41 protein-coding genes, 5 rRNA genes and 1 pseudogene (2 of these 47 running past the window's edge) are annotated in these 57,671 nt (G+C 57.4%); 18 read left to right on the top strand and 29 right to left on the bottom strand.

What is annotated here, in order from left to right; all coding sequences use genetic code 11:
* Positions 1-530 carry the 3' portion of a methyl-accepting chemotaxis protein gene (locus HGP31_RS30895; RefSeq protein WP_411157092.1) on the top strand. The gene continues 334 nt to the left of window position 1, outside the view, so 530 of the gene's 864 nt are visible here — the last part of the coding sequence; the start codon falls outside the window, past its left edge; it ends in the stop codon at positions 528-530.
* A gap of 190 nt (positions 531-720) precedes the next feature.
* Here the strand turns inward: HGP31_RS30895 and HGP31_RS03905 are convergent, their stop codons facing one another.
* The 7 genes from HGP31_RS03905 to mdaB form a co-directional block, all read right to left on the bottom strand.
* On the bottom strand, positions 721-2,178 hold the full coding sequence (locus tag HGP31_RS03905) for an N-acyl-D-amino-acid deacylase family protein (protein WP_033045478.1): 1,458 nt from the start codon (positions 2,176-2,178) through the stop codon (positions 721-723).
* Position 2,179: 1 nt separating this feature from the next.
* A complete protein-coding gene (locus HGP31_RS03900) occupies positions 2,180-3,040 on the bottom strand; it encodes a MurR/RpiR family transcriptional regulator (RefSeq protein WP_020796482.1) in 861 nt (286 codons plus the stop codon).
* A 15-nt stretch (positions 3,041-3,055) separates the two neighbouring features.
* A complete protein-coding gene (locus tag HGP31_RS03895) occupies positions 3,056-4,405 on the bottom strand; it encodes a GntT/GntP/DsdX family permease (protein ID WP_033045481.1) in 1,350 nt (449 codons plus the stop codon).
* 245 nt (positions 4,406-4,650) lie between these two features.
* Positions 4,651-6,096, bottom strand: a complete 1,446-nt coding sequence (locus HGP31_RS03890) for a SulP family inorganic anion transporter (RefSeq protein WP_020796480.1) — start codon at positions 6,094-6,096, stop codon at positions 4,651-4,653.
* A gap of 198 nt (positions 6,097-6,294) precedes the next feature.
* Complete coding sequence (locus HGP31_RS03885) at positions 6,295-7,188, bottom strand: NAD-dependent epimerase/dehydratase family protein (RefSeq protein ID WP_083350107.1); 894 nt, start codon at positions 7,186-7,188, stop codon at positions 6,295-6,297.
* A gap of 103 nt (positions 7,189-7,291) precedes the next feature.
* Complete coding sequence (locus HGP31_RS03880; protein WP_020796478.1) at positions 7,292-8,203, bottom strand: LysR family transcriptional regulator; 912 nt, start codon at positions 8,201-8,203, stop codon at positions 7,292-7,294.
* Positions 8,204-8,345: 142 nt separating this feature from the next.
* On the bottom strand, positions 8,346-8,936 hold the full coding sequence (gene mdaB / locus HGP31_RS03875) for an NADPH:quinone oxidoreductase MdaB (protein WP_083350106.1): 591 nt from the start codon (positions 8,934-8,936) through the stop codon (positions 8,346-8,348).
* A gap of 163 nt (positions 8,937-9,099) precedes the next feature.
* Between mdaB and HGP31_RS03870 the strand changes: the two genes are divergently transcribed.
* A complete protein-coding gene (locus tag HGP31_RS03870; protein ID WP_083350105.1) occupies positions 9,100-9,414 on the top strand; it encodes a putative quinol monooxygenase in 315 nt (104 codons plus the stop codon).
* Here HGP31_RS03870 and HGP31_RS03865 read toward each other — a convergent pair.
* On the bottom strand, positions 9,404-10,168 hold the full coding sequence (locus tag HGP31_RS03865) for a sulfite exporter TauE/SafE family protein (RefSeq protein WP_033045483.1): 765 nt from the start codon (positions 10,166-10,168) through the stop codon (positions 9,404-9,406). The two genes, HGP31_RS03870 and HGP31_RS03865, sit on opposite strands and share 11 nt — an antisense overlap.
* A 234-nt stretch (positions 10,169-10,402) precedes the next feature.
* Between HGP31_RS03865 and HGP31_RS03860 the strand changes: the two genes are divergently transcribed.
* A complete protein-coding gene (locus HGP31_RS03860; RefSeq protein WP_168759129.1) occupies positions 10,403-11,287 on the top strand; it encodes a LysR family transcriptional regulator in 885 nt (294 codons plus the stop codon).
* Here HGP31_RS03860 and HGP31_RS03855 read toward each other — a convergent pair.
* From HGP31_RS03855 to kynU, 3 genes are all read right to left on the bottom strand, one after another.
* Positions 11,228-12,667: an amino acid permease gene (locus tag HGP31_RS03855; RefSeq protein ID WP_168757211.1), complete on the bottom strand. Its 1,440-nt coding sequence runs from the start codon at positions 12,665-12,667 to the stop codon at positions 11,228-11,230. The two genes, HGP31_RS03860 and HGP31_RS03855, sit on opposite strands and share 60 nt — an antisense overlap.
* Before the next feature lie 86 nt (positions 12,668-12,753).
* Positions 12,754-14,067: an OprD family porin gene (locus HGP31_RS03850; RefSeq protein ID WP_020796473.1), complete on the bottom strand. Its 1,314-nt coding sequence runs from the start codon at positions 14,065-14,067 to the stop codon at positions 12,754-12,756.
* Between the two features lie 103 nt (positions 14,068-14,170).
* Positions 14,171-15,421, bottom strand: coding sequence for a kynureninase (kynU, locus tag HGP31_RS03845; RefSeq protein ID WP_168757210.1), 1,251 nt, complete (start codon positions 15,419-15,421; stop codon positions 14,171-14,173).
* Positions 15,422-15,595: 174 nt separating this feature from the next.
* Here kynU and HGP31_RS03840 point away from each other — a divergent pair, with 174 nt between their 5' ends.
* Entirely contained in the window at positions 15,596-16,069 is a 474-nt protein-coding gene (locus HGP31_RS03840) for an Lrp/AsnC family transcriptional regulator (protein ID WP_020796471.1), read from the top strand.
* Between the two features lie 12 nt (positions 16,070-16,081).
* Here the strand turns inward: HGP31_RS03840 and HGP31_RS03835 are convergent, their stop codons facing one another.
* A complete protein-coding gene (locus HGP31_RS03835) occupies positions 16,082-17,095 on the bottom strand; it encodes an AraC family transcriptional regulator (RefSeq protein ID WP_020796470.1) in 1,014 nt (337 codons plus the stop codon).
* A gap of 377 nt (positions 17,096-17,472) precedes the next feature.
* Between HGP31_RS03835 and antA the strand changes: the two genes are divergently transcribed.
* The 4 genes from antA to HGP31_RS03815 are packed head-to-tail and all read left to right on the top strand — an operon-like array spanning position 17,473 to position 21,840.
* Positions 17,473-18,861: an anthranilate 1,2-dioxygenase large subunit gene (gene antA / locus HGP31_RS03830; protein ID WP_020796469.1), complete on the top strand. Its 1,389-nt coding sequence runs from the start codon at positions 17,473-17,475 to the stop codon at positions 18,859-18,861.
* 2 nt (positions 18,862-18,863) lie between these two features.
* Positions 18,864-19,355 carry an anthranilate 1,2-dioxygenase small subunit gene (gene antB, locus HGP31_RS03825; protein ID WP_168757209.1) on the top strand — a complete coding sequence of 164 codons (492 nt, stop codon included), beginning with the start codon at positions 18,864-18,866 and terminating at the stop codon, positions 19,353-19,355.
* 18 nt (positions 19,356-19,373) lie between these two features.
* On the top strand, positions 19,374-20,393 hold the full coding sequence (antC, locus tag HGP31_RS03820; protein ID WP_020796467.1) for an anthranilate 1,2-dioxygenase electron transfer component AntC: 1,020 nt from the start codon (positions 19,374-19,376) through the stop codon (positions 20,391-20,393).
* A gap of 43 nt (positions 20,394-20,436) precedes the next feature.
* Complete coding sequence (locus HGP31_RS03815; protein WP_033043610.1) at positions 20,437-21,840, top strand: amino acid permease; 1,404 nt, start codon at positions 20,437-20,439, stop codon at positions 21,838-21,840.
* Between the two features lie 181 nt (positions 21,841-22,021).
* Here the strand turns inward: HGP31_RS03815 and kynA are convergent, their stop codons facing one another.
* Positions 22,022-22,876 carry a tryptophan 2,3-dioxygenase gene (gene kynA / locus HGP31_RS03810; protein ID WP_020796464.1) on the bottom strand — a complete coding sequence of 285 codons (855 nt, stop codon included), beginning with the start codon at positions 22,874-22,876 and terminating at the stop codon, positions 22,022-22,024.
* On the bottom strand, positions 22,873-23,538 hold the full coding sequence (kynB, locus tag HGP31_RS03805; RefSeq protein WP_168757208.1) for an arylformamidase: 666 nt from the start codon (positions 23,536-23,538) through the stop codon (positions 22,873-22,875). Before kynB ends, kynA begins: the two co-directional genes overlap by 4 nt.
* A 275-nt stretch (positions 23,539-23,813) precedes the next feature.
* Between kynB and HGP31_RS03800 the strand changes: the two genes are divergently transcribed.
* Together HGP31_RS03800 and HGP31_RS03795 are read left to right on the top strand one after the other, a co-directional pair.
* Positions 23,814-24,158, top strand: a complete 345-nt coding sequence (locus HGP31_RS03800) for a cupin domain-containing protein (RefSeq protein WP_007946320.1) — start codon at positions 23,814-23,816, stop codon at positions 24,156-24,158.
* A 364-nt stretch (positions 24,159-24,522) separates the two neighbouring features.
* A complete protein-coding gene (locus tag HGP31_RS03795; protein WP_168757207.1) occupies positions 24,523-25,470 on the top strand; it encodes an IS110 family RNA-guided transposase in 948 nt (315 codons plus the stop codon).
* Positions 25,471-25,505: 35 nt separating this feature from the next.
* Here the strand turns inward: HGP31_RS03795 and mmsB are convergent, their stop codons facing one another.
* Entirely contained in the window at positions 25,506-26,393 is an 888-nt protein-coding gene (gene mmsB / locus HGP31_RS03790; protein ID WP_020796462.1) for a 3-hydroxyisobutyrate dehydrogenase, read from the bottom strand.
* A gap of 10 nt (positions 26,394-26,403) precedes the next feature.
* Positions 26,404-27,930 (bottom strand): CoA-acylating methylmalonate-semialdehyde dehydrogenase, encoded by a 1,527-nt coding sequence (locus HGP31_RS03785; RefSeq protein ID WP_168757206.1) that lies wholly within the window; start codon positions 27,928-27,930, stop codon positions 26,404-26,406.
* A 150-nt stretch (positions 27,931-28,080) separates the two neighbouring features.
* On the opposite strand from HGP31_RS03785, the gene HGP31_RS03780 reads away from it, so the two are divergent.
* The 5 genes from HGP31_RS03780 to HGP31_RS03760 all read left to right on the top strand — a co-directional run bounded on the left by HGP31_RS03780 (position 28,081) and on the right by HGP31_RS03760 (position 31,479).
* Positions 28,081-29,028: a LysR family transcriptional regulator gene (locus HGP31_RS03780; protein ID WP_168757205.1), complete on the top strand. Its 948-nt coding sequence runs from the start codon at positions 28,081-28,083 to the stop codon at positions 29,026-29,028.
* 374 nt (positions 29,029-29,402) lie between these two features.
* On the top strand, positions 29,403-29,816 hold the full coding sequence (locus HGP31_RS03775) for a hypothetical protein (protein WP_168757204.1): 414 nt from the start codon (positions 29,403-29,405) through the stop codon (positions 29,814-29,816).
* A gap of 12 nt (positions 29,817-29,828) precedes the next feature.
* A complete protein-coding gene (locus tag HGP31_RS03770) occupies positions 29,829-30,179 on the top strand; it encodes a hypothetical protein (protein WP_168757203.1) in 351 nt (116 codons plus the stop codon).
* A 16-nt stretch (positions 30,180-30,195) separates the two neighbouring features.
* Complete coding sequence (locus tag HGP31_RS03765; RefSeq protein WP_168757202.1) at positions 30,196-31,080, top strand: hypothetical protein; 885 nt, start codon at positions 30,196-30,198, stop codon at positions 31,078-31,080.
* A gap of 147 nt (positions 31,081-31,227) precedes the next feature.
* Positions 31,228-31,479, top strand: coding sequence for a hypothetical protein (locus HGP31_RS03760; RefSeq protein WP_168757201.1), 252 nt, complete (start codon positions 31,228-31,230; stop codon positions 31,477-31,479).
* A 152-nt stretch (positions 31,480-31,631) separates the two neighbouring features.
* On the opposite strand, the gene HGP31_RS03755 is transcribed toward HGP31_RS03760, so the two are convergent.
* Complete coding sequence (locus HGP31_RS03755) at positions 31,632-32,252, bottom strand: recombinase family protein (RefSeq protein WP_168757200.1); 621 nt, start codon at positions 32,250-32,252, stop codon at positions 31,632-31,634.
* 333 nt (positions 32,253-32,585) lie between these two features.
* Between HGP31_RS03755 and HGP31_RS03750 the strand changes: the two genes are divergently transcribed.
* Positions 32,586-33,476, top strand: a complete 891-nt coding sequence (locus HGP31_RS03750; protein WP_168757199.1) for an abortive infection family protein — start codon at positions 32,586-32,588, stop codon at positions 33,474-33,476.
* Positions 33,477-33,624: 148 nt separating this feature from the next.
* Positions 33,625-34,491 (top strand): AbiJ-NTD4 domain-containing protein, encoded by an 867-nt coding sequence (locus tag HGP31_RS03745; RefSeq protein ID WP_168757198.1) that lies wholly within the window; start codon positions 33,625-33,627, stop codon positions 34,489-34,491.
* Between the two features lie 717 nt (positions 34,492-35,208).
* Here HGP31_RS03745 and HGP31_RS03740 read toward each other — a convergent pair.
* The 3 genes from HGP31_RS03740 to HGP31_RS03730 form a co-directional block, all read right to left on the bottom strand.
* The gene (locus tag HGP31_RS03740) at positions 35,209-36,075 is read right to left on the bottom strand and encodes a helix-turn-helix domain-containing protein (RefSeq protein WP_168757197.1); all 867 of its coding nucleotides are present in this window, start codon (positions 36,073-36,075) and stop codon (positions 35,209-35,211) included.
* A gap of 109 nt (positions 36,076-36,184) precedes the next feature.
* Positions 36,185-36,886, bottom strand: a complete 702-nt coding sequence (locus tag HGP31_RS03735) for a hypothetical protein (protein ID WP_168757196.1) — start codon at positions 36,884-36,886, stop codon at positions 36,185-36,187.
* Positions 36,887-37,491: 605 nt separating this feature from the next.
* A complete protein-coding gene (locus HGP31_RS03730; protein WP_240963519.1) occupies positions 37,492-38,847 on the bottom strand; it encodes a tyrosine-type recombinase/integrase in 1,356 nt (451 codons plus the stop codon).
* Positions 38,848-38,890: 43 nt separating this feature from the next.
* On the opposite strand from HGP31_RS03730, the pseudogene HGP31_RS03725 reads away from it, so the two are divergent.
* A pseudogene (locus tag HGP31_RS03725) lies at positions 38,891-39,028 on the top strand (LysR family transcriptional regulator); the annotation flags it as partial.
* Between the two features lie 16 nt (positions 39,029-39,044).
* Here the strand turns inward: HGP31_RS03725 and HGP31_RS03720 are convergent.
* The 9 genes from HGP31_RS03720 to HGP31_RS03680 all read right to left on the bottom strand — a co-directional run.
* Complete coding sequence (locus HGP31_RS03720) at positions 39,045-40,055, bottom strand: acyltransferase family protein (protein ID WP_033045393.1); 1,011 nt, start codon at positions 40,053-40,055, stop codon at positions 39,045-39,047.
* Positions 40,056-40,279: 224 nt separating this feature from the next.
* Positions 40,280-42,379 carry an exodeoxyribonuclease V subunit alpha gene (gene recD, locus HGP31_RS03715; RefSeq protein ID WP_168757195.1) on the bottom strand — a complete coding sequence of 700 codons (2,100 nt, stop codon included), beginning with the start codon at positions 42,377-42,379 and terminating at the stop codon, positions 40,280-40,282.
* A complete protein-coding gene (recB, locus tag HGP31_RS03710; protein ID WP_168757194.1) occupies positions 42,376-46,083 on the bottom strand; it encodes an exodeoxyribonuclease V subunit beta in 3,708 nt (1,235 codons plus the stop codon). The genes recD and recB overlap by 4 nt, the downstream gene beginning before the upstream one ends.
* Positions 46,080-49,532, bottom strand: a complete 3,453-nt coding sequence (gene recC / locus HGP31_RS03705) for an exodeoxyribonuclease V subunit gamma (RefSeq protein WP_168757193.1) — start codon at positions 49,530-49,532, stop codon at positions 46,080-46,082. The genes recB and recC overlap by 4 nt, the downstream gene beginning before the upstream one ends.
* A 247-nt stretch (positions 49,533-49,779) precedes the next feature.
* Positions 49,780-49,895, bottom strand: a 5S ribosomal RNA gene (gene rrf, locus HGP31_RS03700).
* 168 nt (positions 49,896-50,063) lie between these two features.
* Positions 50,064-52,957 (bottom strand): 23S ribosomal RNA (locus HGP31_RS03695).
* A gap of 277 nt (positions 52,958-53,234) precedes the next feature.
* A 16S ribosomal RNA gene (locus HGP31_RS03690) occupies positions 53,235-54,771 on the bottom strand.
* 482 nt (positions 54,772-55,253) lie between these two features.
* Positions 55,254-55,369: ribosomal RNA gene (gene rrf, locus HGP31_RS03685) — 5S ribosomal RNA — on the bottom strand.
* Positions 55,370-55,537: 168 nt separating this feature from the next.
* A 23S ribosomal RNA gene (locus HGP31_RS03680) occupies positions 55,538-57,671 on the bottom strand (it continues 760 nt past the right edge of the window).
* Together the 16S, 23S and 5S rRNA genes form the textbook arrangement of a ribosomal RNA operon.

Raw genomic sequence — 57,671 nt, 5'->3', positions numbered from 1 at the left:
AGGAAAGCGACAAGATCGGCAGCGTCATGGACGTGATCAAGGCCGTGGCCGAACAGACCAACCTGCTGGCCCTCAATGCTGCGATTGAAGCGGCACGCGCCGGTGAAGCCGGACGCGGGTTTGCCGTGGTGGCCGACGAAGTGCGGGGCCTGGCGCAACGCACGCAGAAATCCACCGAGGAAATCGAAGGCCTGGTGGCGGCCTTGCAGAACGGCACCCAGCAAGTGGCGACCGTGATGAATAACAGCCGCACCCTGACCGACAGCAGCGTGGCCCTGACCCGCAAGGCCGGTACCTCACTGGAAAACATCACCCGCACGGTGTCCAACATCCAGTCGATGAACCAGCAGATCGCGGCCGCGGCCGAGCAGCAAAGCGCAGTGGCCGAAGAGATCAGCCGCAGCATCATCAACGTGCGCGACGTGTCGGAACAGACCGCTGCGGCCAGCGATGAGACGGCCAAGTCCAGCGTGGAACTGGCGCGACTGGGGAATCAGTTGCAGATGATGGTCAGCCACTTCCGCGTCTGACGTTCACTGCGCGGTGAATGAAAGATCCATTCGCGAGCAAGCCCGCTCCCACAGGTTCAATGAGCATCCTGTGGGAGCGAGCCTGCTCGCGAAGGCGATATGACAAACAACCTGCCTGCCCGCACTAGCGAGCAGGCCATACGGATTTGACGCTTGCTCTGGAGCTGCCGCAGGCTGCGATCTTTTAGCGTCACGCAAATCCTGCGCTCAAATCCCCTTCCCGCGCCAGGAACCGCCCTTCCCTGCGCCCGTTCGCCTGACCGTCCTGGTAACTCAATACCCCGTTGACCCACACGCCATCGATGCCTTCGGCCGCCCGTTGCGGATCGTTGAAGTCCGCGACATCGCGAATGGTCGCCGGGTCGAACAGCACCAGGTCGGCCCAATGGCCTTCGCGGATCTCGCCCCTTTGCTTGAGGCCAAATCGCGCCGCCGACAAGCCGGTCATCTTGTGCACGGCGGTGTGCAGGGGAAACAGTCCTACGTCACGGCTGAAATGCCCGAGCACCCGCGGGAAGGCGCCCCACAACCGTGGATGAGGAAACGGATCTTCCGGCAGGCCGTCGGAGCCGACCATCGACAAAGGGTGCGCCAGAATCCGTCGCACATCGGCTTCGTCCATCCCGTAGTACACAGCGCCGGCCGGTTGCAATTGGCGGGCGGCATCGATCAGGGACAGGTTCCACTCGGCGGCGATATCCATCAGGTCGCGCCCGCCCATCTGCGGGTGCGGCGTTGACCAGGTGATGGTAATGCGATGTGCATCGGTGACTTGCTTGAGGTCCAGGGTCGAGGAACTGGCAGCGTACGGATAGCAATCGCAGCCCACCGGGTGGGTTTTCGCCGCCTGCTCAAGGGACGCCAACAGTTGCGGGCTGCGCCCCCAGTTACCGGCGCCGGCACATTTGAGGTGGGAAATGATCACCGGGGATTGCGCATGCCGGCCGATCTGGAATGCCTCGTCCATGGCGTCCAGCACCGGCTCGAACTCGCTGCGCAAATGGGTGGTATAGACCGCGCCAAACGCTGTGAGCTCTTCGGTCAGTTGCATCACTTCATCGGTCGATGCCGAAAACGCACTGGCGTAGGCAAGACCGGTGGACAAGCCCAGGGCGCCAGCCTCGAGACTTTCGCGCAGTTGCTCGCGCATGGCGGCAATTTCATCGGGCGTAGCGGTGCGAAACAGGTCGTCGAGGTGGTTGCTGCGCAGCGCGGTGTGGCCCACCAGCGCGGCGACGTTCAGCGTGGTGTTTGCCGCCTCCACCGCCGCACGGTAATCGCTGAATGTTGGATAAACAAACGCCGCAGCGCTGCCGAGCAGGTTCATCGGGTCCGGTGGATCGCCGCGCAGGCTCACCGGCGAGGCGCTGATCCCGCAATTGCCGACGATCACCGTGGTCACGCCCTGGCTGAGCTTGGGCAGCATCTGCGGCTGACGGATCACCACCGTGTCGTCGTGGGTGTGCACATCAATGAAGCCGGGCGCCAACACGCGGCCAGCAGCGTCGATTTCTTCGGTGGCACGGGCATCCTGCAAGTCACCGATGCGCTCGATGCGGCCATTGCGGATCGCCACGTCGGCCGGGTAGCCAGGGCTGTTGCTACCGTCGATGACCAGGGCATTGCGAATCAGCGTGTCGTACATCATGTCAGTCTCCCAGCGGCAAGTGATCGTCGCCGCCGCGGTAATCGTCCAGGGCGAGTTTGATCCGCCGCAGGCGCTCTTGATTGTCTTGAGGATTGGCCAGTGCCAGCTCGGTGGCAAGCACATCGATGGCGAGCAACATGCCGTAGCGTGCTGCTGTCGGTTTATAGATGAAGGAGGTCTCGGCGCTTTGCAGCGGCAATACGATGTCGGCCAGTTGCGCCAGCGGCGAATCGCCTCGGGTAATGGCCAGAATGGGCGCGCCATAGCTGCGGGCCAGCTCCACGGTTTCCAGCAGTTCGGGTGTGATCCCGGTCAGTGAACAGACGATGACTACCTGATCGGCACTGAGACTGGCCGCCGTGATCCGCATCATTACCGCGTCGTGGCAGACCGCGATCGGGTAGCCAAGGCGTACGAGGCGCACCTGCAACTCATCGCTGCACAAGGTCGAGCAGCCGCCCATGCCGAAGGCATGAATCATCCGCGCCTTGCCCAGCAGTTTCACGGCATCGGCGAACCGCGACTCGTCGAAGGCCGACAGGTGCTGGCGCAGGGTCGATTCGATGTCGCCGACTATTTGCCCATAAAACGCTGACTGCTCCGGTGTGCCCGCCGGATCGAGAAAACGGCTGCCGACGCCGCTGGCCTGGGCCAGTTGCAACCGCAGGTCGCGCAGATCCTTGCAGCCGACCGTACGGGCAAAGCGCGACAGCGTGGCAGTGCTGACCTCTGCGCGCAGCGCCAGCTCATCCAGGCTTGCGGAGGCGGCAAACCCCACATCGTCGAGCATCAGGCGCGCGATGCGTCCTTCCCCGGCGCTGAAGGAATCCTGGCGGGCGCGGATCTGGTAGAGGATGTCCATGGCGGGCGGCTCCGGTTAAATCAGGTAGGAAAGGCCCACGGTCAGGCCGAAGGCGACGAGCGAGATCAGGGTCTCCAGCACCGTCCAGGTCTTGAAGGTCTGGGTCACCGTCATATTGAAGTATTCCTTGATCAGCCAGAAGCCGCCGTCGTTGACGTGGGAAAAGATCACCGAGCCCGCTCCTGTTGCCAGCACCAGCAGCTCCGGGTGTGGATAACCCATCGCGATGGCCACGGGCGCGACCACGCCCGAGGCGGTGGTCATGGCCACGGTAGCGGAGCCGGTGGCGATGCGCATCAACGCGGCGAACAGCCAGCCCATCAGCAACGGCGACAAGTGAAATTCGTTGGCCAGGCCGACGATCTGGTCGGTGACACCGGCGTCCACCAGGATCCGGTTCAGGCCGCCGCCAGCGCCCACCAGCAAGGTGATGCTGGCGGTCGGCGCCAGGCATTCGTTGGTGAACTTGAGGATCGACTCGCGATTGAAGCCCTGGGCCAGGCCAAGGGTCCAGAAGCTCAGCAAAGTCGCCAGCAGCAATGCGATGACCGAGTTGCCGATGAACAACAGGAACTGGTTAAAACCCGTGCCCGGGGTGGAAATCAGGTTGGCCCAGCCGCCGATCAACATCAGCACCACCGGCAACAGGATGGTCGCCATTGTCAGGCCGAAGCTTGGCAGACTGTCGCGCGGTTCGCGTTCGAGGAACTGCCGCTCCAGTGGGTTTTCCGCCGGCAACTGGATACGCGGCACGATGAACTTGGCGTACAAGGGCCCGGCGATGATCGCCGTGGGAATACCGATCGCAATCGCATAGAGCAAGGTCTGCCCCACCGACGCCTGGTACACCTGCACCGCCAGCATCGCCGCCGGGTGCGGTGGTACCAGCGCATGCACCACCGACAGGCCGGCGACCATCGGCAAGCCGACCATCAGGATCGATACGCCGACCCGTCGCGCCACGGTGAACGCGATTGGCACCAGCAATACGAAACCGACTTCGAAGAACAATGGCAGCCCGACCAGGAAAGCGATACACACCATCGCCCAATGCGCGTTTTTTTCGCCGAAGCGGTCGATCAAGGTGCGCGCCACCTGCTCGGCGCCGCCGGACTCGGCCATCATCTTGCCAAGCATGGTACCCAGCGCCACCACCAGGGCGATATGTCCAAGGGTCTTGCCGACGCCCGCCTCATACGCCCCGACCACGCCGGACGGCGGCATGCCCGCCACCAGCGCCAGGCCGATGGAGATCAGGGTGATGACAATGAACGGATTAAGCCGGTAACGGGCGATCAGCACGATCAGCGCGATGATGGCGACAGCGGCATACACCAACAGCCAATAGCCGAAGGACGGGGTCATGCGGTACTCCTCGAGAGGGTCACGTCGAAAGTTTTGTGAAACTCTTAAAACATTTCGAGGCGCGATTTTCAAACGAGGTGAAAGTAATTTTCGTTTAGAGGTAAGGGATGTCGCTCAGAGATATGTTGTGTCGCGATTAATGAAAATCAGGCAGGTAGATTTTCATCACGACACCGATCGTTCCCATGCTCTGCGTGGGAACGATCATCCTTTGCTGAGCGTGGGAACGATCAGGCAGGCGGACCTCAGTCGTGTTGTACCCGGGCGCGCTTGAGCAGTTTCTTGCAGCGCTCGGACAGGCCCAGCACCCGTAGGTGCTTGCCAGCCTTGCTGTAGCGCTCGCGCAAGGTCTCCAATGCAGCGATGGCGGAGTAATCGACGAAGCTCAGGTGGCGACAATCGAGGGTCACTTGCACGGGGTCGTTGGCTGCGTCGAACTGGTTGAGAAACGGCGTGGTCGAGGCAAAAAACAAGGTGCCGTGCACGCGGTACAGCTTGCTGCCGTCGCTTTCCAGGTGACTGTCGGCGTACAGCTGCCGAGCTTGCTGCCAGGCGAAATTGAGCGCCGCAATGATGATCCCGCACAACACCGCCATGGCCAGGTCGGTAAATACAGTGATCACCGTCACCGCGATAATCACCAGCACATCGTTCAATGGCACCTTGTTCAGCACCCGCAGCGAAGCCCAGGCGAAGGTCTGCTGCGAGACTACGAACATCACCCCCACCAACGCCGCCAGAGGAATACGTTCGATCAACGGCGACAGGAACAGGATGAACAGCAGGATCGACACCCCGGCCACCACACCGGACAGCCGCCCGCGCCCCCCGGAGCTCAAGTTGATGACGGTCTGGCCGATCATCGCGCAACCGCCCATTCCCCCAAACAGACCGGACACCACATTGGCCGCGCCCAGCGCCACGCACTCGCGATCGGGGTAACCGCGGCTCTCGGTGAATTCGTCGGTGAGGTTGAGGGTCAACAGGGTTTCCAGCAGGCCGACCATCGCCATCAAGAACGCGTAGGGCGCAATGATGCTTAGGGTTTCCAGGTTCCAGGGAATGTCCGGCAAGGCAAATGTCGGCAAGCCGCCGGCGATATGCGCCATGTCGCCCAGGGTGCGGGTTGGCAGGCCGAGGAAGTGCACAGCCAACCCCACTCCCAGGATCGCCACCAACGCCGGCGGTATCGCGCGGGTCAGACGCGGCAGCACATAGACAACCGCCATCGTCACCGCCACCAACCCGATCATGTAGTACAACGGCGTGCCGCTCAGCCAGGTCTCACCACTCTTGAAGTGCTCAAGCTGCGCCAGGGCAATGACGATTGCCAGGCCGTTGACGAACCCCAGCATCACCGGGTGCGGCACCATTCGCACCAGCTTGCCCAGTCGCAGCAGCCCGAACGTCGACATGATCAACCCGCCCAGCAGCACCGTCGCCAGCAAGTACTGCACGCCGTGCTGCACCACTAGCGCGACGATCACCACCGCCATCGACCCGGCAGCACCGGACACCATGCCAGGCCGGCCACCGAATAGCGCGGTCAGGGTGCAAATGATGAACGCACCATACAGCCCCATCAGCGGATTGAGATGAGCCACCAGCGCGAAGGCAATGCATTCGGGTAACAGGGCGAAAGACGTCGTGAGGCCGGCTAGGGCATCGGCGCGTAGATGTTTTGGTTTCATGGAGGACCGCGTGCAGGGAGAAGCAAGAAAGAGTGTGGGGATGTTACGGAATCAAGGGCGGCCCGGCCAGTTTATGCAACTTCAGAAACGCCTTCGCGAGCAGGCTCGCTCCCACAGTTGACCGCGTCCATCTGGACAATGCGGTCTAATGTGGGAGCGAGCCTGCTCGCGAAGGCAGCAACGCGGTGTTAAGCGAACTCACACCATCTCGTGACGAATCCACTCCAGCACCGACGTGCGCTTCGGCACCCAGCCCAGCAATTCCCGCGCATGCTTGCCGCGAACACGGCTGTTGGAGCCCAGGCCATAGTTGGCCATTTCATAACCCCACTCGGCTTCGGCGTCCTTCAACGGCCAGTCTTGCGGCTTGCCCAGGTTCAGCGCCTCGGCGATCGCCGTGGTCATGTCGATGAATGACGCTTCACCGCTTTCGACGAAGTAGAACGTGCCTGGGACGTTTTTGTTCAGCGCCAGCAGGTACAGCGATACCACGTCTTCGATGTGCACGTTGGACCAGATGTTCTGCCCGGTCCCGACATGGCGGACCACGCCGCTTTTACGCGCCTGCTTGAGCAAGCGCGGCAGCTGCACGCTGTCGCGCTTGACGCCCAGGCTGTGGCCGTAGATCAGCGTGTTGCAGATGACGGCCGAGTTCACGCCGTCCTTGGCCGCGGCGAGGATCAGGTTGTCGATGGCCACGCGTGCAGCCTTGTCCACGGTGGGTTCCGGCAAGTTGTCTTCGTAATAGATAACGTCGCTGGACTGACCGCCCGAGGCATCGCCCACGATGCTCGAACCGCTGGTATGCAGCAATACCTTGTTGGAGCCGCGCAAGGCATCGAGCAAGGCTTCGACAGCGCCGCGATGGTCGCTGCTGGCGGCGTTGATCACGGCGTCGGCTGCGCGGGCCTGTTCGGCCAATAGTGCGCTGTCGTCCAGCGTGCCGGTCACGGGCGTGATGCCCAGTGCCTTGAGCTCGTCCGCTTGCTCGGCGTTGCGCACCAGGCCGGTAACCTTGTGGCCGGCCTTGACCAGGCCGGTGGCGATGGAGCCGCCGATGAAACCGGCCGCACCAGTAACGAATACGTTCATGGAGAAACTCCCTGCGTTGATAAGTGATGCAACGAGTATCAAGCAGTGATCCCAGACGAAAAATCCCTGCTGACCCAATTCACTCTTGCGCAGGAATCACGAATCAGTCGCTGAAATCCGTGGAAGCGTAAAGCGCCAATTTGCCCTGGATGAAGTCAAGGAAACACTGGATGCGCAAGGCCAGCTGCGAGTTACGGTAGTACACCGCGTTGATCGGCTGGCGATAACCGCTGTTGAACTCGGCCAGCACGACCTTCAACCGCCCGGCACGAATGTCCTCGATGGTCATGTAATGCGACAGGCTGGCGATGCCTTGGCCTTCCAGCGCCAGATGGCGGATGGTTTCACCGCTGGATGCGCTGAGTGACGCCTGGATCGGCCAGCGATCGCCATGCACGTAGCGCAACGGCCATTGGTTGAGGCCTTCGTTCTGGGTGAACCCCAGCAGGGTGTGTTCGGCCAGGTCCGCCACGGCTGTCGGTGTGCCATGTTTTTCCAGGTAGGCGGGGCTGGCGACGATGTGCAGCGGACTGCATCCCAGGGAACGGGCGTGCAGGGTCGAGTCGGCCAGTGTACCGATGCGGATGGCGATGTCGGTGCTTTGCTCGAGCAGGTCGATGATCAGGTCGTTGCTGTTGAGTTCGAGCTGGATATCCGGATAAAGCCGGCGGAACTCATCGATGTACGGCACGATGGCATGCAGCATGAACGGCGACGCGGCGTTGATGCGCAAGCGCCCGGACGGCGTTTGCTGGCGCGAAGACAAGCGTTCTTCGAGTTGGTCCATCTGATCGAGAATCAGCTTGGCGTGCTCGAAGAAATATTTGCCCTCCTCGGTCAGGTCCATGCGCCTCGTGGTGCGGTTGATCAACGTGGTATCGAGCTTGGCCTCCAGCCGCGACAGCGTGCGACTGACCGCCGACGGCGTTTGCCCGACCTGCTCGGCGGCCGCGGAAATCGACCCGCACTCGATCACGCAGACGAAGATCTGCAATTCATCGGATCTGGCTTTCACGTGTGTCCTCTTTCACGAATCGGCATGGCATGAATCGCCAGGATCGCAGCCTTTGGCAGCTCCTACAGGGTATTGCGTATACCTGTAGGAGCTGCCGAAGGCTGCGATCTTTTAAGCCATTGCGACCGATATTAGCTGAGCGTTACACCTTCAGGCCAAACACCTCGGCCAAGTGCTGCTCATAACGCGCCACATCGGCCTCGATGTTCGGGCGTTTCATCACGTCCACGCAGAGGAAGGTCGGCAAAGCGGTCATGCCGAGGAATTGGTTGGCCTTGTGGAACGGGAAGTACACCGCGTCCACGCCTTTGGCCTCGAAGAAGTCGGTCGGGTCGTCGAAGGCTTGCTGCGGCGCGTTCCAGGTCAGCGACAGCATGTATTGCTTGCCCTGGATCAGGCCGCCGCTGCCGTACTTCTGCGAGGCGTCGGAACGGGTACGGCCGTCGCTGGCATAGAGGCTGCCGTGACCTTCGGTGAAGACCTCGTCGATGTACTTCTTCACGGTCCATGGCGCGCCCATCCACCAGCCCGGCATCTGATAGATGATCACGTCGGCCCAGAGGAATTTGGCGACTTCTTCGGCGACGTCGTAACCCTCGTCGATGAAGGTGGCCTTGACATCCACACCGCCGCGATCCAGCACGCTCAGCGCGGCTTCATGCAAGGTGGTGTTGTAGCGGCCATCGGAGTGGGCGAATTGTTTGCCGCCATTGAGTAACAGGACTTTTTTCATGAGAGGTCTCGCAAGGGTCAGAAACTGGATGGCGGCAGCGTAACGATCCGCCTTGCGCGGAGTAAGCGCCGCTGTCGCAAAATACATTTGACCCACACGCACGAATCACCAGCAGATTGTTGCCTTAGACTGGCGCCAATTCTGACTTGAGGAGTGTTTTCCAATGAGTGAAATGCAAGGTTTCATCCTGCACGCCAAGACCCGCCCGGAAAAATCCGACGCCTTCGAAGCGTTTTTCAGCGGCTACGTAGAAGCAAGTCGCGCCGAACCCGGCTGCATCGAGTACCACATGCTGCGCGACAAGCAGGACCCTACCCTGTTTATCTTCTTCGAGATCTGGCAGTCCCAGGCACATCTCGACGTGCACTCGAACCTGCCGCACATGAAGCAGTTCCTCGATCAACGCGATGAGTACCTGGAACGGGATTTCGTAATCCGCGCCATCGAGATGCTCAGCCCGTCGTCCGCTAGCCGCTGATCAACAAATGGCCGCCGAGCAACCCGAGGCCAATGAAGAATACGCGCTTGAACAACAGGGCGCTGATCCGCTGGCGCAGCCACTGCCCCAGCCACATGCCGAGCACCGCCGGGATCAGCGCCAACAGCGACGCACTCAACTCGCCACCACCCAGGGCACCGAGCCATAGCAGGCCGCCCGCGAGGGCAAGGGTCGAGACGGTGAATGACAGGCCCAACGCCTGCACCAGTTCGTCCTTGCTCAAGCCCAGCGCCTGCAGGTAAGGCACTGCCGGAATCACGAACACGCCCGTGGCCGACGTAATGACACCGGTCATCACGCCGCACATCGGACCTAGCCAGGGCTCATTACCCGCACCGACACGCAAGGTCGGCAAGAACAAGCCGCAGAGCGCATAGAGCAACAACGCCGCGCCCAATCCGCGCACCACCCAATGTCCACCGACCATGCCGATCCACAGCGTACCGGCGCCGGTGCCGATGAAGATGGCCAGCAGCATCGGCCACAGCCGCAGGATCAACCCGCGCAGATGCCCGCCGAAGGCCAGCTGCCAGACGTTGGTCAGGGTCGCGGGAATGATCAACAGCGCCGCAGCCTGTGACGGGGCCATAGCCAGACCGAGCAAGCCCATGGCGATGGTCGGCAGGCCGAGGCCGATGATGCCCTTGACCAAACCGGCCAGCAGGAAGGTGGCAATGACCAGCAACGACAGGGCCAAGCCGAGATTTTGGTAGAAGGAGGCGAGTGTATTCATGGGCTGATGGTGAGCCCGGATTGGCGGGTTGAAAATCTGCCATATACTGAGCCTAGCTCTTGATTAGCAAGAGGCTTGAGTATCCGCCGTGGCTGCTGACGCCTTCGCGGGCAAGCCCGCTCCCACAGGGATCTTTGGCGGACACCAAATTTATGTTCGATGCATTTCTACTGTGGGAGCGGGCTTGCCCGCGAAGAGGCCCGCCCACACGACACACCACTTGAGGCTGCAATGATGCACTTCGACCTGACCGACCTGCGCCTCTACCTGAACATCCTCGACACCGGCAACATCACCGCCGGCGCGGCGCGTAGCCATCTTTCCCTGGCCGCCGCGAGCGCGCGAATCCGTGCAATGGAAGCATCACTCGGCACTGAGTTCCTGCAGCGCGGCCGTCGCGGCGTTACCCCGACGCCTGCCGGCAAGGCCCTCGCGCAACACGCCCGGGTCCTGCTGCAACAGGCCGAACGCATGCAGCAGGACCTGGCCGAATATGCCAAAGGCGTCAAAGGCCAGGTGCGGTTGTTGTGCAACACCACGGCCATCACCGAATACCTGCCGGAGTTGCTCGCCGACTTCCTAAGCGAGCATCCCAACCTCGACATCGACCTGCAGGAATTGCCCAGCACGCGCATCACCCACGCGTTGCGCCAGGGTGCCGCCGACCTTGGCATCGTTTCCGATGCGGTGGACACCCACGCCCTCGAAACCCTGCCCTTTCGCGACGACCCGCTGGTGCTGATCATGCCGCCCGGGCATCCGCTGGCCGACGGCGAACCGCCGACTTTCAGCGATACCTTGCAGCACGACTATGTGGGGTTGGCCGCTAATAGTGCACTCGCGGTGTACCTCGAAGAACAGGCGTTGCACGCGGGTATGCGCATGCAGATCCGCATCCGTGCGGAGGGTTTCGACGGGGTGATTCGCATGGTTGCCCGCGGCGCCGGGATGGCGATTGTGCCGCTGGCGGCGATCCAGCGCCGGGCACTGGATCAACCGCTCAAAAGCTTCTCGTTGAACGAAGACTGGGCACAGCGAAAACTGCTGCTGTGCGCGCGATCATTCACTGGCCTGCCCGGTTATGCCAGGGCGCTGCTCGAGGCGTTGCTCATTGAGTGAGACCGGTTTGGGCTTCCTGAAAAACACGCCGTAGACAACGGTCAGCAACAACAGGAACGGCACACCGAACACCAGGGTCATCTTGAAGGCTTCGGTGAAGTAGGTGGTGATCATCACCGCGCCCATCAGTACCAACCCCAACCAGGTGCTGTAGGGGAACAGGCGCATGCGAAACGACAGTTTTCGCTCGCCGTGGCGCTGGTGATAACGACGGAAACAGTAGTGCGTCAGGAAGATCATGAACCAGGTGAAGATGGCGCCGAACATGGAGATCGCCATCATCAAGGTGAACGAACTTTCCGGGTACAGGATGTTGAGCAAGGTCGCCAGGGCAATGCCCGAGCTCGACAACAACAGGGCGTTCAGTGGAATCCCGCTCTTGCTCAACTTGCCCATGGACTTGGGGGCGTAGCCGCCACGGGACAGGCTGAACATCATGCGCGTGGTGATGTACAACTGGCTGTTCATCGCCGAGAGCGCGGCGATCAGGATGACGAAATTCATCACCCCGGTGGCGCCGGGAATGCCGATGGCTTGCATGACCGTGACGAACGGGCTTTGCGCATGACCGGCCTGGACCCACGGCACAATCGCCAGCATCAGAGCGAGGGTCAGCAGGTAGAACACCACCAGGCGCACGATGGTCGCGCGAAAGGCTTTCTTCACCGCTTGCTCCGGGTCCTGCGCCTCACCGGCGGCCACGGCGATCATCTCCACGCTCAGGTAACTGAAGATCGACACGATGACCGCGACCCACATGCCTTGCAGGCCATTGGGGAAAAAACCGCCGTGGACGGTGTAATTGTGCATGCCGTATTCCGGGTTGCCGGAACCGAACACCACGTACACCGCGAGAATGATGAAGCCGACGATCGCGCCGATCTTGATGGTCGAGAACCAGTACTCGAACGTACCGAAGGTCTTCACGCTGATCGCGTTGAGCACGATCAACACACTGGAAAACGAGACGATCCACACCCACTCCGGCACGTTGGCAAACCAGTACTTCATGTACATCGCCACCGCCGTCACTTCCGTACCGACCGCCAGCACGATCGCCGCCCAATAGGCATAGCGCACCAGGAACCCGGCCAAGGGGCTGACATAGAATTCGGCGTAAGCACCGAACGAACCGGAGGTCGAATGGGCCACGGTCATTTCCGCCAGGCAGCCCATCAACAACAGCGTGATGATCGCGCCGATGGCGTAGCTGAGCAGCACGCTCGGCCCGGCATAGCCGATCGCGTAGGCGCTGCCCATGAACAGCCCGGTGCCGATCGCGCCACCAATGGCGATCATGCTCATTTGCCCGGACGTCAGCTGACGCCGCAGGCCCTGTTCACGGTTGGATATCGTTTCAAAACCGGTGTTATCGGTCATTTTTATGTCCTCTGAATATTGTCTTTCTTGAAGAGCACGTCTTGGTTTTTACCGGTGGGGATCAGCCACGCACAGCAGGACACGGATCAGAAAATACTCAGTGGATATTCGATGATGACGCGCACTTCGTTGTTGTCCGTGGTATCGGCCCGCGCCACTTGCGCGGTGGAACGCACACTGGCCTGGCGCACCCGCACCGACAGGTCCCGCGCCTTGCCCGACTGCACGACGTAGCGCGCCTCGATGTCGCGTTCCCAGCGCTTGCCGTCATCGCCGTAGCGTCCGTAGGCGCCGTTGGGACCACCGTCGTAATGGCTGTCGTCGATATGGTCACCGCTGACGTAACGGGACATGAAGCTCAGCCCCGGCACGCCGAAAGCCGCCATGTCCAGGTCATAACGCAGTTGCCATGAGCGCTCGTTGGGGGCGTTGAAGTCGAGCACCTGAATCGAGTTGGCGAGGAAAATCGAAGTGCCTGGCTGTTGATCGAAACCCAGGTAATCGAACGGCTCGTTGCCATCGACTTGTTGATACGCCAGGGTCAATCGATGGGCACCGGACTTATACCCGGCGGCCAGCGACCAGGTGGTGTTGTCGATTTTTCCGGCCAGGCTCTGACCATCATCGTTGGTGCGGTAGATGTTGAAATCCAGGTTCAGCGACTGGCCTTCACTCAGGGCAAAGGTGTAGTTGCCGTTGGCGTAGTACTGCCGCCAGATATCGGTGAACTGCGAGCCGTAGAGGCTGATGCTCAGTTGATCGCTCAGGGCATAACTACCGCCCAGATAATCGACACTGCGGGTTTCCACGCCAGCGTACAGCGCTTTCAGCGCGCCATCGGCATTGGTCGAGTTACTGTCGTTGCCGGCGGTGAAATGACCGATGTCCAGTTGCAAGGCCTTGAGTTCATGGCTGGTCAGCTGGAAGCCCGTGGCAACACTGGTGAACAGTCGCGCATTGCCGGTGCCGAACACCGGGTTTAGCGGGGTCAGGTTGCCGTACTTGAGTTCGGTCTGCGATACCCGCGCCTTCACCGCGCCACCCGCTTCGGAGTACTCATCCTCGGGGCGACCATCGGAATCGACCGGCAGCAAACCGGTGCCGGTGCGCCCCTTGCCGCTGTCGAGTTTGAGACCCAACTGCGCGTACGCATCAACCCCGAACCCCACCGTTCCCTGGGTGTAGCCGGAGCGGTAATCGAGCATGATCCCGTGGGCCCATTCATCCCGATAATTCTGGCCGCCAGGGTTGTTGAGGTTATTGCGATAGAAAAAGAAGTTACGGTTGGTCAGGGTCAGGCTGCTGCCTTCGACGAATCCATTGTCGGCGGCGGCATAGGCCATTTGCCCGAGGCAACTGCCGATGGCGAGCGACAAGGCGGGCCAGGGGGACAGTCTCATTCTGCGTGCTCCTTATTATTGTGTTTGCACAGAACAGTTGATCGATCGCAGGCGAAGCCCTGCCGCCAGGAAACCTGGCAGCAAGACCTGGACAACGCAGGTATCAGGTGACGCTGTGGCGAACCTGGAATTGCGCTTGCGCCCAGGTTTTCTGATCGAGAATCTCGCCGAGGATCTGCACTGCATCCCAGACCTCGGTGAAGGTCGTGTACAGCGGGGTGAAACCGAAACGCATGATGCGCGGCTCGCGGTAGTCGCCGATCACGCCCCGGTCGATCAAGGCCTGGATCACTGCATAGCCTTCGGGGTGTTCGAAGCTCACGTGACTGCCACGCTTGGCGTGCTCACGCGGCGTGATCAATTTCAGTTCGTGAGCCGAGCAACGCTGCTCGACCAATTCGATGAACAAGTCCGTCAGCGCCAAAGATTTGCGGCGCAAGCTGGCCATGTCGGTCTGGGCGAACACATCCAGCCCGCACTCGACCATCGCCAACGAAGTGATCGGCTGGGTACCGCACAAGTAACGGGCGATGCCGCTGCTCGGCTCGTAGCGCGACTCCATGGCGAACTGCCGCGAGTGGCCGAACCACCCCGCCAGCGGCTGCGGCACCAGATCGCACAACTGCGGCGAGACCCAGACGAACGCCTGCGAACCCGGACCGCCATTGAGGTATTTGTAGGTGCAGCCGATGGCGTAGTCGGCGCCCGCCTGATGCAAGTCGACCGGCACCGCGCCAGCGGAATGCGCCAAATCCCAGATGGCCAGTGCCCCGCACTCATGGGTCAGCGCGGTCAGCGCTTGCATGTCGTGCATGTAGCCGGTCTTGTAGTTGACGTGGGTGAGCATCACCACCGCCGTGTCCTGGTCAATCGCTTGTGGCAGCTCTTCAGGGCTATCAACAAGGCGCAAGGTGTAACCCTGCTGCAGCATGTCGGCCAGGCCTTCGGCGATGTACAGGTCGGTGGGGAAATTGCTGCTTTCGGTGACAATCACCCGTCGCGCTGGCGACCTTGTGGCTTGCACCCGCAGCGCGGCACTGAGCACCTTGAACAGGTTGATCGAGGTCGTGTCGGTCACCACCACTTCACCGGCACGGGCGCCGATCAACCCGGCCAGGCGATTACCCAAACGCTCGGACAAATCGCGCCAACCGGCAGTGTTCCAGCTGCGGATCAGGCCATTGCCCCACTCTTGGGCAATCACTTCCTGAGCACGCGCCAATGCCGCGACCGGGCGTGCGCCCAGGGAATTGCCATCGAGATAAATCACACCGTCGGGTAGCGCAAATTGCTGGCGTAGCGGCGCGAGAGTGTCCTGGGCATCACGCGCCAGGCAATCGTTTCTTGTTGTCATCGGGTGTCCTGTTCTTTGAAGGTCGTTGCGTTTATGCAGGCGTTGTCGGCCCCTTTTCGTGGAGAAATAATGAACGATGCCTTGGAGAATTTTCGTGCAAACTAAGCGGCTACCAGGTAGTTATTTCGCATAAAATTCGAATCCAACACCCATAAACGCGGATTTACGCCAGCCATGAATCTCGACTCGACAGACCTGCGAATCCTCCATCAACTGCAACAGGATGGCCGCATCAGCAATCAGGAACTGGCAGAGAAAGTCGCCCTGTCGCCGTCGGCCTGTCTACGAAGGTTGCGCCTGTTGGAAAGCGAGGGAATCATCAGCGGCTATCGCGCGGTGTTGAATGCCGAACGGCTGGGGATCGAACTGGAAGCCATCGTCCATGTGTCATTGCGACAGGACGTCGAGGATTGGCACGAGACGTTTATCAAGAAGGTCCAGTCGTGGCCGGAAGTGGTCACCGCGTATGTGATTACGGGAGCGAGCAACTACGTGCTGCGGGTCCAGGCGCGTAATCTCAAACACTTCTCCGACTTCATCGTCAACCACTTGAACCGCACGGCGGGGGTGACTGACATCCGCTCGGAAATCGTCCTGCAGAAGATCAAGGAGCGTGAATCGCTGTTGGACCTGGTGGTGCGCAAGTAAGGAACGGATCGCTCAGAAGCCGCGCAGGCGCCGGGCTTCATTGCGCTGCAAGGTCATGCTCGGGGATTCGTCGAACAGCTTGCGGTATTCGGCGGAAAAGCGCCCCAGGTGCGTGAACCCCCAGCCCATGGCGATCGCGGAAATATTGCGTGCCGAGCCGTGCTCAAGCAGCTCCTGGCGCACGCCGTTCAAGCGGTACTTCTTCAGGTAGACCATCGGCGACAATGCGAAGTACTTCTTGAACGCTTCAAACAGCTTGAAGCGTGAAACCCCGGCAGCCGCTTCGATGTCCTCCAGGTGCAAAGCCTCGCGAGCATTGTCGTGAATGTATTGCCGCGCCCGGATCAGGTAGTGCGGTAATTTAACGCCCAGCACCTGGCGCAGCTCTTCTGAATAGTTGTTCGGCTGGGCGAGGATCAAGCCTTTGATCAGCGAACTTTCAATGTCCCGGGTGAAGGCCACTTGCTCGTAGAGTTCGCTACTGCGCTCCAGCTCAGCGATGAAATAGCGCGCCATGCGCCACCATGAAGCCGACGCGCCATCGACCGCATCCATCACCGGTTCGAAACGCAGCGGCGCATCCAGCGGTCGCTGCAGCAAGCCTTCCAGGGACTCGCTCATGGCGGCGCGGGTGATCACCACCTGGACTTTGCGGCAGTCGCCGGAAATCGCCAGCAGCTGGTTTTCATTGGGGGAAATGATCACCCCCTGATCGCGGTCGGATTTCACCACGCTGCCGTTCTTACTCAACTCCTGTTCGCCCACCAGGGGCAGGCTCAGGCTGTAGCTGCTGAAGCGCTCGGGATCCTCGATATCGATGGTGACATCGGTGCCGTATTCGATGGTGCCCAGCGTCGTGGCCATCGACTTGAACGTGTTGGCACTGTGATGGAAGCGGATCCGCTCGGGCGTCGTGGTCACGAGCCGGTGCGGCCCGCAAATACCGGACATCCAGCTTCTTGCGGCCTCGAGGTCGTCGCTGTCGACACGAATGTCGCGACTCTGCGGATCGGTTTTGCTGTTCATCACGGTGCACCCACGGGCTATTTTCCAGCGCGCTCTGACGGCGCGTCTCAGGCGTGGAAAACGCAAGTTCCAGGCCACAAAACGCCAGCGCCAACTGAGTGGATAGCAATCCTCGACTATGTGGATAACGTAGCCGGTGAACGTGTCCCAACAGGCACTCGACGTTGCGCAAAACAGTACCTGATTGCTGCAGACAGGTGCAGCCGTTCATCGTTTGGTGCGCCTTCTGGGTAGTCGCTGCCCAGTTTGATACCGAGTGGGTGTTACCCCACAAATTTTACGGACTGCCTTCGCCCACAAACCGGATAGACCCCCACCCGCCCCACTCCCTCTAATGAGCACACCGATTAGCCCCAATAAAAAACAGGTGCACACCCATGAGTGGCGAAAAAAACGTCGAGCAGTGGAAAGCGTTTATCCAGGGCTGCCTGGACTTCCGTCCGGCAGAAGGCGTGTTCCGCATCGCCCGGGACATCTTTACCGAGCCGCAGTTGTTCGATCTGGAGATGGAACTGATCTTCGAGAAAAACTGGATCTACGCCTGCCACGAAAGCGAACTGGCCAATAACCACGACTTCGTCACGATGCGCGCCGGTCGCCAGCCGATGATCATTACCCGCGATGGCGACGGCCAGCTCAACGCATTGATCAACGCCTGCCAGCATCGCGGCACGACCCTGACCCGCGTTGGCAAGGGCAATCAGTCGACCTTCACCTGCCCGTTCCATGCCTGGTGCTACAAAAGCGACGGGCGCCTGGTGAAGGTCAAGGCGCCGGGCGAGTATCCGGAAGGCTTCGACAAGGCCACGCGCGGTCTGAAAAAGGCGCGCATCGAGAGCTACAAGGGTTTCGTGTTCATCAGCCTCGACGTACACGCCGACAACAGCCTCGAAGACTTCCTCGGCGATGCCAAGGTGTTCTTCGACATGATGGTCGCCCAATCGCCAACCGGTGAGCTGGAAGTGTTGCCCGGCAAGTCGGCCTACACCTACGACGGCAACTGGAAACTGCAGAACGAAAACGGCCTCGACGGCTATCACGTCAGCACGGTCCACTATAACTACGTGGCCACGGTGCAGCATCGCCAGCAGGTCAACAGCGAGAACGGCACCAGCAGCGCCAGCACCCTGGACTACAGCAAGCTCGGTGCTGGCGACGCCAACACCGATGACGGCTGGTTCGCGTTCAACAATGGCCACAGCGTGCTCTTCAGCGACATGCCGAACCCGTCCGTGCGTTCCGGCTACGCGACCATCATGCCGCGCCTGATCGAAGAACACGGCCAGGAAAAGGCTGAATGGATGATGCATCGCCTGCGCAACCTGAACATCTACCCGAGCCTGTTTTTCCTCGATCAGATCAGCTCGCAACTGCGCATCATCCGGCCGGTGGCCTGGAACAAGACCGAGATCATCAGCCAGTGCCTGGGGGTGAAAAACGAGTCGGACGCCGACCGCGAAAACCGCATTCGCCAGTTCGAGGATTTCTTCAACGTGTCGGGCCTGGGTACACCCGACGACCTGGTGGAATTCCGTGAAGCCCAGCGCGGTTTCCAGGCTCGCCTGGAGCGCTGGAGCGATATTTCCCGCGGCAGTCACCGCTGGGCCACCGGCGCCACGCCCAACAGCGAGTCGATCGGCATCGCCCCGGCCATGACCGGCACCGAGTTCACCCACGAAGGGCTCTACGTCAACCAGCACAGCAACTGGCAGAAATTCCTGCTCGATGGCCTGGACGCGAAATCCCTGAAACTCCGTGAGGTGTAATGATGAATGCGCAATTGCAGTACCAGATCGAACAGTTTTTCTACCGCAAATCCGAACTGTGCGATGCCCAGGACTGGGACGCCTACATCAAGCTGTTCGACGAGCAAAGTGAGTTCCACCTGCCGCAATGGGACTCGGAACACGTCTACACCCGCGACCCCACGCGCGAGATGTCGCTGATCTACTACCCCAACCGTTCAGGCCTGGAAGACCGTGTGTTCCGCCTGCGCACGGGCAAGTCCGCCTCCTCGACACCGATGCCGCGCACCTTGCACATGATCAACAACGTGCGGATCAGTGAACTGGAAAACGGTGAATTGGAGGTGCGCCTGAACTGGCACACGCTGTTCTATCGCCTGGCCACCTCCGAGCAGTTCTATGGACGCGCAACCTACCGGCTCAAGCCCCACGCCGACAGTTGGCTGATCAGCCGCAAGCATGTGCTCTTGCTCAACGACACCATCAACTCGGTACTGGACTTCTACCACCTCTGAATCCAAGGAGATCGAGGCATGAATCACAAAGTGGCGTTCAGCTTTGCCGACGGCAAGACCCTGTTCTTTCCCGTACAACCCAACGAAATCCTGCTCGACGCCGCCCTGCGCAACGGCATCAATATTCCTCTGGATTGCCGCGAAGGCGTCTGCGGTACGTGCCAGGGTCGCTGCGAATCGGGTGACTACAGCCAGGATTATGTGGACGAGGAGGCGCTCTCGAGCCTGGACCTGCAGCAGCGCAAGATGCTCACCTGCCAGACCCGGGTGAAGTCCGATGCGGCGTTTTATTTCGACTTCGCTTCCAGCCTGTGCAATGCCTCGGGCCCGGAACAACTGAGCGCAACGGTGACGGACGTCAGGCAAATTTCGGCCAGCACCGCGATCCTGCACCTGGATCTCGGTACGACAAACCCACTGGATTTTCTGCCGGGGCAATACGCCCGGCTGTTGATTCCGGGGACTGAAAGCAAGCGCTCCTACTCGTTTGCCAATCGGCCGAGTGAGCACAATCAACTGCAGTTCCTGATTCGCCTGCTACCCGACGGCGTGATGAGCAACTACATCCGGGAACGCTGCCGGGTGGGCGACGAAATCATGCTCGAGGCACCGCTGGGTGCGTTCTATCTGCGGCATGTGGCCAAACCACTGATCCTGGTGGCGGGCGGAACCGGGCTGTCGGCACTGCTGGGCATGCTCGACGACCTCGCCGAGCGCGGTTGCACGCAGCCGGTGCACCTGTACTACGGCGTGCGCGACGCTGCCGACCTGTGCGAACGGGCACGGATCGAGGCTTATGCCGAACGCCTTGCGGGGTTTCGCTACACCGAAGTGGTCAGCGATCCATCGCCACAGTGGACAGGCAAGCGCGGCTACATTGCCGAGCATTTCGACCTCAGTGAACTGCGCGACGCGCCGGTCGACATGTACGTCTGCGGGCCGCCGCCGATGGTCGAATCGATCAAAGACTGGTTGCAGGCCCAGGCGCTGGACAGCGTTCACCTGTATTACGAAAAGTTCACCGAGAGTAATATCTGATCTTTCAAACCAGGCCTGACAACAATAACCAGAAGGGAACGAGATGGCGGATGAAATCTTGCAACAGGGAACGCTCAAGCGAGGGTTGAAAAATCGACATATTCAACTGATCGCCCTGGGCGGGGCGATTGGTACCGGGCTGTTCCTCGGCTCTGCAGGGGTACTCAAGTCGGCCGGCCCGTCGATGATCCTCGGTTATGCGATTGCCGGATTCATCGCCTTCCTGATCATGCGCCAGTTGGGCGAGATGATTGTCGAGGAGCCGGTAGCCGGTTCGTTCAGTCACTTCGCCCACAAATACTGGAACGGTTTTGCCGGTTTCCTTTCGGGCTGGAATTACTGGGTGCTGTACGTGCTGGTGGGCATGGCCGAGCTGACGGCCGTGGGCAAGTATGTGCAGTTCTGGTGGCCGGAAATCCCGACCTGGGTCAGCGCCGCGGTGTTCTTCGTCCTGGTCAACCTGATCAACACGATGAACGTCAAAGTCTTCGGCGAGATGGAGTTCTGGTTCGCGATCATCAAGGTCGTGGCCATCATCGGCATGATCGTCCTGGGCTGCTACATGCTGTTCAGCGGCACCGGTGGCCCACAGGCATCGGTCAGTAACCTGTGGAGCCACGGCGGTTTCTTCCCCAACGGCACCACCGGCCTGCTGATGTCGATGGCGTTCATCATGTTCTCCTTCGGTGGCCTGGAACTCGTCGGCATCACGGCCGCTGAAGCCAGCGAACCGAGGAAGGTGATTCCCAAGGCGATCAACCAGGTGGTTTATCGCGTGTTGATCTTCTACGTCGGCGCACTCACCGTGCTGCTGTCGTTGTACCCTTGGGATCAACTGCTGCAGACCCTTGGCGCGTCCGGCGATGCCTACAGCGGCAGCCCGTTCGTCCAGATCTTCTCGTTGATCGGCAGCGATACCGCCGCGCACATCCTCAACTTCGTGGTGCTCACCGCGGCGCTCTCGGTCTACAACAGCGGCGTTTATTGCAACAGCCGCATGCTCTACGGCCTGGCCGAACAGGGCGATGCACCGAAATCGCTGATGAAACTGAACAAACAGGGCGTGCCACTGCGGGCGCTGGGCATCTCGGCGCTGATCACCATGCTCTCCGTGCTGGTCAACTACCTGGCGCCCCATGAGGCGCTGGAATTGCTGTTCGCCCTGGTAGTCGCCTCGTTGATGATCAACTGGACGCTGATCAGCCTGACCCACCTGAAGTTTCGCAAAATCATGGGCCAGCAAGGCATCGTGCCGAGCTTCAAGTCGTTCTGGTTTCCTTACAGCAACTACCTGTGCCTGGCGTTCATGGCCATGATCATCTTCGTGATGTGGATGATCCCGGGCATACGCGCCTCGGTCATCGCTATCCCGGTGTGGGTGTTGATCATCTACGGGTTCTACCGGATGCGTGTGGCGAGGGATCGCAGCTTGCCTGTCGCGCAATAATCCTTAGCCCAACAAAAAGCCCCGGCATTCAATGAATGCCGGGGCTTTTTCATGCGCGTCCCTGTAGGAGCGAGCATGCTCGCGATGAACCTGAAAGCGCGCCGCGGGGTGTCAGGTTTCCCGCGTTATCGTTGGCCTCCATCGCGAGCATGCTCGCTCCTACAGGGATGTAAACGTCAGATCACAGGGTCGAACGCACCCGCCACAACTCCGGGAACAGCACGGTATCGAGCATCTTGCGCAGGTAACCCACCCCTTCGGTGCCGCCAGTGCCTGGTTGAAAGCCAATGATCCGCTCGACCGTGGTGACATGGCGGAAGCGCCACTGGCGGAACGAGTCTTCGAGATCGATGAATTTCTCGGCCAGTTGGTAGAGATCCCAATAACGCGACGGATCCTTGTAGACCACACGCCACGCCGCTTCGACCGAGGCGTCATGTTGCGTCGGGCTCGTCGGGTCGCGCTCGAAACGCTGAGGATCAATCGCAAGGCCAGCGCTGGCCATCAAGCGAATAGCTTCGTCATACAGCGAGGGTGTGGCGATGGCTTTTTCGAGTTCCTGCAGCAACTCCGGGCGATGGGCGTGGGGGCGCAAAAGCGTCGCGCTCTTGTTGCCCAGGATAAATTCGATTTCACGGTACTGAAACGACTGGAAGCCCGACGACTGTCCCAGGAAAGGCCGGATCGCGTGGTACTCGGTAGGCGTCATGGTGGCCAGTACTGTCCACGCATGCACCAGTTGATCAAAGATCCGCGAAACCCGCGCCAACATCTTGAAGGCCGGCGGCAACTCTCCCAGCCGCACGTGTTCGCGGGCAGCCTTGAGCTCGTGCAGCATCAGCTTCATCCACAGCTCAGAGGTCTGGTGCTGGATGATGAACAGCATCTCGTTATGGTCCGGCGACAAGGGGTGCTGGGCACTGAGAATACGCCCCAGGTCCAGGTAATCGCCGTAGCTCATGGAGTCGGAAAAATTCAGCTCGGCGTTATGCCATTCCTCTGTCTGACTGGCAGGCGAATACGGACATTGGCTCATTGAGCAGGCTCCTCATGTGGCGTGGAATTCAGTGGACGCAAGATAGCCCTGACCGGGCTGGCGTCGAGGTTGGCAAAGCGCAGCGGCAGCGCGATCAACTCGTAATCCCCTTCCGGTACGTCATCTAGCACGATGCCTTCGAGAATGGCCATGCCGTGACGCGCCACGGCGTTGTGCGAATCCATGGTCTTGGATTGCTGCGGGTCCAGCGATGGCGTATCGATGCCGATCAGGCGCACGCCGAGACTGGCGAGCAGGTCGACGGTGTCTTTGGCGACCGCCGTGAATTCGGGGTCCCAGGTGGCCAGCGGCGCGTGTTGATAGGTCCGCAGCAGGACGCGTTCGGGCAAATTGTCCAAACGACCTTGCAGTTGTCCGGGTTGCACCAGTGCGCCGCTGCCAAGGCAATGCAGCACCCGGCAAGGCCCGATATACACATCGAGGGACACGTCGCCGATGGCCGCGCCGTCCTCGCTGTAGTGCAATGGCGCGTCGACATGGGCGCCGGTGTGCGGCGACAGCGTGATGCGCCCGACATTCACCGGGCATTCAGGCCCCAGTGTCCAGACGCGTTTTTCCTGAAACGGCGTATCTCCCGGCCAGGTCGGTGTTGCGGTACTCAAGGGCGGGCTGATGTCCCACCACGACATTGTTTTTTTCATTGCACAGCTCTCGGCCTTTTCCGAAGTGAATGATACGAGCGATACCTGTGCATGTTCTTGCAAAAAGATTCGAAAAAGCCTGGGGCTTTCGCACAAACTGCCAGATATCGGCGGTTTATCGAGTGGAAATTTCAATGGGCTTGCAGGCGCTTTCAGCCGTCAAGCGGGTGAGGGTCGCTGCGTTTCTGGATACCTCGATGTCGAGTACAGACAACTGATCCCCCGGCAGGCCCTATAGGGTGCGTCTTCAGCTCTCCCCCAACGCCGGAGTCATCATGACCGCACCGATTACCGTTCTTCGCGACACCCATCCGCTGCCCGTACTCGACGCCTGCAAATGGGAAAAACTCGAAGGCGACCCGCACACCGTCAACCTCAACGCCTACACCAGCGAAGATGGCAGCAAGATCATGGGCACCTGGATCTGCACGCCAGGCAAGTGGTACGTGGAATATGTGAAGTGGGAATACTGCGACTTCCGCGAGGGGTACTGCATCATCACCCCGGAAGGAAAAGAGCCGATCCACCTGCGCGCCGGAGACATTTTCGTCATTGAGCCGGGGATGAAAGGCACCTGGGAAGTGGTGGAAACCGTGCGCAAGTACTTCGTGTTTGCCTGATGCAAAAAAACCGGGAAATCACCCGACGTGATTTCCCGGTCAATGTCGATGCGCACATGCAATACCTGTAGGAGTGAGCATGCTCGCGATGGACTCAAGAGCGCCGCGTGAACCCAGGAAACACGCGTCATCGTTAACGACCATCGCGAGCAGGCTCGCTTGTATGGTAGGACTTGAAGGGAGGAGGAGGGACAAGGCTCGATTCTGACTGTTGACGCAGTACAGACTGTGGGAGAGTTCGCCCCTCCTCCTTTCACCCAAGCGCCGATAAAGAATGCATCTGGCCTAGACCGACGATAGGAACAAGCCTGCGCCTCTGGGTGAGCCCTTCAAGTGCTTAAAACCTTATCCCGGAGGAAAACCTATGGCAATGCCGGTTTCTGTTTCAAAGCCGATCGTGGGCGTGGATGTCGCCAAGAAAGAATTGGTGATTTATCACGCCGAACTGGACCTGCTTGAAGAGATTCCCAACAACAAAACCAGCATCAACAAGTGGTTAAAGGACTTGCCGGGGAGTGTGGCTATTGCTATTGAAGCCACCAACATCTACCACCTGGAGTTCGCTGACCTGGCCTTTGAGGCCGGCTGCGTGATTTACATGGTGGGCGGCTATGAGCTCAAACATTACCGAGAAGGTGTGAAGGTCCGTGCCAAAACCGATGCACTGGATGCCAAACTGCTTGCTCGCTATCTGAAGAACGAGCATGAAGAACTTCACCCATGGACGCCGCCGACACCGCTGTATCGCCAACTCCTGAGTCTTTTTCGCCGCCGGGCGGCCTTGGTCCAGGCCAGGGTCGGCCTAGTGCAAAGCTGGTCGAATGAGCCCTTGCTGAAGGCTGCTTTTTCCGAGCAAATAAAGTCCATGCAGCAGCTTGAGACGCTGATCGAAAAGACGATCAACGATCAGCTGAAAGAAGCCGGTTTGCTGGGGCAGTTGAAGCGTTGCTTGAAAGTTGAAGGGGTTGGATTTTTGACTGGCGCGCGCTTGCTCACGGCGTTCCAGCGCGGAGACTTCCGAAACGCAGATGCCTTTATCGCCTTTCTTGGAATGGACTTGCGGGTGTCAAAATCAGGGCAAAAAGATGGTCGCCGGAGTTTGACCAAGCGAGGCGATCCAGAAGCCCGCCGCCTTCTGCACAATGCGGCTATGTCGGCGAGTCGAACCGAAGCCTGGAAAGGGTTTTACCAAGAACAAAGAAATCGGGGTTTCAGCACCACTCAAGCCCTGGTGATGCTGGCTCGCAAGCTCGCTCGTATCGTATTCGCCCTGCTGAAGGGGCAGAGTGAATACCAACCGAAAACCAGTTGAGGGCTTCCCCTCAACCATAGAATCTCCCACAGGTTTTATTGCGGCTTGCGATAACTGTTGATGATCGCCGAGAAGTCACTGCCGCCTTCCCCACGCAAACTCATCGCCTGATACAACTGCTGCGCCACCGCGCCCAGTACCACCGGCTGGTGCGCCTGACGGGCCGCTTCCGTTGCCAGTCCCAGATCCTTGAGCATCAGCTCGGCGCCGAAGCCACCGGTATAGCCGCGCGAGGCTGGTGCCGTTTCGACGATGCCCGGCCATGGGTTGTACATCTCCGAACTCCAGCAACGTCCGGTGGAGCTGTTGATGATGCCCGCCAGCACCTTGGTGTCGATGCCCAAGGCATCGCCCAGGGCCATGGCTTCACTGACGCCAACCATGGAAATGCCCAGCAGCAGGTTGTTGCAAATCTTGGCAATTTGTCCGGTGCCCACTTCGCCGCAATGGACGATGTTGCGGCCCATCTGCGCCAGCACCGGTTGCAGGGTCGCGAAGAGTTCCGGGGTCGCACCGACCATGAACGTCAACGTCCCCGCCGCGGCGCCCCCGGTGCCACCGGAGACCGGCGCATCGGCCATGGCCACGCCCTGCTTGGCAGCGGCGGCGGCCACGTCACGGGCGGTCTGCGGATCGATGGTGCTGCAATCCACGGCTGGCACACCCTTGCCGATACCGGCGAGCACACCGTCTTCGCCCAGCCAGACGCTGCGTACATGCACGGCAGCGGGCAGCATGGTGATGACCAGTTCGGCACCTTGCGCCGCCTCACGGGCCGAAGCGCTGATGGTGCCGCCCAGTTGTTCAAGCTCCGCCAGCACGGCCTTGTTCAGGTCGACCAGGCGCAGTGAATGGCCGGCCTTGATCAGGTTGCGCGCCATTGGCGCGCCCATGTTGCCGAGACCGATAAAAGCAATGTTCATGTCCGGCTCCTTAACGCAGGTTGATGGTGGTGTTCACACCGTCGTTGACGCTGTCGTCATCGAACCAGCGGCTGGTGACGGTCTTGGTCTGAGTGTAGAACTGCACCACTTGCTTGCCATACGGGCCAAGGTCGCCAAGCTTGGAGCCACGGGAACCGGTGAAGCTGAAGAATGGGACCGGTACCGGAATCGGGATGTTGATGCCAACCTGGCCGACGTCGATTTCGCTCTGGAACTTGCGCGCCGCCGCACCGGACTGGGTGAACAGGCCCGTGCCGTTGCCGAACGGGTTGGCGTTGACCAGGGCAATCGCCTCGTCGAGCGTATTGACTTCCAGCACCACCAACACCGGACCGAAGATTTCCTGGGTGTAGATCTGCATGTCGGGGGTCACACCGGAGAACAGGGTCGGGCCGACGAAGTTGCCCTTCTCGTAACCAGGAACCGTGATGTCGCGACCATCGAGCTCGAGTTTCGCGCCTTCCTTGATGCCGCTTTCGATCAGCTCGAGAATTCGCGCCTTGGCCTTTTTCGAAATCACCGGGCCGACGTCGGTGCCCGGCTCGCTGCCGGCATTGACCTTGAGTTTCTGCGCCAGTGCTTTCAAGTCAGGCAGCCATTGCTTGGCCGCACCGACCAGCACCACCACCGAAGTCGCCATGCACCGCTGACCGGCCGCGCCGAAACCGGCGCCCACCAGCGCATTCAGCGCCTGTTCGCGATTGGCATCGGGCAGCACCACGGCGTGGTTCTTCGCGCCCATCATCGATTGCACGCGTTTGCCATGCTTGCCGGCCAAGTCATAGACGTGGGTGCCGACCGCCGTCGAGCCCACGAAGGAAACGGCCTTGATGTCTTTATGGGTGCACAGCGCATCCACCACGTCCTTGCCGCCGTGCACGACGTTGAGCACGCCGGCCGGAATCCCGGCCTCGATAGCCAGTTCCACCAGCAGCATGGTCGACATCGGATCCTGTTCGGACGGCTTGAGCACGAAGGTGTTGCCGCAGGCGATGGCCATCGGGAACATCCACAGCGGAATCATCGCCGGGAAATTGAACGGTGTGATACCGGCGCAAACGCCGATTGGTTGACGCAGGGTGTAGGTGTCCACGCCACCCGCCACGTTTTCAGCGAACTCGCCCATTTGCAGGCTGCCGATGGAGCACGCGTGCTCGACCACTTCCAGGCCACGGAAAATATCGCCTTCAGCGTCGGCAATGGTCTTGCCCTGCTCGGCGCTGAGGACTGCCGCGATGCGCTTGGAATGTTCGCGGATCAACGCCTGCAGTTTGAGCATGATGCGCATCCGCGCGCCGATCGGCGTCAGCTTCCAGGTCTGGAAGGCGCGATGGGCGGCACTGATGGCGGCGTCGACTTCTTCAGCCGTGGCAAACGGCACCTTGGCCAGCACTTGCTGGGTTGCCGGGTTGATGATGTCGTGCCACTCGGTGGTCTGCGATTCGACCCACTGGCCGTCGATCAACAGTTTGACCTTTTGTACGGTGGTCTCGTCAGGCGTAAGCGAAGCGTTCATGTGGGGTCTCCGAATCTTTGTTTTTATTTCAGGAGCCAGGGCGAAACGTCACCCTGCGATAAGACGTGTGCCACGAATTGGTTATCGGGCTGTTTTTGGAGTATAGATGTGCAAACTTCTAATAAGAACGCACATAAAAGCCGGTCCATCATGCAAAAAAACATCACGTCTCTGGGTTCACTAAACTGGGATGACCTCAAGTTTTTCCTTGAGGTCTCACGCACCCGCAAGGCCAGCACCGCGGCCAAGCGCCTGGCCGTCGACTACACCACCGTGTCGCGGCGCATCAGTTCACTGGAAGCTTCGCTAGGCACCCTGCTGTTCGAGAAGTCCCGGACCAGCGGCTTTGTCCTGACCGCAGAAGGCCAACGCCTGATGGGCTACGCCGAGTCGATCGAAAGTACGCTGCACATGGCCTGCGAACAGGTCTCAGGGTCCGGGGTGGCGTTGTCCGGCCATGTGCGCATGGGCTGCACCGAAGGTTTCGGGAGCTTTTTCATTACCCCGCAACTGAGTCACTTCGTCGACGCCTACCCGGCGATCTCGGTGGACATCCTGCCGCTGCCGCACTTCATCAGCCTGTCCAAGCGCGAGGCCGACATCGTCATCGCCCTGGAGCGCCCGGAACACGGCCCCTATGTCTGCTGCAAACTGACGGACTACCGCCTGCAGCTGTATGCGACGCAGCAATACCTCGACAAACACCCGGCAATCCGCCGGCCGGCCGACTTGGGCAAGCATTCGTTCATCAGCTATGTCGACGACCTGGCGTTCAGTTCCGAGCTGCTGTACCTGGCCAACGTGCTCCCCGGCGCCAGCGCCAACTTGCGCAGCACCAGCGTGATCGCGCAGTTCGTGGCCGCGCAGCAAGGGCGGTCGCTGGCCATCCTGCCGTGCTTCCTGGCAGCCCAGGACCCACGGTTGCTGCCGGTGTTGCCGCAGGAAATCAACATCACCCGGCAATTCTGGATGTACTGCCGCGAGGATCTGAGGAAGCTCAAGCGGATTACCCTGTTGTGGGATTACATCCGCGCCGTGACCGAGCTCAATGGTCCGTTGCTGTTGGGCGAAACGAGGGAGATGTTGTTCGCCGATTAACAGTTTTTCAAGGAATCAGGTGGCGGAATCGTAACGAGGTCAGCAAGCCTTTTCCAACGGTTTGTAACAGGAGTTGGTACTCAACTTGTAACACCTCGACGTCGACTTTCAGAGACACACAGGCACGCGATAAGGACCCCACGCGGGCACCCATGAAGAGATGCTGAAACACCAGTGTGAATTGCTGTGTGCTGAGCTGGAGAGGACACGCCGAGATTCACGCAGAGCGCACAAGAACATCGCCGGTCTGATCGTGATGTACCGTGACACCTCAGGAGAGCTTGGAGCCCTTAAGGTTGAGCATAAGCGACTACGCTAGACATTGAGCGATATGTACAGACGGGAAACAGAAGTGGTGACGAACAAAATGACTTATGCCTACGGCGATTAACGCTATCGACCTGATGAGCGGTGATGATTCGGTGACAGAACCTCAAGTACACCAAGAAGGGATGTTGACCATGACGAAAGATGAGCTTTTCGATGCCGTGCTAGCAGAAATGGAGCGTGTGTGGGGTGATCAGGGGTTTGGGGGGCACGTCGATGCTTACGGATGGTTGTACGAAAATTACGGCATCACTGAGCAAGACGACCTCCATTGGCAGGACATCTGTGACCACTACGGGAACAATTTATCTGAATCGCTGGCAGACCTCTCAGATGAAGAGATTGCAGAGGTGATGGAGTTTGTTCAAGACGATAGTAGAGTGGAACGTTTTCTCACTAACTTTTTAGATCAGTACAGAAGCTCTACTGCGGTCTACTCTCATCCACCCGAAAAAGAATAGCCAGAGCACATAATGATAAAACGATTCGCAATATTTCTAGGCGCGATTGCAATAAATTGCAATGTGTATGCAGTTGATGCCAAGTATGTGACGCCTGAATTCAATGACAAAAATAGTCATGTATCCATGGTCTTTATCTGTGCAGTGATCGGGGAGAAGGGTGGCTTTGATGCCGAGGCATTGCCAACAGTGGCTAAATCATCTGCAAAAATGGGTGTACCTGCAAAGAAGGCAGGAGAGCTAATGGGTGATGCACTGACATGGTGGGAAACCAATCATGAGCAATACGACATTACAGGCATGTGGGAAGGCTCCTGTAGAGAGCCTTTGAAGAACATGCGAAGAATGTACGTCGACCAATAATAAGCGAAGATATCGAATGCCCACCTCCGATTTTCTTGAGCAATCATTACAAACACTATCCAATAAAATTGGCAGTCTAAATGAACACAAGTGTGAGGCCGGCAAAATCTTTGAAGCACAACACAAAGCGATCTTAGAAGCGCACGCACAGCTTCCAGAGTGGAGTATTCAGGCTCAAAAAGGGAAACTCTACTTCTTCCACTTTAGTTCGCCCTCTACCGGAACTCCGCTATCACTCCAAGGCAAGCACTTCGACCTTTCAGCACAATTAGAACTCAACACGATCCAGAAGTTAAAAGTCTACCAGTGGCTGCTTGTTGAAGCATATGAAGCGATTGAAGACTTTCTTGAAAAAGCCTATGCATACTGTGGTTCAAAGGGTATGGAACTGTGGGAGCGACCTAATAAATGGCAGCACGGAAGCTCAGAGGAAATCGACCACTACCTTAGCGTAAAATTGAGGGGCACTCGTTACGCACAACTAAAGGCATTCCGCACAAACTTGCATCACTTTGCAAAGTACGAATCCACAAACCCTAATCAAGTGAATTACAGGGTTGTTTTTGTATTGATAGAAAAGCTTCGCCACTTCATTGTACACAATGAGGGCTATGGTCAAGATTTCGATAAATTGATGACGCGGATACGGGGTGAGTTACCCGGCGTGGACTCCAAGCAACTTAAAAACTACGTTGACTCCTTCTTCACTTTGCATGGCGACAGATATTTGGTTGATTTGCTAGAGTTCCCAGTAGAAGACTCAAAACTTCCGATTGGCGCGTACCATGACCAGATGCTAGGGCTTTTCAGAAACATTATGGAATATGCGGTTCTTATAACCGAGGGAATATACGAAAAACTTATGAGCAAAAACGACAATCTGCACAACGCATCTCCATAAAAACCCGCTCGCCCGCCGTGGGAAGTGGCCTTATGTATATGGCACTTGATTTTTTGCTGGCAAATATAATAATAGTGGCGCTGTAATTATTGCCCTGAGCAAGATACATGAGTAGACTCAGCCAAACTCACATCAGAAGAGCAACCCATGAACACCTACAAATACTCAGCCTACTATAAAAATGGGCTAACATTTGAAGAGCTTTCCAAGGAAGAGCAAGAGCGTAATATCGGGCTGTTTTACACCGATGTGGTTAGCTACTTTGAGGATGGCGATGAAATCATCTCAATGGATGACAATGGTGTCGTGAGCATTCAAACAACTCTGGATGAGAAGGAGTGTGATGATCTGGTTGCAAAGGTAGCTATAGGGTTAGACCTCTTGCCGATGAAGCATTGAATAGAGCGATTGCACAAGGAAGAGCCTTTCAAAACTGGGATTTAAGAGTGAGGTATCAAGCCACATGCGAACGCCCGGATGGAAAGATTTCTTGATTTTGAAATAAGAGAGGGCTCCTGAGAGCCCCATAAAACAACGCTAGCTGTTGGACGTCAAGCCATCTCACGCTTGATCCTGTACACCGTGGCAACGCCACAGCCAGCCACCTTGGCGATATCATCAGCAGTCATGGTTGGGTGCTTGGCAATGGTTTCCTTCACCTTGGCCCACTTGGCAGCGTTCCGTCCTTTGCCTGCTGGCTTCCAATCAGGATCAGCAGCTTTCTTGTTCTCCAAACCCTGCTTGATGCGTTCCACACGCTTCTCTTGATCCAGCCGTGCCATGGTTGCCATCAGGTCAATCAGCATGTTGTTGATCACGTCCATGATTTGACCGGTGATTCCTTTGGCTTCAACCAGCATGTGACTGGTAGGTAAATCAGCAACAACCAGACGCAACCCTTTGGCCTTGATGGTGGTCTTGAGAGTGTCCCAGTCAGCTTGTGAGAGACGACTGAGGCGATCCACAGACTCAACCAATAACACGTCACCCTCTTTGGCAGAATCGAGCAATGCGATCAGCTCAGGACGGTTGAGCTTGGTTCCACTGATGTTCTCGGCATACACGCCAACGATGCTCAAACCTTTCTCGGCAGCGAACAACTCCAAGGCGACTTTGGCACGGTTGGCGTCTTGGTCTTTGGTCGATGCTCGGAGGTAAAGGTGGGCATTCATGGTTAGCTATCCTTTGTCATTCGCTTTGATAGACAAATGATAAAAGAATCATATGGCTTTCCACAATAGTCTATTGATAGTTATTTCCCGACCTCTATCGCACTACCGGATAGGTCTACTTCTTTGATAGACAATCTGGGTTGCTGGCTGTCCGTGATCATTCCCTTAGAGTGCCGAGCGGGGGGATATGCTTTAGGTTGAATCTCGTTCTTCGCAACGGGTGAATCACCCTGCAAACGCTGACGATGAGGTAGGTGACTGGGGAGAGATCGACCTTTGTGGGATCGTCCTGTACAACCTTCACCGTGTTTCTCGATGACTATGGAGAAGGTGATGAGTGACGATGGATTCACCGCGCTAGCGGCTCGATCTGAGAAGGTGAGAAATGAACACCGTTTGCTGCTCGAAGGGCTAAGGTCGTTTGAGCGGAAACTGCGTGAAATGGTCGGAGGTCTGAACTGCCGGGGAGAAAGTGAATTCGTCACGTTCGATGAGCATTTCGACCACGAAGGCGAGATCATTGGGCATATTCACGGCGTTCTTTCCTTCGATGGTAAAGAGCTTTGGGTTAGCTACAAAGAAGAACCCCATCCGGGTTATGAAGAATCGTATTGGGAGTGCAAGCCAATCGAGAAAATTCGACCAGACTGGCAAAGGCTGATCAGTGACCAGAAGGTGCTAGATTCCCTCGTAGCGAACCTGCTGATCAACCTCGACGTTGAGTTTGAAAAGACAGCGCCAGTCGTCAAATCTCTTGCCCAATTTGTGACAATTGAAAAGGCGGAAATTGACGCTGATCTTGATCAAATCTTTAGCAGAAATCAGGTGCTTTTGGAGTCGTGGTTGAAGGCTAGAAAATTGGTTCAGCCTGATCCGGACCAGTCCATTTCTCTAAGTTGTACGCACATTGAAACCGTGCTGAAAGGTTGCCTCAAAACGCTGGGTGAAAAGGATTACGAAAGCTACGCGATCGAAAAGTTGATCAAGCGTTTGCTCGGGGTTCTGCGCGCATCCGCGATTATCGGTCCTGCCACTTCTGAAATGCTTCAAGGCATCGGCACCATGTGTCATGGAATCGGGACGCTGCGAAATGACACGTCGCATGGGAAGGATGAGGGGTACGTTGCGCACTCTCCAGAATTGGCTCAGACAGTGAGTCATCTTGCCGGTGTCGTTTCGATCTTCGCAATGAAACAGACTGAACGTGTGATGATGGCTAGGTGATGCAAAAGGTCTTCTGTTTTTGTCTATTGTAACTGCTTCTACGCTCGGCTGGATCACCTCGCCAGTGGGCGTTAGCATCTAGGTAGATGCCACCCACTTGTCTAGGTTGAGATAAACTGCCGTCACTCTCTTACGAACGAGGCGGCACATGGAAGGCGATTTTTCACAGCGTATGGGGCTCCGTCCTGCGTCGAAGCTGATCCAAGTCAAGGAGATGGATAGCGACCTCAGAACTGGGCTTTGGAATGCAGCGTACACGCACTATTGGAATCGGTTCATTCCCTACTACCAAGGGGGCACCGGCATAAAGGGTTCGAACATGGAGCAGTTTGCAGCTGATATCCATGGACGATTTTTACGTCTCCGCTTGGACCAATTGCCGCACGCTTTTCAGACGCTAGTCGAATCGCTTAGTCTGCTCTACCAAGCAGGTGACTGGGATCGCATCTACAGCTTTGTAGAATTTGCCATCAAGCATGCCCCAAGCTTTAACTCCGAGTACGATGAATTCACCTCTACTGAACAGTTCGTGAGCGAATGTAACGAGGTGCTACAGACTGAAAATTCAGCCTACCGGATCGTAAACGGGTTGGTCACACGTATAACAGACCCTGAGGAGATAGCCGAGATCGACAAGGCATTGAGTTCTTCCGGGGGCTATATCGGGGTCAAGACGCACCTGCAGACGGCGCTAGTGATGCTCACTGAACGGGACAACCCTGATTACCGTAACTCCATCAAAGAAAGCATCAGCGCTGTAGAATCGCTGGCGAAGCAGATCACCGGTAATCCGCACGCGACCTTAGCTCCCGCGCTCAGCGAACTAGAGAAGCACCACAGTCTTCACCCAGCCCTGAAGAGTGCATTTTCCTCACTGTACGGCTGGACCTCAAACGCTGACGGTATCAGGCACGCGTTGATGGACGTTTCAAATCTGACGCACGCTGACGCACGCTTCATGTTGATTACGTGTTCGGCGTTCATCAACTTCGCTATCGATAGTACCAAGGAATAAAGACTGCAATTTCAAAACTGGTAACGGAGAGAGGGAAAGCCGCTTGCTTGGTTGAAGCCCCGTATTAGAGGCGGTTTCCCGGATCATCGATCACCACCAGACTTAGGAAGCTTGGTGTTTAATGGGGTTAATTGCGGGTTGGGTAGGCATTCTCTTCAGTGTCATTGCTGGTGCCATCGAAGGCTCCATTGGAGTGTTTGTGGTTGCACCGAAAGCGGCAAGCTTTCAGTAGCTCATGCTTTAATAGTTGATCACCGCTGACCTGACGGTCGAACAGAGCACCAATAACAAATCATCAAAATCCAGCTCTTGCCTTTGATCTTGACTATTGGTGCAGGATGGTTAGCGGGAGCTAACGATGGTATCTGTACAAGCTTCGCTTGGCTGGTTGCACCACAAAGCGGTCAGCCTTCAGGTTTTGGGGATGATACTGTATATCATTCATCCCCCCTTCCATTTCAGTGGAATCAACCTGTAAGCGCCGCTTACACAGAGTACCCACCATGCTCCGCATACCAAGCACATCAAGGTCAAAAGCGAGGAGCTTTGGTGTGTGCTGATGCTATTGGATTAATGGTGTGCTGATCCAGTATCGGGGCGATACGACGATTGTACTGACTCATGCGTCGCATGAAATGGTATTCCCCTCAATGCTCCGCATTGAAGTGCTTCTATGATACATGCGGCCGAATTAGTCCCCCCCCGGTGAGGGGCTGCTTATGCGGCCTGCAACTCGAGCTGCACAGTCCGCATTTCGTCTCGCCACTTTCTGATGGTCTTTGCCGATACGCCGGTGTCTCGCTCAATGGCCTTAACCGCCATTCCTTGTGCCAGCATTCTCAACACCTCCTGCTTCTTGGGGTGCTGGTGCTGAGGGCGGACCGGGAAGGCTACGACAGTAGCAGTGGTCTGATGAGTTGGGTATTCCGCTTCGTACTCTTCCGCCGTCTTGAACTGGGTAAGGGTACGGAGGTCGTAATGAAGCTTTGCCAGTTCCTCGACAGTCGGTTTGCACAGATCATCGCAATCATTCCACTCACAGGCTTTGGGCTCAGGCTCAATGCCTTCCATCTCGTTTAAAAGGGACTGAGGGCGACTTTCCATCATCCACGGAAAGATCAACTCAATCGCCTTGACGTAACGTCTTGCGTGCCTTTCTCCCAGTTGCAGCAAATCCTCTACAGCTTCGTTGGTCACGGCTGGGAGGCTTTCCAAAATCATCACAAGCTTGCGTACAGACAGTTGAGTGGACTTCCCATTAACACCGATGGGGCGGTCATACCAGTCAAGTCGTGCAATTCCCACGACGATATCCATAGCAAACGCTGGATAGCGGCCCCAGTACGTTGTGCGACCGATGAACCCATAGAACGGGTTCTCAATCATCTTGGGCTTTGGTCCACGCGTGCTCTTCGGCTTTCGAGGTAGCTTGGTTTTGGTCTTCGGTGCATTGTCTGCCAGCCACTGATCGGCGTTAGCGGCGATACGTGCATTCAATGCTTCCAATTCTGCTGGGGAGAGCAGATTGGTAGAGAGGCCGGATTCACTGGTGATGGGCAATTTCGAGACGAGCGGGTGCAGCATGGTTAGTCCTCCTGTGTCAGTTCATTGCATAGGCATTCCTCTCGGGTTGTGCCGTTGGTTTTGATTGCCGCAGGCTTGGGTATCAGCCTGCGGTGGTGCGTGCCTTAAATCAGTCGTGGATATGGCGGTAGCAAGTACGAAGGCGCTGAATCACACGGGGATCAATCTTGCCCTTGTATGCATCTGCAAGCTCAAAGCAGTAGGCTGAATGTGCTGCCCTGTATGCCTCGAATGCCTTGATGATGTCGCTGAACCTCCCCAGATAGACCTGCTTGCCGTACTTGGAAATGCGAGCGACAAACCCTTTTCTTCTCGGTCCAAGAGTTACGCCAATGGGGAGAATTCCACGCTGACTCCGAGTATCTCGAAACATCTGGTTGATCATCCTTGGGACCAGCGAGCAGTACTCTGGTGAGTAGACAGTGTTGAGTGGATCAAGAATGTCTTTGTCCAGCTCCGTGTCCACTGCGTTTGCATAAGGCTGAGCGACGAACCAGTCAGCAAACTCTTGGAAGTCGAGCCACTTCCTGCAAACTGTACATCCCGCATAGGCTGTAGCCTCGGACTCGTAGCACCGACGAAGCATGTCAACCCAGCGACTGTGCGAGCGACATGTGGTTTCGTGATAAGGCAAGCCCAGCGCCTTGCGTCTGTCGACCGAGTTGTAGCCCACGCCACATACCAGAGTGTCGGTCGTCAACGGTGCGAAGAGCGGTATCTCCTCTCCGAGACTGTAGTCAAGGTGGATTCCAGCCACGCATGGGGCCACGAGGATTGTTCTGGTGATGTCGTTGATGCTGTGTTGTTGCATGTTGTTACCTCCGTTCAGTTGAAAAATGGGCAATAAAAAACCGACACATTGGTCGGCATCGGGCTCGTCATTCTTCTCACTACGGAGGAGCAGAAACTTAGCTATTCGATGTCGTCGACCTCAATGTTGGTGTTGCTTCGATTGCGTTTGTCATGGGTTCTTCTCATGAGCTGCATTGACCGTCAGGTGGTGGTCAGCCAAAACTTGGGCACTAAAAAGCCTCATGCAATTTCTGGGCGATTTGATCGCACCATGGTCGCGTAGAGGCTTCTAAGTTGTCTGTCTGCTTTACTGAAGCAGATGCGTATCATTGCACACTTGCGCTCCGCTCGTCAAGTAATTGTTGCATCAGGCATTGGAATATGCTCACTGAAAATCGCGACATCAATCATGCCATAGCACTTCAGCACTGTGCCATTTTGAGTAAACCAGTTTCCAGCGGAGTAGAAGCGACCTGCTTAGCTGGGACTGTCAATTCACCTAGCAAACACTGGGCGGAATGGAAGCGGGAGGTTGGAGCATGACGAATTCAGTGCAGGTTAAGCTTAGGTTTATCGATGGTTTCTAACGAGTTTTCGGTGTCGCCAATAGCCCCAACAACACAGTCACTGCCCCCCGCAAACGAACAATTTCCGAAGCATCTCCGCGATGGTCTCAACAGGCACTCCTGAACCGTAGACATCAAAAGTTATCGTGCCCGACGCATGCCCCATAACAGCCTGTGCGTAAGCCGTAGGAACTCCTTTGGCTTGCATCAAGGACGCCAGCGAGTGCCGCATGGAATGAAACACCAAGCCGGGACCAAAGGTTTCCCCAAGGGCCGCAGGGATTGCCTGTTGGTTAACCCACTCACCGCCTGTCTTGTAGCCAATCTGAGCTAATGATTCCGATCCACTGAGCTTGCACGCCTCGACATACCTTAAGAACGCTACAAGGTCGAACCCATAGGCACCGTCAGTCAACGGCACCAATCGTTCACTACGCTTGTTCTTGATTGACTTCCCTTCGCCTGCTTCGTTGATGTGAATGGCTGTGATACCTGACGCAAGAGTTTGAACATCGCTGACCGTTAACTGTGAGATTTCATTCAGACGCCCACCCGTGATAGCTCCAAGGCTCAACAGCCAACGCTTCCATGAGGTCTCAGGCAGCGTATTGGAGTAGGCCACCAGCTTGCCTACCTGATCCTGTGTGAACGCCTTACGACTCGACTCAGTGCCCTTTGTGAGCTTCAGCTTCTTATCATATGACTTCGGTATGTGACCATTTTCAACTGACCATGCGAGGACTGCTGACAGCTTAACGAGCAGCTTGTTGACCGTTGAAGGCATGCGGCCATTTGAAAGGCGATCACGCAGCGCCACGAGGTCAGCCCGTGAGTGAGTCCGCATGTCCAACTCTCCAAGAGCCGCAGAAATGGTCCCGTGGCAAATCTTGGTTTCCTTCAGGGTCGATTCCTTCTGGTCCTTCCCACGGTCAGCCAAGTAGAGGACCGAGAGAGTCTCAAAGGTCATCGCTGGGGCCAATACAGATAGAGACACCGGGACGTCCGCTACTGACTTCATGGATCGCGTAGAGCTGCCCACAGAGCCTGAGTGGCTTTCATGCAATCCACCCCACACCTGCGTAACGTTGTCATCACGTCCAGCCTCAAACAACTCCACCGAGACGACACGAAAATGTTCTTTCAGCTTGCTCCAAGGGGCATCTGGGTTCTCCAAATGGAACGCCCTGACGAAGCCCGCAAGGTGCCCTGAAGCGTCCAATGCGTCCCGCCTGTTGCTGGTCTGAAGGGAAACAGAAGCGAACTCAGTGGTGCTGCCGGTGGCCCTGAGACGCATGTAGTAAATCCCGTTACGCCTGAAGTGATACGGCTTGGCGAGTCTTGTCGTCGGCCTCACGGGAAGAGCGAGGTTTGTAACGGCGTTTGTAACAGCAGACGGAGCTGCAAGGATGCTCATAGCGGTTAGCCCCTGTATTCATTGGGTTAACCTGAGTTCCTTGAAATTCTGGATGTACTGTCGGGAGGATCTGAGGAAGCTCAAGCGGATTACCCTGTTGTGGGATTACATCCGCGCCGTGACCGAGCAGAACCAGACACTGTTGATGGGTGACAGTCGGCAGATGGTGTTTGCCGACTGAGGATGTTCAAGAACGTTCAGGTTGTAACCGGTTGGCGGCCAGCCACTTTCCTGGACAATGTCTTGCCGAACGCTATCCACCATTTTTCATAATAGAAGGTGGAGATATGCGCGGTGATGAAAATGGCGGCGAACAACAACGGTCGCTTCAGATATTTAACGATGGTATCCCCGCTACCCAGCCAGGTATGCGCCAGCAGCGGATGAACAACGTAGAGCGCGTAGGAGATGGTGGCGATATAAAACAGAATGCGGTTGTTCAGAACATGGGCAATGAATGTCCGGCCATTGAGCAGCGTACTCCCGACCATTGCGGCGGCAATGTAAGGGCGCAAGTAGTTCATGAAACCACCGTCGGGATGACTGGACACGACAAACAGGGCGAATAAAGCCATTTGCACGACCAGCATTTGTGCCGGCGCCTTCACAAGATTGTTACCCAGTCTTTTGTGATAGATCAGCGCCAGTATGCAACCAGACAGTATTTCATCAATGCGGTAATAGGTATTGATGACGACATGGGCATCATTCATGACTCGATAGGTTGTGACGGCGATGGCAAGAAAAGGGATCAGCACCATCCACCTTTTCCTCATCATGACTACCAGCAAGGCGATGGCCACATAAAACTGGACCTCCATGCACAAGCTCCATAAATGGCCGTTTACATCGCCAAGCCACATGGGCGGCCAGTTGGCAAAGAACAAAAAGTTTGCGATGTAGTAATCCGGAGGGCTGCTCATGATAGGCAAGACAATTGCCATGTACAGCCAGGCAAGAGGCACAATGCGAAAGAACCTGCGAATCAGAAAATCAATGACGCTGTCGTTATTGAGCAGAAAACTTGTTATCAGGAAACCCGACAAGGTAAAAAATATAGCCATGCCCATGACGCCTGCAGCAGAATTCAACTGCAAAAACTTTGGGCCAAGTGGTAGCAGGTGACACGCCAGTACCAGCAAGATACTAATTCCGCGCCATCCATCAAGTACGTTTAATCGAGAGCCTGCTACGGAACTATCACTCATATTGGCATTCGCTCTTTGGATATAAAAACCCAATAGTCGTAGCAGTGAAAATCTCATGGAGCCAGACCATTCAAGCCTGAAGTCTAGGTCACCTTTTGCGCTTTACACTTCACGCCATGATAAAATTTTGTCGCGCGCATTTGGCTAAATAACTGTTTTTTTGACGTTGCTTTCATGGCGTGAAGTGCAACGTCCACTTTTTGGCAGATGCGTTGCGAGCGCTGTCAGGCGCTCGCCTCCTTGAGTTCCAGCATCAGCCCGCTCAAGCGTTTGACCCGACGTCGCACCGCCTCTTCGAAGACGCCAGCCCGAGGCTCGATCAATGTGAACCAATCCTTGGCCCGGGTGATGCCGGTATAGATCAGCTCCTTGGTGAGCACCGGGTTCAGGGCATCGGGCAGGATCAACGCGGTGTGGGCGAATTCCGAGCCTTGGGATTTGTGCACGGTCATGGCGTACACGGTTTCGACATCATTGAGGCGACTGGGCAACACAAAACGCACACCGCCCTGGCCGTCGTTCCTCGGGAACGCGACTCGCAGCACCGGTTTCCCGGCCTCGGGCCCCTCGCGCTCGGGAAGCTTGAGGGCAATGCCGATGTCGCCATTCATCAAGCCCAGGCCGTAATCGTTGCGGGTCATCAGCACTGGCCGGCCTTCGTACCACTGCTGGTCGCTGTCGATCAGCCGTGCCTTCAGCAAGGCGTCGGTCACCCGCTGGTTCAAGCCTTCCACGCCCCACGGGCCTTTGCGCACCGCGCACAACAACTGGAAGGCGTCGAACGCCTGCAAAACCTGCCGGGCCCAATCGGTCCAGCGCGCATCTTCCAGGGGACAATCGAGCGCTGGACGCTGGTTGCGCAGCAGGCTCAAGTAATAGCGGTAGCCTTGCGGCCCCTCACCATGACCTTCGAGCAACAGGCGCTCCAGCGCCCGATCCTGTTCATTGCGCAGGGACAGGCTGAACACATCGTCGTGGCTTCGCGCCGCCAGCAACTTGCGGGCTTGCGCGGGCTGTTGCTGGTTCACCCAACGAGCCAACTGGCCAATGCCGCTGCCTTCGCCGAAACGCCGCGAGTGGCGCAACATCACCACTTGCTGGGCCAGCGGATGGGTGCCCTGGGTGTCTTCCTGCAGCCCGCTGCCTTCCAGGCTTTCGCCACTGACGGTTTGCAGCCATTGTCGAGTGTGTGGGCTATACCAGCCCGCTTCGGCGTCGCGACACAGATCGCCCAGCACGGCACCGGCCTCCACCGACGCCAGTTGGTCCTTGTCACCCAACAGCACCAGGCGGGCATGGGCCGGCAGTGCATCGAGCAGGTTGGCCATCATTTCCAGGTCGATCATCGACGCTTCGTCCACCACCAGTACATCCAGCGGCAAGTGATTGCCGGCGTGGTGACGGAAATGTCGCGTCCCCGGGCGGCTGCCGAGCAGGCGGTGCACGGTGGTGACGTCAGAGGGGATTTTCTCGCGGATGGCTTCAGTGACTTTCAGCGTTCGCACTTGTGCGCTGATGGACTCGGTCAGCCGCGCCGCCGCCTTGCCGGTTGGCGCCGCAAGACGAATGCGCAGCGGCTTGCCCGCCTCTACGGCCGGTGCCTGGAGTAAGGCGAGCAAGCGCACCACCGTGGTGGTCTTGCCGGTTCCCGGACCGCCGGTGACGATACTGAAAGCGCTGCGAGTCGCCAGGGCGCAAGCGAGTTTTTGCCAGTCGACGACCTCACCGGGCCTGGCCGGACCGAATAGCCCCGTCAGGCGCTGCAACAAGTCCCCTGGTGCGTTCTCGTGCACCGTCAGTCGCTCACGCAACGCATTGTCGATACGTCGTTCGTAGGTCCAGTAGCGTCGCAGGTACAGACGCTTGCCGGCCAACACCAGAGGCCGCTGATGCACGCTGTCGCGCTCGTCCGCCGCCAATGCGACCAGGCTGCTGGCGGCCAGCACCTTGCACCAGTGGGCGCCATCCAGCCCTTCCAGCAGTTGCGATGGCAGCAACATCGCGCCACCTTGCAGGTCGCCTTCCGGGGGCAGCGACAGGGCGAAGTCCGGCTCCTTGAGGGTTTCGAACAGGTCCAGGCACACATGCCCATGACCCAACTGGTGACTGGTCAATGCCGCCGCCAGCAGTACCAGCGGATCATCGTTCGGAGCCAGCTCGTGAAGAAAACCGACGAAGGCCTTGTCCAGTGCTCGCAACCAGCCGCGCTCGACCCAACGCGTGAGCAACAGCAACAAGTCTTCGGCACGCGTCAAAGGGCTGAGTTGCGCCAGGCTGTCGGCACTCAATGGCGTCGACAGTACATTGGCGAAGGTGCGGTTCATAGCAGTTCTCCCTGTTCCCAGGCGGGTTCGACCCTGGGCTGCGGCTTGCCCTGAAACAGGCGGTCCAGTTGCTCGATCAGCACCTTGGGTGGGCGGGCAAAATACACGCCCTGGCTTGGCGCACGGGTACCGCGCAGGAACAGGTACAGCGCGCCTCCGACATGCCGGTCGTAATCGTAATCGGCAAGCCGGGCCTTGAGCTGGCGGTGCAGGGCCAGCAGGTACAACACGTATTGCAGGTCGTAGCGGTTGTCGAGAATCGACTGCTCCATGGCCTGCGCGGTATAGGCCGCGTCGTCGACGCCGAGCCAGTTGGATTTGTAGTCGGCGACGTAATAGCGGCCGTCATGCTCGAACGTCAGGTCGATGAAGCCCTTGAACATGCCGTTGAGCAACACCGATTCGGCGGCCACCCGAGGCACACCGTTGTGGGTGTATTGACACACCAGCGCATCGAGCTTGAGCACATCGACCTTGTGGCTGGCGAACCAGAACTCCATTTCGACACGGTACTGGGTCAACTGCCCGAATACCACCGGTGCCTCGCCGCTGCCCAGCGGCAACGGCGACTTGAGCAGATGCTGCAGCCATTCACTCAGCGTGCTGATCCAGCCTTCCCAGCCACGGCGATTGCAGCGACGGGCAATCGCATCTTCCACGGCTTGCCCGGTGACGGCAAAACCTTCGTTGCCTGCCCATTCGAGCAACCCATGGAGAAAGGTGCCCGGGTTCGGGCCACGGGGGAATCGATGGATATCGGCACCGCCGGCCACCATCTCTCGAGGGGTATGCGGGTCGAGACGTTCGTCGTCGAAGAGTTTCTGTGCCTGTGCACTTTCGGGCGCCTGATCACTGCCGATACTCAGGCTGTCGCCGATGCGCAAGGCGCTGTAAGAAGCAATCCACCAGTTTTCACTGGCCTTGCGTTGCACGGTCAACGGTGCCAGCAACGCAGCGGTGTTCTGCGGTGGATGGTAGTGCTCGCGGGTGGCTTCAGGCATTTGTTCAAGACCAATCGCCGGACAGCCCTGTTGAAGGTCTCGCAACCAGGCCTGCAAGCCCGCCGACTCGTTCAAGCAAGCACCGCCACCCAACAGATACCCGAGCGCCGACAGGTGCAGCACCGAGCTGTTGTTATTGCCGCGCTTGAGATCCGCCACGCCCAGCCAGCAGGCATGTTGCGCCCGGGTCAGCGCCACATACAACAGGCGCAGGTCTTCGGCCAGGCGCTCATCATCGGCCAGGGCGATCAATTCGGCCGTGGGGTTCAACGTCACTTGGGCCTTGCCTGCGGCGTCGTGGTAATGCAACGGCAGACGGCTGCCATCCACCGGTTTCGCCGAGCAAATGAACGGCAGGAACACCAACGGGTACTCCAGCCCCTTGGACTTGTGGATGGTCACGACCTTGACCAGTTGCTCGTCGCTTTCCAGACGCAGGATCTGCTCTTCACCCGCCTGGCCCGACAATGCCAGGTGCTCGGACAAATGCCGGATCAATGCCTGCTCGCCATCAAGTTCGGCGGCCGCCTGTTGCAGCAACTCGGACAGGTGCAGCAGGTTGGTCAGGACCCGCTCGCCATCGCTGCGCGCTATCAATGCCTGGGGCAGCTTGAAGTCATGCAGCAAGCGTCGCAGCATTGGCAACACGCCCTGCTTTCGCCAAATCTCGCGATAGCGGCGAAACTGCATGACCCGCGCTTCCCAGGCCAGTTCGTCCTGGTTCAATTGCTCAAGCTCGACCAACGACAGATTCAGCGTGATGCTGGCCAGTGCCGCGCGCAGTGGCCGCTCGACGTCCGGCTCGGCGCAGGCCTTGAGCCAGGTTAGCACGTCATGGGCTTCCTGCGCGGCGAACACCGAATCCTTGTCCGACAGATAAACGCTGCGCACGCCTCGGTTAGCGAGCTCGGTACGCACCGCCTGCGCTTCCTTGCCATCACGCACGAGGATGGCAATGTCCGCAGGCATCAAGCCTCTGAGCGGCTGGTCATCGCGCACGAAGCCCGCAACGCCTTGTTGTCCGCCGTTGAGCAAGGCGGTGATTTCGCTGGCACAGGCGGCGGCCAGTTGTTGGCGATAGACCACACCGGACAACGGCTGCTCGGCGCACAGGTGCCAGATGTTCAATGCCGGTACTGCCTGATGATCGATGCGCAGGACTTCCTTGCGCCCCTGGGACTCGACAGGCTGGAAGGGCACCGGGTTATCGCCATTGTTCTCCCGGAACAGGAACGCCCCGCGCCCGGACTCGCGAGACTCGGCATAGTCGAACACATGGTTCACGGCACTGACCATGCCATGGCTCGAACGGAAGTTGGTGCCCAGGGTATGCAGGCGGCCTGTGGTCGCCTGGCGGGCCCGCAAGTAGGTATAGATGTCGGCGCCGCGGAAGGCGTAGATCGCCTGCTTCGGGTCGCCGATCAGGAACAGCCCGCTGTCGGGGCTGTTGTCTTCAATGCGGTAGATGCTCTCGAAGATCCGGTACTGCACCGGGTCGGTGTCCTGGAATTCATCGATCAATGCCACCGGGAACTGTTCGCGGATCAAGCTCGCCAGTCGCTCGCCACCATCGCTTTGCAGCGCCGCGTCCAGGCGCAGCAACATGTCGTCGAAGCCCATTTCCGCACGACGGCGCTTTTCCTCTTCGAAACGCGCCCCCACCCAATGGGCAGCGTGTTGCAGTACGGCCGCATCGGGCGTCGGCAAGCCATCAAGACAGGCCTTGAGCGCGGGCATCGCGTCCAGGCCTGGATGATCCGGCGCGACGCCTTTCTTCCAGGCTTCTGCCATACCCTCAGGCGTCAGGCGCGTGAAGCCGGTGCCGATGTCCAGTTGCTCGAGGGACTCGTCTTCGGCCCAGGCTTTGATTTTCTCGAACCAGGGTTCGAAGTACCGCGCCTGCATCTTGCGCCCGTCGACACTCTTGCTGGCGACACCTTCGTGACACAGGGCCAGCAACTCGTCGGCCCACTGGCGCCACGGCATCTTCAGCTCAAGCAAGGCGGCTCGCCGCTCCTGCAGGCACTCGGTGATCAATTGCGCCGGCTCCTTACCGGCGAGGGTGTCCCGCGCGCTGGCGAACAGCCCGCGGATTCGCGGCAACAAGGCCGCCGGACCGCCCCAATTGCTGCGCACCCAATTCAATGCATCGCCCTGCATCGGATAGCAGAACAAGCGCCAGTAATCGCGCAGCACTTCCCCCAGCAGATCGCTGTGGTCGGTTTCCAAAGTCTGAGTGAACAGGCTACCGCTGTCGAAAGCGTGCTCGCGCAACATGCGCTGGCACCAACTGTGGATGGTCGACACGGCCGCCTCATCCATCCATTGCGCGGCGATGTCCAGGCGGTTGGCGCAGCCGGGCCACTGTTCCGGCGCGTACTCTTGCCGCAGCTGGTTGATCAGTGCGTCGGGGGCCGGCGTTTCGTCGCGGAAAAACCGTGCGGCTTCTGCCAGTCGCGTACGGATGCGTTCGCGCAGCTCTTTGGTGGCGGCATCGGTGAAGGTCACCACGAGGATCTGTGGCGGCAGCAGTTCACGACCGAAACCCGTGTGCTGTCCATCGCTGGATTCGCCACCGTGACCCAGAACCAGGCGCAGGTAGAGTGCGGAAATGGTAAAGGTCTTGCCGGTCCCGGCGCTGGCTTCGATCAGTTGACTGCCTCGCAGCGGGAACGCCAGGGCCAAGGGTGTCTGGGTGGTCATGGGCGAGCTTCCTCACTGGACACTGAGCGCCAAGGGGCCTCGAGCAGTGGTCGATACAAGGCATCGCACCAATCGACGAATGTCTCGTCGGCGACCAGGGCGTCGTAATCGGCGAACTGACGGGCCAGCGCCATGCTTTCGCGGCGCTCGCCGTCAGTGGTCAAGCCGTCCCCCTCATAGGCCTTGCGGGCCGCTGCCTGGGCTTTGGCCGGGTCGGTCTGCCCGAGCCATGCAAAGGCGGTCTTGACCGCTATCGGCAGGGGTTGGCGCATTCCGGATTGCCAGGCCAGTAACAGATCACCCAGGGTTCCCAAGGCACTCTCCTGTGCAATCGGGTCGAGTAGCAGGCTGTCATCACTGGCGACCAAGGCCGTGGTCATCGGCATGCCGCTGGCGCACGCCACCAGATGATTGACCCACGGTCGTGTCAGCCGATGCCACTTGCGGGTCTTGATCGAACCAATGCTGTTGGGGATCGTCGTGACTGCCAGCAAGCCCCCGTCTGCCCGTTGATGCAGGCCACTGAGCCAGCCCTCGATACGCAGGTCGTCCACTTGCAGATTGACTGGCAGGGCACTGCTCAGGGGTGTTGGCCATAACGCCAGGAGCTGTTGATAACGCGCAAGCAGATCCGGCAAGGGTTCGATCAACTCACGTTGCAGGCATTCGCCAAATCCTGCCATGGGCAGCAGCCCACTGTTTTGCAGGCGACTGGCCTGCGCCTCCAGCACCTGCTCGGTATTTTCCAGGTCTGCCAACGCCGCGCCGAGCAAACTGTCGCTCAGGCCATAGCGTTGCAAGGCATCGAGGACAAAGGGTTCTTCATCGGCCAAAGGCGCTTCTGCAGCTTCAAAGAACACCTTCAATCGCTGACTGAAGAAATGTCGCACCGGGTTGCGCAAGAAATCCTGCAGTTGCCCAAGACTCAGCGGTTCCTCCTGGATGTGGGCATCGAGCATCTCATGGCCAGGCGCATGCCCACCGGCCTGGTGAAGCACCTGCCACTCGCTGGCATAGCTGAACAGGGCATCACCCTGGTGGAAGTAACGGGCACTGAAGGGTTGCAGCGGATGCTCCTGGGTCATGGCCTCAAGCAAGCCTTCCTCGGCATCGGCCAATCGCCAACCGCTGGCCAGGTGGTCACGGAGCTGGCCGATCAGCACGGATGCCGGGCGCTCGCTGTTATCGCGAATGCTGCGACCGACCCAGCTTATGTAGAGTTGATCGCGCGCCGACAACAATGCCTCCAGCAGCAAATAGCGGTCGTCCTCACGCCGCGAGCGATCGCCAGGCCGGTAGTCGCTGCCCATGAGGTCGAAGTCCAGTGGCGGCTGTGCCCGCGGGTAATCACCATCGTTCATCCCCAGCAGGCACACCAGTTTGAACGGAATCGCGCGCATGGGCATCAAGGTACAGAAGTTGACCGCTCCAGCCAGAAAACGCTGGGACAATCGACCCTGATCGAGACCGGCCAACCAGGCTTCACGGACGACGGTCAGCGGTAGTTCGTCGTGCAAGCCAACTGACTCACAGTTTTCCAGCCAGGTTTCGCGTAACGTTTCCAGCTGCGTCAACAAATACTCGTCGTGCTCATTACTGGCCTGGAAGAACAGTGCCACCAATGCCTGCAAGCGCTGGCTCCATTGCTGCGGCGATGCCGGTTGAGAGAGCTCGTGGTGGGCAATTTCCAGTGCGTCCAGTAGCGCAACCAGCGGGCCTATGAGCGCGGCATCCAGACCACCGATCTCGTCGTAGGGTTCGATGCCGCCACAGGCACCGGAACTGCCAACGGCATACCCGAGCAACATGCGCCGCAAGCCAAAACGCCAACTGTTTTGCTCCAATGCCTCGGGCAGGCCCAGGCCTGCGCGCTGCTCGGCGTTCATCCCCCAGCGGATACCCGCGCCTTCGATCCAGCGATGCAGGGTCGGCAGGTCACGTTCCTCCACGCCGAAGCGCTCCCGTAGCGCCGGGACGTCCAGCAGGTCGAGAATCTCGCTGACCGGGAAACGGCTGTCTGGCAACTTGAGCAGATGCTCCACCGCGATCAACAGCGGGTCACGGCCGCGCTGCCCTTGGTCCGCGAGGGTGAAGGGTATGAAGCGCGGGTCGTGACGCTCAAGCTGACCGAACACCGCGCGAATATGCGGGGCATAGGCGTCGATGTCCGGGACCATGACAATCACATCCCGGGGACGTAAAAGCGGATCGGCGCTGAAGCGTGCGAGCAACTGATCGTGCAGGATCTCCACTTCGCGCTGGGCGCTGTGGGCAATGTGGAAGCGGATCGACGAGTCTTTCTGCAGTTCCACGGCTGGCCAGTATTCACGGGTTTCGCCCAATGGACGCAACTCAAGGATGTCGTCTTGCAACTGGTTGAGCATATGCAGCGGTTGGCTTTCACTGAACAGGTCGATGCGCCCGTCACGAAACGCCGAGCGATAGCTGTTGGGATCATCGTAGCTGTCGAGCAGGTTGATGTAGTCCCGTCCCTGCTTGCCCCATGCAGCCAGTAAGGGATGCGCGTGTTGATGCAGGGTTTGCGGATCGAGAACGCCCGGCATGCCACTTTTGCGCGCCTGCCGTTTGTATTGATGACGCAACAGGTCTTTGTCGGCGACGATGTCTGCCCAATGGTGACGACAGGGGTTGTGCACGCACAGCAGCACCTGGCTGAACCGAGCCAGTCCGGCCAGGGCCTCGAGGGCTTGAGCGGGCAACGAGGAAATGCCGAATACGATGACCCGTGACGGTAATCCACTCGGAGCCACGTCGAGGCTGTTGATGCGTTCGATAAACCGCTGATGCACGCCGGCCCGGCTTTGCGCCATTCCTTCTTCACCGACATCCAGCAACAGTGCACGCCACAACTCTGCCTGCCAGGCATTGGCAGCAGTCAGCAGCTTGGCTTCGCCCCTGCCGTTACGTAACTGGTGACGACCTTGCGCCCAGTCTTCGAGCCAATCGGCGCGGTACACCTGGTACTGGTCGAACAGATCCGCCAGTCGCTCAGCCAGTTGATAGCGTTTGCGCAAATCGGGGTCATGCGTGAGAAAACGCTGGAGCGGCTCGAAGTGTGGCTGATTGATCAACTGCGGCAGCAGACGCATCAGGCGCCAGGTCAGGGGGGCTTTATCCAGCAGCGACTTGGCCGGGATCTCGTCGCGACCCAGGACCATCCGGTAGAGCTGCCACATGAAACTGCCGGGCAATTGCACATCGATGGCGGCGGCGATCCCGCAGCCGCCCATGTCGTCGTCTTCAGGATCTTCGGCGAGTGCCAGCTTAAGCCATTGCGCGATGCCGTTGCTCTGCACCAGGGCGATTTCATTTTCCAGGGGGGCCAGCGGGTAGCGCCGCATCCAGCTCACCACCAGGCTGCGTAACTCGTCCAGGCGATTGCCGTGAACCACCATAAAACCAGCACTGAGGGACGTTGCGTCCGGCATAAAGGCTTCCTTGGAAAGCGCAAATCGAGGGACGACTTTAACATTGAAGGCGGTTGGCTTCATTTTTAGGAGCGAGCATGCTCCGGGCGGCGTTCCGATGATGGTCGTCAACGATAAGGCTGGGGGCCTGATACCCCGTGGCGCTCTCCGGTTCATCGCGAGCGTGCTCGCTCCTACAGGAGGATTAGCGATTGCCACAAAGACAAAACCCCTACCTGCATGCGCAGATAGGGGTTTTGGAATTTAATCTTGACGATGACCTACTCTCACATGGGGAAACCCCACACTACCATCGGCGATGCATCGTTTCACTTCTGAGTTCGGGATGGGATCAGGTGGTTCCAACGCTCTATGGTCGTCAAGAAATTCGGGTACTGAGTCGTGACCAGATGGCCTCGCTTCAGCAAATTGGGTATGTGATAGCTTCGGTGTTTTGTGAACTTCGAACTTTCGGTTCGTTGCGTCTTCACACACCGCAATCTGGTCTCTTTCGTCTTTTCAACTAGGAGCATCAAATTGCTTGGGTGTTATATGGTCAAGCCTCACGGGCAATTAGTATTGGTTAGCTCAACGCCTCACAGCGCTTACACACCCAACCTATCAACGTCGTAGTCTTCGACGGCCCTTCAGGGGACTCAAGGTCCCAGTGAGATCTCATCTTGAGGCTAGTTTCCCGCTTAGATGCTTTCAGCGGTTATCTATTCCGAACATAGCTACCCGGCAATGCCACTGGCGTGACAACCGGAACACCAGAGGTTCGTCCACTCCGGTCCTCTCGTACTAGGAGCAGCCCCTCTCAAATCTCAAACGTCCACGGCAGATAGGGACCGAACTGTCTCACGACGTTCTAAACCCAGCTCGCGTACCACTTTAAATGGCGAACAGCCATACCCTTGGGACCGGCTTCAGCCCCAGGATGTGATGAGCCGACATCGAGGTGCCAAACACCGCCGTCGATATGAACTCTTGGGCGGTATCAGCCTGTTATCCCCGGAGTACCTTTTATCCGTTGAGCGATGGCCCTTCCATACAGAACCACCGGATCACTAAGACCTACTTTCGTACCTGCTCGACGTGTCTGTCTCGCAGTCAAGCGCGCTTTTGCCTTTATACTCTACGACCGATTTCCGACCGGTCTGAGCGCACCTTCGTACTCCTCCGTTACTCTTTAGGAGGAGACCGCCCCAGTCAAACTACCCACCATACACTGTCCTCGATCCGGATAACGGACCTGAGTTAGAACCTCAAAGTTGCCAGGGTGGTATTTCAAGGATGGCTCCACGCGAACTGGCGTCCACGCTTCAAAGCCTCCCACCTATCCTACACAAGCAAATTCAAAGTCCAGTGCAAAGCTATAGTAAAGGTTCACGGGGTCTTTCCGTCTAGCCGCGGATACACTGCATCTTCACAGCGATTTCAATTTCACTGAGTCTCGGGTGGAGACAGCGCCGCCATCGTTACGCCATTCGTGCAGGTCGGAACTTACCCGACAAGGAATTTCGCTACCTTAGGACCGTTATAGTTACGGCCGCCGTTTACCGGGGCTTCGATCAAGAGCTTCGCGTTAGCTAACCCCATCAATTAACCTTCCGGCACCGGGCAGGCGTCACACCCTATACGTCCACTTTCGTGTTTGCAGAGTGCTGTGTTTTTAATAAACAGTCGCAGCGGCCTGGTATCTTCGACCGGCGTGGGCTTACGGAGCAAGTCCTTCACCCTCACCGGCGCACCTTCTCCCGAAGTTACGGTGCCATTTTGCCTAGTTCCTTCACCCGAGTTCTCTCAAGCGCCTTGGTATTCTCTACCCAACCACCTGTGTCGGTTTGGGGTACGGTTCCTGGTTATCTGAAGCTTAGAAGCTTTTCTTGGAAGCATGGCATCAACCACTTCGTCACCTGAAAGGTAACTCGTCATCAGCTCTCGGCCTTGGAATCCCGGATTTACCTAAGATTCCAGCCTACCACCTTAAACTTGGACAACCAACGCCAAGCTGGCCTAGCCTTCTCCGTCCCTCCATCGCAATAACCAGAAGTACAGGAATATTAACCTGTTTTCCATCGACTACGCTTTTCAGCCTCGCCTTAGGGACCGACTAACCCTGCGTCGATTAACGTTGCGCAGGAAACCTTGGTCTTTCGGCGTGGGTGTTTTTCACACCCATTGTCGTTACTCATGTCAGCATTCGCACTTCTGATACCTCCAGCAAGCTTCTCAACTCACCTTCACAGGCTTACAGAACGCTCCTCTACCGCATCACCCGAAGGTGATACCCGTAGCTTCGGTGTATGGTTTGAGCCCCGTTACATCTTCCGCGCAGGCCGACTCGACTAGTGAGCTATTACGCTTTCTTTAAAGGGTGGCTGCTTCTAAGCCAACCTCCTAGCTGTCTAAGCCTTCCCACATCGTTTCCCACTTAACCATAACTTTGGGACCTTAGCTGACGGTCTGGGTTGTTTCCCTTTTCACGACGGACGTTAGCACCCGCCGTGTGTCTCCCATGCTCGGCACTTGTAGGTATTCGGAGTTTGCATCGGTTTGGTAAGTCGGGATGACCCCCTAGCCGAAACAGTGCTCTACCCCCTACAGTGATACATGAGGCGCTACCTAAATAGCTTTCGAGGAGAACCAGCTATCTCCGAGCTTGATTAGCCTTTCACTCCGATCCACAGGTCATCCGCTAACTTTTCAACGGTAGTCGGTTCGGTCCTCCAGTCAGTGTTACCTAACCTTCAACCTGCCCATGGATAGATCGCCCGGTTTCGGGTCTATTCCCAGCGACTAGACGCCCTATTAAGACTCGCTTTCGCTACGCCTCCCCTATTCGGTTAAGCTCGCCACTGAAAATAAGTCGCTGACCCATTATACAAAAGGTACGCAGTCACCCAACAAAGTGGGCTCCCACTGCTTGTACGCATACGGTTTCAGGATCTATTTCACTCCCCTCTCCGGGGTTCTTTTCGCCTTTCCCTCACGGTACTAGTTCACTATCGGTCAGTCAGTAGTATTTAGCCTTGGAGGATGGTCCCCCCATATTCAGACAAAGTTTCTCGTGCTCCGTCCTACTCGATTTCATGACTAAGAGATTTTCGCGTACAGGGCTATCACCCACTATGGCCGCACTTTCCAGAGCGTTCCGCTAATCTCAAAGCCACTTAAGGGCTAGTCCCCGTTCGCTCGCCACTACTAAGGGAATCTCGGTTGATTTCTTTTCCTCAGGGTACTTAGATGTTTCAGTTCCCCTGGTTCGCCTCTTGCACCTATGTATTCAGTACAAGATAACCATCTTATGATGGCTGGGTTCCCCCATTCAGACATCTCCGGATCAAAGTCTGTTTGCCGACTCCCCGAAGCTTTTCGCAGGCTACCACGTCTTTCATCGCCTCTGACTGCCAAGGCATCCACCGTATGCGCTTCTTCACTTGACCATATAACCCCAAGCAATCTGGTTATACTGTGAAGACGACATTCGCCGAAAATTCGAATTTCTCAACTAAGAGAACTCACAAATTTTACCTTAGCCTGATCCGTTACCAGTGAAAGTAACGTTCAGTCTATCTTTCTATCACATACCCAAATTTTTAAAGAACGGTTCTGAAAAAGTTCAGAGCTAAGTATTCGAAGCGAATATTTAGCTCTGCGCTTTTACAAACGCATGAATCAAGCAATTCGTGTGGGAGCTCATGAAGCAGCTGAGTCGTCGATTAAGGAGGTGATCCAGCCGCAGGTTCCCCTACGGCTACCTTGTTACGACTTCACCCCAGTCATGAATCACACCGTGGTAACCGTCCTCCCGAAGGTTAGACTAGCTACTTCTGGTGCAACCCACTCCCATGGTGTGACGGGCGGTGTGTACAAGGCCCGGGAACGTATTCACCGCGACATTCTGATTCGCGATTACTAGCGATTCCGACTTCACGCAGTCGAGTTGCAGACTGCGATCCGGACTACGATCGGTTTTATGGGATTAGCTCCACCTCGCGGCTTGGCAACCCTCTGTACCGACCATTGTAGCACGTGTGTAGCCCAGGCCGTAAGGGCCATGATGACTTGACGTCATCCCCACCTTCCTCCGGTTTGTCACCGGCAGTCTCCTTAGAGTGCCCACCATTACGTGCTGGTAACTAAGGACAAGGGTTGCGCTCGTTACGGGACTTAACCCAACATCTCACGACACGAGCTGACGACAGCCATGCAGCACCTGTCTCAATGTTCCCGAAGGCACCAATCCATCTCTGGAAAGTTCATTGGATGTCAAGGCCTGGTAAGGTTCTTCGCGTTGCTTCGAATTAAACCACATGCTCCACCGCTTGTGCGGGCCCCCGTCAATTCATTTGAGTTTTAACCTTGCGGCCGTACTCCCCAGGCGGTCAACTTAATGCGTTAGCTGCGCCACTAAGAGCTCAAGGCTCCCAACGGCTAGTTGACATCGTTTACGGCGTGGACTACCAGGGTATCTAATCCTGTTTGCTCCCCACGCTTTCGCACCTCAGTGTCAGTATCAGTCCAGGTGGTCGCCTTCGCCACTGGTGTTCCTTCCTATATCTACGCATTTCACCGCTACACAGGAAATTCCACCACCCTCTACCATACTCTAGCTTGTCAGTTTTGAATGCAGTTCCCAGGTTGAGCCCGGGGATTTCACATCCAACTTAACAAACCACCTACGCGCGCTTTACGCCCAGTAATTCCGATTAACGCTTGCACCCTCTGTATTACCGCGGCTGCTGGCACAGAGTTAGCCGGTGCTTATTCTGTCGGTAACGTCAAAACAGCAAAGTATTAATTTACTGCCCTTCCTCCCAACTTAAAGTGCTTTACAATCCGAAGACCTTCTTCACACACGCGGCATGGCTGGATCAGGCTTTCGCCCATTGTCCAATATTCCCCACTGCTGCCTCCCGTAGGAGTCTGGACCGTGTCTCAGTTCCAGTGTGACTGATCATCCTCTCAGACCAGTTACGGATCGTCGCCTTGGTGAGCCATTACCTCACCAACTAGCTAATCCGACCTAGGCTCATCTGATAGCGCAAGGCCCGAAGGTCCCCTGCTTTCTCCCGTAGGACGTATGCGGTATTAGCGTCCCTTTCGAGACGTTGTCCCCCACTACCAGGCAGATTCCTAGGCATTACTCACCCGTCCGCCGCTGAATCAGAGAGCAAGCTCTCTTCATCCGCTCGACTTGCATGTGTTAGGCCTGCCGCCAGCGTTCAATCTGAGCCATGATCAAACTCTTCAGTTCAAACATCTTTGGGTTTTGAGAAAACCCTAAACTTGGCTCAGCAATCGTTGGTTACATCTTTGATTTCTCGCGGAGTAACTTGTGATGCTGATAATCTGTTGACTAGCAGTCTGACTCCACAAGCACCCACACGAATTGCTTGATTCAGTTGTTAAAGAGCGGTTGGTTAAGATCTTTCGTCTCAACCGAGGCGCGCATTCTACAGCAGCCTCATTTGCTGTCAAGTGGTATTTTTCAGAAGTTTTCAAGGAATCCTTAACAACTTCAACCACTTGCGCTTCAGATCTCTCATCAGCGGGAGGCGAATTCTACAGCGTTACACGCTGCTGTCAACACCTTAATTCCTGCTTCTTTCGATTGAGATAATCCAATCACTAACCAGGTAAACGACTTGATTAGCAGTACATGCTTTATACAAAGCTTGTACTTATACAAAAACAAAACCCCTACCTGCATGCGCAGATAGGGGTTTTGGAATTTAATCTTGACGATGACCTACTCTCACATGGGGAAACCCCACACTACCATCGGCGATGCATCGTTTCACTTCTGAGTTCGGGATGGGATCAGGTGGTTCCAACGCTCTATGGTCGTCAAGAAATTCGGGTACTGAGTCGTGACCAGATGGCCTCGCTTCAGCAAATTGGGTATGTGATAGCTTCGGTGTTTTGTGAACTTCGAACTTTCGGTTCGTTTCGTCTTCACACACCGCAATCTGGTCTCTTTCGTCTTTTCAACTAGGAGCATCAAATTGCTTGGGTGTTATATGGTCAAGCCTCACGGGCAATTAGTATTGGTTAGCTCAACGCCTCACAGCGCTTACACACCCAACCTATCAACGTCGTAGTCTTCGACGGCCCTTCAGGGGACTCAAGGTCCCAGTGAGATCTCATCTTGAGGCTAGTTTCCCGCTTAGATGCTTTCAGCGGTTATCTATTCCGAACATAGCTACCCGGCAATGCCACTGGCGTGACAACCGGAACACCAGAGGTTCGTCCACTCCGGTCCTCTCGTACTAGGAGCAGCCCCTCTCAAATCTCAAACGTCCACGGCAGATAGGGACCGAACTGTCTCACGACGTTCTAAACCCAGCTCGCGTACCACTTTAAATGGCGAACAGCCATACCCTTGGGACCGGCTTCAGCCCCAGGATGTGATGAGCCGACATCGAGGTGCCAAACACCGCCGTCGATATGAACTCTTGGGCGGTATCAGCCTGTTATCCCCGGAGTACCTTTTATCCGTTGAGCGATGGCCCTTCCATACAGAACCACCGGATCACTAAGACCTACTTTCGTACCTGCTCGACGTGTCTGTCTCGCAGTCAAGCGCGCTTTTGCCTTTATACTCTACGACCGATTTCCGACCGGTCTGAGCGCACCTTCGTACTCCTCCGTTACTCTTTAGGAGGAGACCGCCCCAGTCAAACTACCCACCATACACTGTCCTCGATCCGGATAACGGACCTGAGTTAGAACCTCAAAGTTGCCAGGGTGGTATTTCAAGGATGGCTCCACGCGAACTGGCGTCCACGCTTCAAAGCCTCCCACCTATCCTACACAAGCAAATTCAAAGTCCAGTGCAAAGCTATAGTAAAGGTTCACGGGGTCTTTCCGTCTAGCCGCGGATACACTGCATCTTCACAGCGATTTCAATTTCACTGAGTCTCGGGTGGAGACAGCGCCGCCATCGTTACGCCATTCGTGCAGGTCGGAACTTACCCGACAAGGAATTTCGCTACCTTAGGACCGTTATAGTTACGGCCGCCGTTTACCGGGGCTTCGATCAAGAGCTTCGCGTTAGCTAACCCCATCAATTAACCTTCCGGCACCGGGCAGGCGTCACACCCTATACGTCCACTTTCGTGTTTGCAGAGTGCTGTGTTTTTAATAAACAGTCGCAGCGGCCTGGTATCTTCGACCGGCGTGGGCTTACGGAGCAAGTCCTTCACCCTCACCGGCGCACCTTCTCCCGAAGTTACGGTGCCATTTTGCCTAGTTCCTTCACCCGAGTTCTCTCAAGCGCCTTGGTATTCTCTACCCAACCACCTGTGTCGGTTTGGGGTACGGTTCCTGGTTATCTGAAGCTTAGAAGCTTTTCTTGGAAGCATGGCATCAACCACTTCGTCACCTGAAAGGTAACTCGTCATCAGCTCTCGGCCTTGGAATCCCGGATTTACCTAAGATTCCAGCCTACCACCTTAAACTTGGACAACCAACGCCAAGCTGGCCTAGCCTTCTCCGTCCCTCCATCGCAATAACCAGAAGTACAGGAATATTAACCTGTTTTCCATCGACTACGCTTTTCAGCCTCGCCTTAGGGACCGACTAACCCTGCGTCGATTAACGTTGCGCAGGAAACCTTGGTCTTTCGGCGTGGGTGTTTTTCACACCCATTGTCGTTACTCATGTCAGCATTCGCACTTCTGATACCTCCAGCAAGCTTCTCAACTCACCTTCACAGGCTTACAGAACGCTCCTCTACCGCATCACCCGAAGGTGATACCCGTAGCTTCGGTGTATGGTTTGAGCCCCGTTACATCTTCCGCGCAGGCCGACTCGACTAGTGAGCTATTACGCTTTCTTTAAAGGGTGGCTGCTTCTAAGCCAACCTCCTAGCTGTCTAAGCCTTCCCACATCGTTTCCCACTTAACCATAACTTTGGGACCTTAGCTGACGGTCTGGGTTGTTTCCCTTTTCACGACGGACGTTAGCACCCGCCGTGTGTCTCCCATGCTCGGCACTTGTAGGTATTCGGAGTTTGCATCGGTTTGGTAAGTCGGGATGACCCCCTAGCCGAAACAGTGCTCTACCCCCTACAGTGATACATGAGGCGCTACCTAAATAGCTTTCGAGGAGAACCAGCTATCTCCGAGCTTGATTAGCCTTTCACTCCGATCC

Source organism: Pseudomonas umsongensis, assembly GCF_012647205.1.
In the GTDB taxonomy this organism is placed as follows: domain Bacteria; phylum Pseudomonadota; class Gammaproteobacteria; order Pseudomonadales; family Pseudomonadaceae; genus Aquipseudomonas; species Aquipseudomonas umsongensis.
The sequence above is the reverse complement of the archived record's forward strand: the minus strand, read 5'-3'. Positions and strand labels throughout refer to the sequence as shown.

Bases quoted from the DNA above. Each gene is read 5' to 3' on its own strand.
- HGP31_RS03905 (WP_033045478.1), bottom strand. From the start codon at position 2,178: ATGATGTACGACACGCTGATTCGCAATGCCCTGGTCATCGACGGTAGC.
- HGP31_RS03900 (WP_020796482.1), bottom strand. From the start codon at position 3,040: ATGGACATCCTCTACCAGATCCGCGCCCGCCAGGATTCCTTCAGCGCC.
- HGP31_RS03895 (WP_033045481.1), bottom strand. From the start codon at position 4,405: ATGACCCCGTCCTTCGGCTATTGGCTGTTGGTGTATGCCGCTGTCGCC.
- HGP31_RS03890 (WP_020796480.1), bottom strand. From the start codon at position 6,096: ATGAAACCAAAACATCTACGCGCCGATGCCCTAGCCGGCCTCACGACG.
- HGP31_RS03885 (WP_083350107.1), bottom strand. From the start codon at position 7,188: ATGAACGTATTCGTTACTGGTGCGGCCGGTTTCATCGGCGGCTCCATC.
- mdaB (WP_083350106.1), bottom strand. From the start codon at position 8,936: ATGAAAAAAGTCCTGTTACTCAATGGCGGCAAACAATTCGCCCACTCC.
- HGP31_RS03870 (WP_083350105.1), top strand. From the start codon at position 9,100: ATGAGTGAAATGCAAGGTTTCATCCTGCACGCCAAGACCCGCCCGGAA.
- HGP31_RS03865 (WP_033045483.1), bottom strand. From the start codon at position 10,168: ATGAATACACTCGCCTCCTTCTACCAAAATCTCGGCTTGGCCCTGTCG.
- HGP31_RS03860 (WP_168759129.1), top strand. From the start codon at position 10,403: ATGCACTTCGACCTGACCGACCTGCGCCTCTACCTGAACATCCTCGAC.
- HGP31_RS03855 (WP_168757211.1), bottom strand. From the start codon at position 12,667: ATGACCGATAACACCGGTTTTGAAACGATATCCAACCGTGAACAGGGC.
- HGP31_RS03850 (WP_020796473.1), bottom strand. From the start codon at position 14,067: ATGAGACTGTCCCCCTGGCCCGCCTTGTCGCTCGCCATCGGCAGTTGC.
- kynU (WP_168757210.1), bottom strand. From the start codon at position 15,421: ATGACAACAAGAAACGATTGCCTGGCGCGTGATGCCCAGGACACTCTC.
- HGP31_RS03840 (WP_020796471.1), top strand. From the start codon at position 15,596: ATGAATCTCGACTCGACAGACCTGCGAATCCTCCATCAACTGCAACAG.
- HGP31_RS03835 (WP_020796470.1), bottom strand. From the start codon at position 17,095: ATGAACAGCAAAACCGATCCGCAGAGTCGCGACATTCGTGTCGACAGC.
- antA (WP_020796469.1), top strand. From the start codon at position 17,473: ATGAGTGGCGAAAAAAACGTCGAGCAGTGGAAAGCGTTTATCCAGGGC.
- antB (WP_168757209.1), top strand. From the start codon at position 18,864: ATGAATGCGCAATTGCAGTACCAGATCGAACAGTTTTTCTACCGCAAA.
- antC (WP_020796467.1), top strand. From the start codon at position 19,374: ATGAATCACAAAGTGGCGTTCAGCTTTGCCGACGGCAAGACCCTGTTC.
- HGP31_RS03815 (WP_033043610.1), top strand. From the start codon at position 20,437: ATGGCGGATGAAATCTTGCAACAGGGAACGCTCAAGCGAGGGTTGAAA.
- kynA (WP_020796464.1), bottom strand. From the start codon at position 22,876: ATGAGCCAATGTCCGTATTCGCCTGCCAGTCAGACAGAGGAATGGCAT.
- kynB (WP_168757208.1), bottom strand. From the start codon at position 23,538: ATGAAAAAAACAATGTCGTGGTGGGACATCAGCCCGCCCTTGAGTACC.
- HGP31_RS03800 (WP_007946320.1), top strand. From the start codon at position 23,814: ATGACCGCACCGATTACCGTTCTTCGCGACACCCATCCGCTGCCCGTA.
- HGP31_RS03795 (WP_168757207.1), top strand. From the start codon at position 24,523: ATGGCAATGCCGGTTTCTGTTTCAAAGCCGATCGTGGGCGTGGATGTC.
- mmsB (WP_020796462.1), bottom strand. From the start codon at position 26,393: ATGAACATTGCTTTTATCGGTCTCGGCAACATGGGCGCGCCAATGGCG.
- HGP31_RS03785 (WP_168757206.1), bottom strand. From the start codon at position 27,930: ATGAACGCTTCGCTTACGCCTGACGAGACCACCGTACAAAAGGTCAAA.
- HGP31_RS03780 (WP_168757205.1), top strand. From the start codon at position 28,081: ATGCAAAAAAACATCACGTCTCTGGGTTCACTAAACTGGGATGACCTC.
- HGP31_RS03775 (WP_168757204.1), top strand. From the start codon at position 29,403: ATGCCTACGGCGATTAACGCTATCGACCTGATGAGCGGTGATGATTCG.
- HGP31_RS03770 (WP_168757203.1), top strand. From the start codon at position 29,829: ATGATAAAACGATTCGCAATATTTCTAGGCGCGATTGCAATAAATTGC.
- HGP31_RS03765 (WP_168757202.1), top strand. From the start codon at position 30,196: ATGCCCACCTCCGATTTTCTTGAGCAATCATTACAAACACTATCCAAT.
- HGP31_RS03760 (WP_168757201.1), top strand. From the start codon at position 31,228: ATGAACACCTACAAATACTCAGCCTACTATAAAAATGGGCTAACATTT.
- HGP31_RS03755 (WP_168757200.1), bottom strand. From the start codon at position 32,252: ATGAATGCCCACCTTTACCTCCGAGCATCGACCAAAGACCAAGACGCC.
- HGP31_RS03750 (WP_168757199.1), top strand. From the start codon at position 32,586: ATGAGTGACGATGGATTCACCGCGCTAGCGGCTCGATCTGAGAAGGTG.
- HGP31_RS03745 (WP_168757198.1), top strand. From the start codon at position 33,625: ATGGAAGGCGATTTTTCACAGCGTATGGGGCTCCGTCCTGCGTCGAAG.
- HGP31_RS03740 (WP_168757197.1), bottom strand. From the start codon at position 36,075: ATGCTGCACCCGCTCGTCTCGAAATTGCCCATCACCAGTGAATCCGGC.
- HGP31_RS03735 (WP_168757196.1), bottom strand. From the start codon at position 36,886: ATGCAACAACACAGCATCAACGACATCACCAGAACAATCCTCGTGGCC.
- HGP31_RS03730 (WP_240963519.1), bottom strand. From the start codon at position 38,847: ATGAGCATCCTTGCAGCTCCGTCTGCTGTTACAAACGCCGTTACAAAC.
- HGP31_RS03720 (WP_033045393.1), bottom strand. From the start codon at position 40,055: ATGAGTGATAGTTCCGTAGCAGGCTCTCGATTAAACGTACTTGATGGA.
- recD (WP_168757195.1), bottom strand. From the start codon at position 42,379: ATGAACCGCACCTTCGCCAATGTACTGTCGACGCCATTGAGTGCCGAC.
- recB (WP_168757194.1), bottom strand. From the start codon at position 46,083: ATGACCACCCAGACACCCTTGGCCCTGGCGTTCCCGCTGCGAGGCAGT.
- recC (WP_168757193.1), bottom strand. From the start codon at position 49,532: ATGCCGGACGCAACGTCCCTCAGTGCTGGTTTTATGGTGGTTCACGGC.